The sequence below is a fragment of the Sphingomonas sp. Leaf10 genome (assembly GCF_001421245.1).
Classification (GTDB): domain Bacteria; phylum Pseudomonadota; class Alphaproteobacteria; order Sphingomonadales; family Sphingomonadaceae; genus Sphingomonas.
Map to the genome: position 1 here is coordinate 144,101 of NZ_LMKE01000013.1, position 57,362 is coordinate 201,462.

52 protein-coding genes and 2 tRNA genes (1 of these 54 cut by a window edge) are annotated in these 57,362 nt (G+C 66.0%); 18 read left to right on the plus strand and 36 right to left on the minus strand.

Annotated features, from left to right (window positions below; translation table 11 throughout):
- Positions 1-26 precede the first annotated feature (26 nt).
- From panB to ASE59_RS11340, 3 genes are all read right to left on the minus strand, one after another.
- Complete coding sequence (gene panB, locus ASE59_RS11330; protein ID WP_056456133.1) at positions 27-887, minus strand: 3-methyl-2-oxobutanoate hydroxymethyltransferase; 861 nt, start codon at positions 885-887, stop codon at positions 27-29.
- A gap of 23 nt (positions 888-910) precedes the next feature.
- Positions 911-1,351 carry a hypothetical protein gene (locus ASE59_RS11335; protein WP_235515733.1) on the minus strand — a complete coding sequence of 147 codons (441 nt, stop codon included), beginning with the start codon at positions 1,349-1,351 and terminating at the stop codon, positions 911-913.
- Between the two features lie 66 nt (positions 1,352-1,417).
- Complete coding sequence (locus ASE59_RS11340) at positions 1,418-1,774, minus strand: ArsC family reductase (RefSeq protein ID WP_056456457.1); 357 nt, start codon at positions 1,772-1,774, stop codon at positions 1,418-1,420.
- An 80-nt stretch (positions 1,775-1,854) separates the two neighbouring features.
- On the opposite strand from ASE59_RS11340, the gene ASE59_RS11345 reads away from it, so the two are divergent.
- On the plus strand, positions 1,855-2,232 hold the full coding sequence (locus ASE59_RS11345; protein WP_056456135.1) for a VOC family protein: 378 nt from the start codon (positions 1,855-1,857) through the stop codon (positions 2,230-2,232).
- Between the two features lie 3 nt (positions 2,233-2,235).
- Here ASE59_RS11345 and ASE59_RS11350 read toward each other — a convergent pair whose 3' ends face one another.
- Positions 2,236-3,984, minus strand: coding sequence for a methyl-accepting chemotaxis protein (locus ASE59_RS11350; protein WP_056456137.1), 1,749 nt, complete (start codon positions 3,982-3,984; stop codon positions 2,236-2,238).
- A gap of 185 nt (positions 3,985-4,169) precedes the next feature.
- Between ASE59_RS11350 and ASE59_RS11355 the strand changes: the two genes are divergently transcribed.
- Positions 4,170-4,598, plus strand: a complete 429-nt coding sequence (locus ASE59_RS11355) for a hypothetical protein (RefSeq protein WP_056456139.1) — start codon at positions 4,170-4,172, stop codon at positions 4,596-4,598.
- 9 nt (positions 4,599-4,607) lie between these two features.
- Positions 4,608-5,426 (plus strand): ferredoxin--NADP reductase, encoded by an 819-nt coding sequence (locus tag ASE59_RS11360; protein ID WP_056456141.1) that lies wholly within the window; start codon positions 4,608-4,610, stop codon positions 5,424-5,426.
- Between the two features lie 188 nt (positions 5,427-5,614).
- Here the strand turns inward: ASE59_RS11360 and ASE59_RS11365 are convergent, their stop codons facing one another.
- The 6 genes from ASE59_RS11365 to ASE59_RS11390 form a co-directional block, all read right to left on the minus strand.
- Positions 5,615-7,747 carry a TonB-dependent siderophore receptor gene (locus ASE59_RS11365; RefSeq protein ID WP_056456143.1) on the minus strand — a complete coding sequence of 711 codons (2,133 nt, stop codon included), beginning with the start codon at positions 7,745-7,747 and terminating at the stop codon, positions 5,615-5,617.
- Positions 7,748-7,822: 75 nt separating this feature from the next.
- A complete protein-coding gene (locus ASE59_RS11370; RefSeq protein ID WP_200913244.1) occupies positions 7,823-8,248 on the minus strand; it encodes a GNAT family acetyltransferase in 426 nt (141 codons plus the stop codon).
- Positions 8,245-9,129, minus strand: a complete 885-nt coding sequence (locus ASE59_RS11375; protein ID WP_156360043.1) for a hypothetical protein — start codon at positions 9,127-9,129, stop codon at positions 8,245-8,247. Before ASE59_RS11375 ends, ASE59_RS11370 begins: the two co-directional genes overlap by 4 nt.
- A gap of 61 nt (positions 9,130-9,190) precedes the next feature.
- The gene (locus tag ASE59_RS11380; RefSeq protein ID WP_056456147.1) at positions 9,191-9,802 is read right to left on the minus strand and encodes a hypothetical protein; all 612 of its coding nucleotides are present in this window, start codon (positions 9,800-9,802) and stop codon (positions 9,191-9,193) included.
- Positions 9,803-9,875: 73 nt separating this feature from the next.
- Entirely contained in the window at positions 9,876-10,187 is a 312-nt protein-coding gene (locus tag ASE59_RS11385; protein WP_056456150.1) for a hypothetical protein, read from the minus strand.
- Between the two features lie 110 nt (positions 10,188-10,297).
- A complete protein-coding gene (locus ASE59_RS11390; protein ID WP_056456152.1) occupies positions 10,298-11,038 on the minus strand; it encodes a Bax inhibitor-1/YccA family protein in 741 nt (246 codons plus the stop codon).
- Between the two features lie 116 nt (positions 11,039-11,154).
- Here ASE59_RS11390 and thpR point away from each other — a divergent pair, with 116 nt between their 5' ends.
- The 4 genes from thpR to ASE59_RS11410 all read left to right on the plus strand — a co-directional run bounded on the left by thpR (position 11,155) and on the right by ASE59_RS11410 (position 13,901).
- On the plus strand, positions 11,155-11,754 hold the full coding sequence (gene thpR, locus ASE59_RS11395; protein WP_056456154.1) for an RNA 2',3'-cyclic phosphodiesterase: 600 nt from the start codon (positions 11,155-11,157) through the stop codon (positions 11,752-11,754).
- Positions 11,755-11,816: 62 nt separating this feature from the next.
- Positions 11,817-12,149, plus strand: coding sequence for a glycine zipper 2TM domain-containing protein (locus tag ASE59_RS11400; RefSeq protein WP_056456156.1), 333 nt, complete (start codon positions 11,817-11,819; stop codon positions 12,147-12,149).
- A 77-nt stretch (positions 12,150-12,226) separates the two neighbouring features.
- Positions 12,227-12,652, plus strand: coding sequence for an OsmC family protein (locus ASE59_RS11405; protein WP_056456157.1), 426 nt, complete (start codon positions 12,227-12,229; stop codon positions 12,650-12,652).
- Between the two features lie 79 nt (positions 12,653-12,731).
- Positions 12,732-13,901, plus strand: a complete 1,170-nt coding sequence (locus tag ASE59_RS11410) for a glycosyltransferase (protein ID WP_056456460.1) — start codon at positions 12,732-12,734, stop codon at positions 13,899-13,901.
- Here ASE59_RS11410 and ASE59_RS11415 read toward each other — a convergent pair.
- The 4 genes from ASE59_RS11415 to yajC are packed head-to-tail and all read right to left on the minus strand — an operon-like array spanning position 13,889 to position 17,162.
- Positions 13,889-14,254 carry an Mth938-like domain-containing protein gene (locus tag ASE59_RS11415; protein WP_056456160.1) on the minus strand — a complete coding sequence of 122 codons (366 nt, stop codon included), beginning with the start codon at positions 14,252-14,254 and terminating at the stop codon, positions 13,889-13,891. The two genes, ASE59_RS11410 and ASE59_RS11415, sit on opposite strands and share 13 nt — an antisense overlap.
- Positions 14,251-15,213: a protein translocase subunit SecF gene (gene secF / locus ASE59_RS11420; protein ID WP_056456162.1), complete on the minus strand. Its 963-nt coding sequence runs from the start codon at positions 15,211-15,213 to the stop codon at positions 14,251-14,253. The genes ASE59_RS11415 and secF overlap by 4 nt, the downstream gene beginning before the upstream one ends.
- A gap of 12 nt (positions 15,214-15,225) precedes the next feature.
- Positions 15,226-16,818, minus strand: a complete 1,593-nt coding sequence (gene secD, locus ASE59_RS11425; protein ID WP_056456164.1) for a protein translocase subunit SecD — start codon at positions 16,816-16,818, stop codon at positions 15,226-15,228.
- A complete protein-coding gene (yajC, locus tag ASE59_RS11430) occupies positions 16,818-17,162 on the minus strand; it encodes a preprotein translocase subunit YajC (RefSeq protein ID WP_056456166.1) in 345 nt (114 codons plus the stop codon). Before yajC ends, secD begins: the two co-directional genes overlap by 1 nt.
- Positions 17,163-17,321: 159 nt before the next feature.
- On the opposite strand from yajC, the gene ASE59_RS11435 reads away from it, so the two are divergent.
- Positions 17,322-17,398: transfer RNA gene (locus ASE59_RS11435), tRNA-Pro, on the plus strand.
- A 30-nt stretch (positions 17,399-17,428) separates the two neighbouring features.
- Here the strand turns inward: ASE59_RS11435 and ASE59_RS11440 are convergent.
- The 7 genes from ASE59_RS11440 to glmM all read right to left on the minus strand — a co-directional run bounded on the left by ASE59_RS11440 (position 17,429) and on the right by glmM (position 25,630).
- Entirely contained in the window at positions 17,429-19,777 is a 2,349-nt protein-coding gene (locus ASE59_RS11440; protein WP_056456168.1) for a hypothetical protein, read from the minus strand.
- A gap of 22 nt (positions 19,778-19,799) precedes the next feature.
- Positions 19,800-20,876 (minus strand): dihydropteroate synthase, encoded by a 1,077-nt coding sequence (gene folP / locus ASE59_RS11445; RefSeq protein ID WP_056456170.1) that lies wholly within the window; start codon positions 20,874-20,876, stop codon positions 19,800-19,802.
- Positions 20,876-21,991, minus strand: coding sequence for a site-specific DNA-methyltransferase (locus ASE59_RS11450; protein WP_056456172.1), 1,116 nt, complete (start codon positions 21,989-21,991; stop codon positions 20,876-20,878). Before ASE59_RS11450 ends, folP begins: the two co-directional genes overlap by 1 nt.
- Positions 21,992-22,305: 314 nt before the next feature.
- Positions 22,306-22,902 carry a ribonuclease HII gene (locus tag ASE59_RS11455; protein WP_056456175.1) on the minus strand — a complete coding sequence of 199 codons (597 nt, stop codon included), beginning with the start codon at positions 22,900-22,902 and terminating at the stop codon, positions 22,306-22,308.
- Complete coding sequence (gene thiD / locus ASE59_RS11460) at positions 22,895-24,049, minus strand: bifunctional hydroxymethylpyrimidine kinase/phosphomethylpyrimidine kinase (RefSeq protein ID WP_056456176.1); 1,155 nt, start codon at positions 24,047-24,049, stop codon at positions 22,895-22,897. Before thiD ends, ASE59_RS11455 begins: the two co-directional genes overlap by 8 nt.
- A gap of 61 nt (positions 24,050-24,110) precedes the next feature.
- Complete coding sequence (locus ASE59_RS19205; protein WP_082458292.1) at positions 24,111-24,287, minus strand: DUF1272 domain-containing protein; 177 nt, start codon at positions 24,285-24,287, stop codon at positions 24,111-24,113.
- Positions 24,287-25,630 (minus strand): phosphoglucosamine mutase, encoded by a 1,344-nt coding sequence (gene glmM, locus ASE59_RS11465; protein WP_056456178.1) that lies wholly within the window; start codon positions 25,628-25,630, stop codon positions 24,287-24,289. The genes ASE59_RS19205 and glmM overlap by 1 nt, the downstream gene beginning before the upstream one ends.
- A gap of 71 nt (positions 25,631-25,701) precedes the next feature.
- Here glmM and ASE59_RS11470 point away from each other — a divergent pair, with 71 nt between their 5' ends.
- The gene (locus tag ASE59_RS11470; RefSeq protein ID WP_056456179.1) at positions 25,702-26,967 is read left to right on the plus strand and encodes a dicarboxylate/amino acid:cation symporter; all 1,266 of its coding nucleotides are present in this window, start codon (positions 25,702-25,704) and stop codon (positions 26,965-26,967) included.
- A gap of 182 nt (positions 26,968-27,149) precedes the next feature.
- Here the strand turns inward: ASE59_RS11470 and gorA are convergent, their stop codons facing one another.
- Both gorA and pgi read right to left on the minus strand, forming a co-directional pair.
- Positions 27,150-28,499 (minus strand): glutathione-disulfide reductase, encoded by a 1,350-nt coding sequence (gene gorA, locus ASE59_RS11475; RefSeq protein WP_056456182.1) that lies wholly within the window; start codon positions 28,497-28,499, stop codon positions 27,150-27,152.
- The gene (gene pgi, locus ASE59_RS11480; RefSeq protein ID WP_056456462.1) at positions 28,496-29,986 is read right to left on the minus strand and encodes a glucose-6-phosphate isomerase; all 1,491 of its coding nucleotides are present in this window, start codon (positions 29,984-29,986) and stop codon (positions 28,496-28,498) included. The genes gorA and pgi overlap by 4 nt, the downstream gene beginning before the upstream one ends.
- Before the next feature lie 201 nt (positions 29,987-30,187).
- Here pgi and lepB point away from each other — a divergent pair, with 201 nt between their 5' ends.
- Both lepB and rnc read left to right on the plus strand, forming a co-directional pair.
- Positions 30,188-31,009, plus strand: coding sequence for a signal peptidase I (gene lepB, locus ASE59_RS11485; RefSeq protein WP_056456184.1), 822 nt, complete (start codon positions 30,188-30,190; stop codon positions 31,007-31,009).
- Entirely contained in the window at positions 31,006-31,674 is a 669-nt protein-coding gene (gene rnc, locus ASE59_RS11490) for a ribonuclease III (protein ID WP_056456464.1), read from the plus strand. Before lepB ends, rnc begins: the two co-directional genes overlap by 4 nt.
- Positions 31,675-31,885: 211 nt before the next feature.
- Here rnc and ASE59_RS11495 read toward each other — a convergent pair whose 3' ends face one another.
- From ASE59_RS11495 to ASE59_RS11505, 3 genes are all read right to left on the minus strand, one after another.
- Positions 31,886-32,335 carry a hypothetical protein gene (locus ASE59_RS11495; protein WP_156360044.1) on the minus strand — a complete coding sequence of 150 codons (450 nt, stop codon included), beginning with the start codon at positions 32,333-32,335 and terminating at the stop codon, positions 31,886-31,888.
- Positions 32,336-32,421: 86 nt separating this feature from the next.
- Positions 32,422-33,105: a phosphatase PAP2 family protein gene (locus tag ASE59_RS11500; protein WP_235515734.1), complete on the minus strand. Its 684-nt coding sequence runs from the start codon at positions 33,103-33,105 to the stop codon at positions 32,422-32,424.
- Positions 33,106-33,155: 50 nt separating this feature from the next.
- Positions 33,156-34,991: a methyl-accepting chemotaxis protein gene (locus ASE59_RS11505; RefSeq protein ID WP_056456190.1), complete on the minus strand. Its 1,836-nt coding sequence runs from the start codon at positions 34,989-34,991 to the stop codon at positions 33,156-33,158.
- 300 nt (positions 34,992-35,291) lie between these two features.
- On the opposite strand from ASE59_RS11505, the gene ASE59_RS11510 reads away from it, so the two are divergent.
- Positions 35,292-38,627, plus strand: a complete 3,336-nt coding sequence (locus ASE59_RS11510; protein ID WP_056456192.1) for a family 43 glycosylhydrolase — start codon at positions 35,292-35,294, stop codon at positions 38,625-38,627.
- A gap of 142 nt (positions 38,628-38,769) precedes the next feature.
- A complete protein-coding gene (locus ASE59_RS11515; protein ID WP_056456194.1) occupies positions 38,770-41,712 on the plus strand; it encodes a TIM-barrel domain-containing protein in 2,943 nt (980 codons plus the stop codon).
- Between the two features lie 101 nt (positions 41,713-41,813).
- On the opposite strand, the gene ASE59_RS11520 is transcribed toward ASE59_RS11515, so the two are convergent.
- The 3 genes from ASE59_RS11520 to ASE59_RS11530 all read right to left on the minus strand — a co-directional run bounded on the left by ASE59_RS11520 (position 41,814) and on the right by ASE59_RS11530 (position 45,704).
- The gene (locus ASE59_RS11520) at positions 41,814-43,457 is read right to left on the minus strand and encodes a glycoside hydrolase 43 family protein (protein WP_056456195.1); all 1,644 of its coding nucleotides are present in this window, start codon (positions 43,455-43,457) and stop codon (positions 41,814-41,816) included.
- A 201-nt stretch (positions 43,458-43,658) separates the two neighbouring features.
- On the minus strand, positions 43,659-44,324 hold the full coding sequence (locus tag ASE59_RS11525; RefSeq protein WP_056456197.1) for a hypothetical protein: 666 nt from the start codon (positions 44,322-44,324) through the stop codon (positions 43,659-43,661).
- A gap of 282 nt (positions 44,325-44,606) precedes the next feature.
- Positions 44,607-45,704 (minus strand): IS630 family transposase, encoded by a 1,098-nt coding sequence (locus ASE59_RS11530; protein ID WP_056456199.1) that lies wholly within the window; start codon positions 45,702-45,704, stop codon positions 44,607-44,609.
- Between the two features lie 312 nt (positions 45,705-46,016).
- Between ASE59_RS11530 and ASE59_RS11535 the strand changes: the two genes are divergently transcribed.
- Complete coding sequence (locus ASE59_RS11535) at positions 46,017-46,286, plus strand: hypothetical protein (RefSeq protein WP_056456201.1); 270 nt, start codon at positions 46,017-46,019, stop codon at positions 46,284-46,286.
- A 105-nt stretch (positions 46,287-46,391) separates the two neighbouring features.
- Here the strand turns inward: ASE59_RS11535 and ASE59_RS11540 are convergent.
- Positions 46,392-46,467: transfer RNA gene (locus tag ASE59_RS11540), tRNA-Lys, on the minus strand.
- Positions 46,468-46,482: 15 nt separating this feature from the next.
- On the minus strand, positions 46,483-46,959 hold the full coding sequence (gene folK / locus ASE59_RS11545; RefSeq protein WP_056456203.1) for a 2-amino-4-hydroxy-6-hydroxymethyldihydropteridine diphosphokinase: 477 nt from the start codon (positions 46,957-46,959) through the stop codon (positions 46,483-46,485).
- Positions 46,960-46,981: 22 nt separating this feature from the next.
- Between folK and ASE59_RS11550 the strand changes: the two genes are divergently transcribed.
- Both ASE59_RS11550 and ASE59_RS11555 read left to right on the plus strand, forming a co-directional pair.
- Positions 46,982-47,668, plus strand: coding sequence for a uracil-DNA glycosylase (locus tag ASE59_RS11550; RefSeq protein ID WP_056456205.1), 687 nt, complete (start codon positions 46,982-46,984; stop codon positions 47,666-47,668).
- A 65-nt stretch (positions 47,669-47,733) separates the two neighbouring features.
- Positions 47,734-49,503, plus strand: coding sequence for a DUF885 domain-containing protein (locus tag ASE59_RS11555; RefSeq protein WP_056456207.1), 1,770 nt, complete (start codon positions 47,734-47,736; stop codon positions 49,501-49,503).
- Positions 49,504-49,644: 141 nt separating this feature from the next.
- Here the strand turns inward: ASE59_RS11555 and ASE59_RS11560 are convergent, their stop codons facing one another.
- The 4 genes from ASE59_RS11560 to ASE59_RS11575 are packed head-to-tail and all read right to left on the minus strand — an operon-like array spanning position 49,645 to position 54,070.
- Positions 49,645-50,346, minus strand: coding sequence for a DUF4163 domain-containing protein (locus tag ASE59_RS11560; RefSeq protein WP_056456466.1), 702 nt, complete (start codon positions 50,344-50,346; stop codon positions 49,645-49,647).
- Between the two features lie 58 nt (positions 50,347-50,404).
- The gene (locus tag ASE59_RS11565) at positions 50,405-51,757 is read right to left on the minus strand and encodes a dihydrolipoamide acetyltransferase family protein (RefSeq protein ID WP_056456209.1); all 1,353 of its coding nucleotides are present in this window, start codon (positions 51,755-51,757) and stop codon (positions 50,405-50,407) included.
- Between the two features lie 5 nt (positions 51,758-51,762).
- Positions 51,763-52,767: an alpha-ketoacid dehydrogenase subunit beta gene (locus tag ASE59_RS11570; RefSeq protein WP_056456468.1), complete on the minus strand. Its 1,005-nt coding sequence runs from the start codon at positions 52,765-52,767 to the stop codon at positions 51,763-51,765.
- 10 nt (positions 52,768-52,777) lie between these two features.
- A complete protein-coding gene (locus ASE59_RS11575; protein WP_056456211.1) occupies positions 52,778-54,070 on the minus strand; it encodes a 3-methyl-2-oxobutanoate dehydrogenase (2-methylpropanoyl-transferring) subunit alpha in 1,293 nt (430 codons plus the stop codon).
- A 156-nt stretch (positions 54,071-54,226) separates the two neighbouring features.
- Here ASE59_RS11575 and ASE59_RS11580 point away from each other — a divergent pair, with 156 nt between their 5' ends.
- Entirely contained in the window at positions 54,227-54,796 is a 570-nt protein-coding gene (locus ASE59_RS11580) for a hypothetical protein (RefSeq protein WP_056456213.1), read from the plus strand.
- Between the two features lie 90 nt (positions 54,797-54,886).
- On the opposite strand, the gene ASE59_RS11585 is transcribed toward ASE59_RS11580, so the two are convergent.
- Entirely contained in the window at positions 54,887-57,028 is a 2,142-nt protein-coding gene (locus ASE59_RS11585) for a M3 family metallopeptidase (protein ID WP_056456215.1), read from the minus strand.
- Between the two features lie 101 nt (positions 57,029-57,129).
- Here ASE59_RS11585 and ASE59_RS11590 point away from each other — a divergent pair, with 101 nt between their 5' ends.
- Positions 57,130-57,362 carry the 5' portion of a hypothetical protein gene (locus tag ASE59_RS11590; protein WP_056456216.1) on the plus strand. The gene runs 232 nt beyond the window's last position, so the window shows 233 of its 465 coding nt (coding positions 1-233); it begins with the start codon at positions 57,130-57,132; the stop codon falls past the right edge of the window.

The following is a 57,362-nucleotide window of genomic DNA, read 5'->3' on the forward strand; positions in this document are numbered from 1 at the left end:
AGGGAGGGGAGTGATCGACGTTCGCCCTACCCCTTCCGCGCGTACAACTGCCCTGCCCCCGGAAAGGCGCGCGAGCGGACGTCGGTGGCATAGGTTTCGACCGCTGCCGAAATGCGGCCGGCAATGTCGTCGAACGTCTTCACGAAGCGCGGGGTGCGTTCGAAGAAGCCGAGCATGTCCTCGGCGACCAGCACCTGCCCGTCGCACTCGGCCGATGCGCCGATGCCGATGGTGGGGACCGAAATGCGGCGGGTGATGTCGATCGCGATCGGTTCGACCACGCCCTCGATCACCACCGCAAAGGCGCCTGCATCGGCGACGGCGACGGCATCGGCGACGATCTTTTCCGCCTCCTCCGGGCTGCGACCGCGCGCGCCGTAACCACCGAGCTGGTTCACCGCCTGCGGCGTCAGGCCGACATGGCCCATGACCGGAATCCCGCGTTGCGAGAGGAAGGCGACGGTTTCAGCCATCGCCGTCCCGCCCTCCAGCTTCACGGCCGCCGCGCCGGTTGCCTTCATGAGCATCGCAGCACTTTCGAACGCCTGCTGCGGACTGGCTTCGTAGCTGCCGAAGGGAAGGTCGATCACGACCAGCGCGTGATAGCTGCCGCGCACCACCGCCGCGCCATGCGCCGCCATCATGTCGAGCGTGACCGGCACGGTCGAGGGCAGGCCGTAGATCACCTGCCCCAGGCTGTCGCCGACCAGCAGCATGTCGCATTGCGCATCCATCAGCTGCGCCATGCGGACGGTATAGGCGGTCAGCATCACCAGCGGGGTCTTGCCCTTGGCGGCGCGGATCGCGGGGATGGTCAGCCGCTTCATCGGCGCCGGGGTCGGCGTCGCGCGGCTGGTGGCGGTGTCGATGGTGAAGGTCGTGGACATGGGTCGTTCCTAGCGGAACGACCTTAGCGAAGCCACCCGCGGGCATCGGCATGGCGCGCGACCGCCAGCTGCATCAGGGCGATGGCGAAGATCACCAGCGGGAACGGCACGACCGTCGCCGCGCCCTTCGCCGCGATCAGATCGGTCGCGGCGAATACCCAGCCGAACTGGACGACGACGGCGATCAGCGACACGACGAACAGGATGGTAACGAACCGCCGCCGCCGCAGCAGCGCGATCCCGCCGAGCAGCCCGCCCCACGTCGCCAGTCCATAGACCCAGACGAACCAGCCAGGCAGCGCGAGGAAATAGGCGCGGTCATAGGCCGGCAGCGCGGCCAGTTGCGCCGGCCCGGTCGTGACATGGGCATAGAAGGCGGAGACCCCCGCCGCGCCCCACAGGGTAAACAGCAAGGCGACCGCCCGGAACCACAGGGGCGTCAGCCGAAAAACCGTAGCAGCCATGTCTCTCCCGCAACCGAATCGCTGCGGTATCGCCCCCGGCCCCCGCACGCGCAAAAGGTAGCGCAATCAGCCGATGGCGGACAGCCGTTCGGCGTACCGATCGGGCTTGAATCCCACTTCGATACAGCCCCCCGCGACCAGCACCGGACGCCGGATCATTGATGGCTGGGCGAGCATCAGATCGATCGCGCGATCGGCGTTCAGATCCGCCTTGTCGGCATCGGGCAACTTGCGAAAAGTCGTGCCCGAACGATTGAGCAGCGCCTCCCAACCCAGCGCATCGACCCAGCCCGCCAGCGTCGCGCGGTCGATGCCGGCCTTCTTATAGTCGTGGAAGCGATAGGCGACGCCATGGCCGTCGAGCCAGACGCGCGCCTTCTTCATCGTGTCGCAGTTCGGGATGCCGTAGAGGATCAGGGTCACGGGGCGCCATTTCGGAAGCGTTGGACGGCGCATCTAAAACGACGTCGGAGCGATCGCAACGCTGGTGCGATGATCGCATCATGCTGCACCATGTCTCGCTCGGAACATCGGACATCGACCGTGCACGGCGGTTCTACGACCCGGTGATGGCGGTGCCGGAGCTGCGGCGGACGCTCGATGTGGCGGAGGCGGTCGGCTATGGCACGGGGACCACCATGTTCAGCCTGAACCTGCCCGCCGACGGCGCTCCGGCCAGCGCCGGCAACGGGACGCATGTCGCGTTCGAGGTCGAGTACCGTGCGATGGTCGACCAATTCTATGCCGTCGCGCTGACACAAGGCGGCAGCGGCAACGGACCGCCGGGCCTGCGCCCCGAATATGACGCGCATTATTATGCGGCGTTCGTTCGTGACCCCGACGGCAACAAGATCGAGGCGCCGACCTTCGCCGCCGGATGAGCGCTACGCCGCCGCGCGCCAGCTTCGCGGCTGGTCCCAGCCCGCTTCCTCGGCCACGCTGAAGCGGGCGACGTGATGGGTGAGCGCCTCGGCTTCGCCGGCGAGGCTGCGGGCGGCCGCGGTGGCTTCCTCGACCATCGCCGCATTCTGCTGCGTCACCGCGTCCATCTCGCTGACGGCGATGTTGACCTGTTGCAGCCCTGAGGATTGTTCGTCGGCACCGCGCGCGATCGTCGCGACCAGATCGGCAATCTCGGCGATGCGCCCGACGATGCGTTCGAGTGCGCCCCCGGTTTCCCCGACCAGATTGACGCCGATCTCGACCTGGCTGCCGCTGGCGAGGATGCGCGCCTTCACATCGTTGGCGGCGTCGGCCGAACGCTGGGCCAGCGCGCGGACTTCGTTGGCGACGACGGCGAAGCCCTTGCCCGCGTCGCCGGCCCGTGCCGCCTCGACCCCGGCGTTAAGTGCCAGCAGGTTCGTCTGGAAGGCGATGCCGTCGATCACGCTGATGATCTCCGAAATCTCGTCCGACGCGCGCTTGATGCCGCTCATCGCCGCCACCGCCTCGCGCACGACGCGCACGCCGTCCTCGGCATCGCCGCGCGTGGCGGTCATGGTCGTGTTGGCCTGCGCCGCGCCGGCCGCAGTCCGGCGGACAGTGGCGGTGATCTGGTCGAGCGCGGCGGCGGTCTCCTCCAGGCTCGCCGCCTGTTGTTCGGTGCGACGCGACAGGTCGTCGGAAGCGGTACTGATTTCGGTCGCGCCGGTGCGGATGCCGCCGGCCGAGCGGGTGACCGATCGCATCGCATCGGCCACCGCCGCCATCGCCGAGTCGAAATCGCTGCCGATCTTGGCAAAGGCGCCGGTCAGCCGGTTGCCGATCCGGGTATCGAGCCGGCCGCGGGCGAGCGATTCCAGCCCCGATCCGACCGTCGCGACGACGCGCTGCTGTTCGGCCTCGCGATCGGCGGCGACGATCGCGGCGTCGCGGAACGTTTCGAGCGCAGCGGCCATCTCGCCCACTTCGTCGATGCGGTCGCGGCCGGGGATCGGGGTGGCGGTATCGCCGGCGGCAAGGCCACGCATCCGCGCCGACAGCGCCTCGACCGGTTGCGTGATCGAGCGGCCGATGCGGTAGGCGCAGAAGGCGACGATCAGCAGCACGACCAGCGCCAATGCACTCTGGTACAGCGCCGCGCTCCAGATCGCGGCGTTGACCCGGTCGAGATACACGCCCGACCCGATCACCCAGCCCCATGGCTTGAAACCGGCGACATAGGACAGTTTCGGTTCGTCACGGCTCTTGTCGGGCGTCTTCCACAGATAGCGGACAAAGCCCGCGCCCTGGGTCTTCACGACCTGCGCCATTTCGACGAAATGCGCCTTGCCGGTGGCGTCGCGATTGTTGGTCAGGTCGGTATTGTCGAGTTCGGGCTTGGTCGGATGCATCAGCATCGTGGGATGCAGGTCGTTGACCCAGAAATATTCCTTCCCCTCGTAGCGCATCTCCTTCAGCGTCGAGAGCGCGGCGCGCTGCGCCTCGGCCCGGCTCATCCGGCCGGCGACTTCTTGGCTATGATAATGTGCGACGACCGAACGGGCAGTTTCGACCACCTGCCGCGTATTGCGTTCGATATCGGCCTGCATGATCGCGGAGGTGCGATAGATGCTGATACATAGCAGCGCGATCAGTCCGAGCGCCGCAACGACACCGATCAGGTTGATACGGCCACGGACCTTCAATTTCATGGAATCGCCCTTTCCCTTTGCCCGTGATGTGCGCGGAAATCCTGAACATCTCCTTTATCATTCCAGCACTTCGCCCGGTCGGTTCGGATGCGATACGAAAATCGCGCCCGCTGGTGCTTCCCGGCCATTGACGCCTCCCGAAAACCCCGATAGCGTTTGCGAATGAGTATCAATAGCGAGGCGTTATGTACGATCTCATCGACCGGCCGATATCGATATTGTCGCGTGGCGACCGCTTCCTGATCGACGCGATCCGGCTATGGGTGGCCGCGCGGACCGCGTGCCAGCACCCGCCGGCCTTGCTGGCGGCGGGCTTTGCCCAGGCGGGCGCACTCGACGCGTTGTGCGATTTCGATGCGTGGATGACGCAGTTGTCCAGCCATGCCCGCGTACCGATCCAGATCAATTGTAAATGCGGGCTTGTGACCGATGATGAATCGGTTCTCTTGACCTTGGCGCGCGATCTCGTAACGGGTCGCGATGCGAAGGCACGGACCACGCTTTCGCTGCTGGTCGCCGACGGGGCGATCGCACCCACCTTCTGCGCGCTGGCCCGGACAGCGGCGATGCTCGGCCAGATCGGGCTGCCGCCGGGCACCAGCGTCAAGACGTAAGGATTTTCGATGACCGACCGCACCGCCGTCGTCCACGGCCTCGAACCCACCAACGCGCTCAGCGTCGAGCGCGTGCGTTCGGTGCGTCACTGGAACGAGCATCTGTTCAGCTTCACGATCACGCGACCGCCCAGCTTCCGCTTCCGGTCGGGCGAGTTCGTGATGATCGGCCTGCCCGGCGACAACGGCAAGCCGTTGCTGCGCGCCTATTCGATCGCCAGCCCGGCCTATGCCGAGGAACTGGAGTTCCTGTCGATCAAGGTGCAGAATGGCCCGCTGACCAGCAAGCTGCAACAGATCGTGCCCGGCGACGAAGTGTATCTGGGCAAGAAGCCGACCGGCACGCTGGTCACCGACGCGCTGAAGCCCGGCAGCCGGCTGTTCATGCTGTCGACCGGTACCGGCCTCGCGCCGTTCCTGTCGCTGATCCGCGATCCCGACGTATATGAAATGTATTCGTCGATCGTCGTCGTCCATTCGGTGCGCCGCGTGTCCGACCTCGCCTTCCGCACCACGCTGGAGGCGAACCTTGCCGGCGATCCGCTGGTCGAGGATCAGGCGGCGCAGCAATTCACCTATGTCCCGACGGTGACGCGTGAGGAATTCCACACCACCGGCCGCATCGACGCGCTGGTCGATAACGGCACGCTGTTCAGCGCCCGCATCGGCGGCGCGCAGGCATTCGATCCGGCGACCGACCGGGTCATGCTGTGCGGGTCGACCGAAATGATCCGTGATTTCTCGGAATATCTCGAGAGCCAGGGATTCGAGGAAGGGTCGAACGCGAAGCCGGGCGATTACGTGATCGAGCGGGCGTTCGTGGGGTGAGGCCGACGTTTTTGGCCACCAACCGTTCGTGCTGAGTAGGGGATGAGCGAAGTCGAAGACACGTATCGAAGCACCTGTGACGGTCCTTCGATACGCCCCTTCGACAAGCTCAGTGGCTACTCAAGTCGAACGGTTGGTGGCCGGGAAGGATGACAGAAAGGGGGCGGCACCACCGCCCCCTTTTCGCGTCAGTAGCTGATCCGCACCGTGCCGAGCACCGTGCGCGGCGCGATGAAATAGCCCTGATCGAAGTTGATTGCGCTCAACGCCTTGGCATTGTTGATGTTGCGGGCGTTGGCGCTGAGTGCCACGCGCGGCGTCAGTTCGTAGCGTGCCATCAGGTCGACCGTGGCATAGCCGTCCTGCGTGATGCGTACCTTCTGTCCCGTGATCGCAGTGACACCGGGTTCGAGATACATCCGGCTCTGATACTGGCCCGATGCGCCCAGCTTCAGCGCAGGCAGGGTCGTTGGCGACCAGACGATGTTCAGGCGGGCGGTGTTGCGCGGCACGAAGGTGCGGACGGCAGCATCCCCCTCCCCGCGAATGCGCATCGTCGTGAAGCCACCGGTCGCCTGCAACCCCGGCGCGACCTGTCCGCTGACCTCAAGCTCAATCCCCTGCGACTTGGCATCGACGCCGCGATACACCGTCTGCCGGATCGTCGTGTCGAACCCGGCGGCTTCGGCGGTGTTGTTCTGCCGCGCCTGGAACACGGCGACGCTGGCGTTCAGGCGGCCGTCATACCATTCGCCCTTCAGCCCCGCCTCCAGATTGTCGCCTTCGATCGGGTCGAGCAGGCGGCGGTTCGCATCGACCTGATCCTGCGGATTGAAGATCGTCGCAAAGCTCGCATAGGCGCTGATATTGCCGGTCAGGTCATAGGTCGCCCCGACGAACGGCAGGAATCGGGCGCGGTCGTAGTTGGTCGGGGCGGTGTAGGATACACCCTCGCTGAACGCGCGGGTGGCGTTGCCGCCGACCATGACCTTCAGCGCGTCGGTCGGGTTCAGTCGGATGAGGCCATACACCGTCTCTCGCCGGACATGGGTGTCGAGGCTGCGGTCGAATGCCGGGAAATTCGGTTCGGGGAACGACCCGTCGAACCCGCTGAACAGCGGCAGCGAAATGCCGATCGCCGACCCGTCATAGGCCGAGTCCTGCGTATAGCGCTGTGCCGATCGGTTCGCGCCGAACATCACGTCATGGCTGCGCCCGAACAGCGACACCGTACCGCCGATATTGGCGTCGATCGTCAGGTTGCGCGCGAACGAGCGAAAGGCGCCGGGATAGCTGACGATGCCGAGGCCGGTTTCACGATTGGGCGCGGTATTGAAATCATTGTCGGTATTCGCACCATAGACGTAGAACAGCTTGTCGTCCTCGTCGATCGCGCGGCGCTGCACGGTCAGCTTGGCGGTCCAGTCGCCGAAGCGGTGGGTCACGTCGCCGAAAATCTGGCGATCGGTAACGTTGAAGCTGGACCAGTCGGGCGAGCTGTTGGTCGATCGCGCATAGTCGATCCGGCTGCCGTCGCTGTAATAAAGCGGCAACGCGCCCCACATCGCCGCGCGGCTCTTGTGGTTCTGATGCCCATAGCCGGCGCTGACGACGGTATCGGGGCCGAGGTCCGCCTCGACGATGCCATAGCCGGTCCAGCGTTTCACGCCATAGCGGTCGAGATAGCTGTCGGTGTCGAAATAGGAACCGACCGCGCGCGCCCGCACCGATCCGTTGCTGGTCAGCGGCACGCTGACGTCGCCGTCGAGGCGGAGGTGATCGAACGATCCATATTGCGCGCTGGCCGAGGCGGAGAAGTCGCGGGTCGGGCGCTTGCGGATGAAGTTGATGACCGCCGACGGATTACCGGTCGACGACAACAGACCCGGCGCGCCGCGCACGACCTCGATCCGGTCGTACATCGCGGTGTCGATCGACCCGTTCTGGATGCCGAACGGGAATGGCAGGCCGACGCCATCGACCTGGAAGGTCTGAATGTCGAAGCCGCGCGCCGAATAGTAGAAGCGGTCGGTCTCCTGCGCCTGCACGTTCACGCCAGGAACGGTCGCGAGCAGCTGGTTAATATCGTTGAGCTGGAAATCCTCGATCTGGGCGCGGGTCACCACGCTCACCGATTGCGGCGTCTCACGCTGGCTCAGCGGCAGGCGGGTGGCGGTGGTCTGTGCCTTTACCGCATAGTCGTCGCTGCCTTCGGTCCGCATGCCGGTGACGATGATATCGTCGCTGCGTTGCGGATCCTCGACGACGGGCACCTCCGGAACGGCGGTGGCGGCGGCGAGGAGGATGGCGAAAGCGGACATGCGAAACGATTCCCTGACTGTTTCGCGCCGGGTACGCCGCCGTTACTGCTTTTGCAAGTGACTATCAGTAGCCCGCTATGCGCTCGGTCCGCCAGCGGCCAGGAAACGGCCGAGCACGACGACGTCCTGTCGCGCGAGGCCGATCGCATCGTAGAAACCGAGCGCGACGGCGTTGTCGCTGCGGACCATCAACTGAATTTTCGGCACGCTCAGCGCACGCAGCCAGTCCTCGGCGGCGGCGAACAGCGTACGGCCGACCCCCTGCCCCTGCCGATCAGGCGCGACCGCCAGATAGTAGATCCAGCCGCGATGCCCGTCATAACCGACCATGACGCTGCCGATCACCGCCGCTCCATCGCGCGCGATCAGGATCGTCGAGGTGGCACCCGACAACGCCCGCGCATAATCGGCGTGCGGATCGTTCCACGGCCGGGTCAGGCCGCAACGCTGCCACAGCGTGACCACCGCCACCGCATCTTCGAGGGTCGCGGCGTCGATCACCGGGCGATGCAGGTGCTGCCTGCCCAAAGCGCGGTGACATTGTCCTTCGCGTCATAGGTGCCCGACAGGCCGCCGCTGCTGAATTCGCGGCCAAGGCTGGTTTCCTCGACCGGGGCGTCGATCGACGAATCCACAGTGGCGCGCTTGGCGCCGATGCCGACCCCGCTCATCGTCGTCAGCCCGCGCCCTCGCGCCGACCAGCCGACGAAGCGGCCTTCCTGAAAATAGACGGCGATTTTGGGATAGGTGGCGATGTCGAGCGGACCTTCGCCGCAATCCGCGTTGCGCGATCGTTCGGGCAGCGTCTGGGTCGCCGCCTCGACCACGCGCAGCACGACCTCGCTGGGCGTGCCGAAGGGAAGTGCGCGGCTGCTGGCGCCGGCAACGGTCTGCAGGCCATCGGGGGCGAGGTTCAGCGCGATCGCATTGCGCGCCGCCGCCTCTGCCCCGGCCGGTGCATCGCAGCGGACGCGGCGGACGGGACCGGCATCGCCGTTCATGTCGAGCGTCCCGCCCTGCCCCAGCGCCAGCCGGTAGCGGTGCTGTTCGGTGATGCCGCTACGATCGCCGACGGTATCGATATCGACCGCCCCGGCATCGGCGAGCGTGATCCCCCGCACCGGTACGCCGCGGTCGCCGATCCGCATCGCGTTCGCAGCGACCACCAGCCGGTTCGCACCGGCCGGATCGGCGGCACAGGCCGCGCCATCGCTGTCCCATGTCCCTACGAACCGGGTCGGAATGGTCACCAGCGTTTCGGGCGTCGGCGACGGCAGCGGCAGGATCGGATCATCCTGCGACAGGTTGACCAACGCATCCGGTTCGTCGGCCTGTCCGCACCCGGCCAGCAACGCCAGCATCCCGATCGTCCACCGTCGCATCCATCGACTCCCGTTACCGAACAGCGCAGGACTGCCGGATTCGGGAGCTAAACGAAAGAGGTCAGCGCGGCGACGGCGTCGATCCGATCGCCACGACCGGCGGGGTGAGCGAGGCGAAATACGCCTTGGCCGGCAGTTCGATGACCGTCACCCGCCCGGCATTGGCGCGTTCGACCGATTGGGTGAAGGAGCGCGGCTTCTTCATCAACTTCTTGTCCTCGACGACGATCAGACCCGATCGGCGCGCGGCTTCGGCGACGAAATGGACGCAGTTGCGTCGGTTGAGATTATAGTGCGAGTCACCCTGCTCGCCCCATTCGTCGATCAGCGAACGGACGGCGGCATATTGCGAATCGGTCAGCACGACCGAGAAATGGGCGTTGCTGCGGTCGATATAGGATGGCTTGGGCCGGTCGATCCGTCCCCCGACCGATCCGGCCAGCAAGGCGGGGGTGATCGCCTTTGCCGTGAAGCCATAGCTGCCATCGACCGCCGGTCCGCCGGCGTCGGGCGTGCCGGAAAAGCTGAAAAAGGCGTGTGGGAAGTTCTGGCCGAATTCCTGCGACCAGAAGGTGATCGTCACCGCCGCCTGCGCCGGGACCACCGCCTGCACCGCCAGCAGCAGCGCGGCCAGGACCCGCAACAGGGGTCGGAACCACCGATCGGTCGTCATACCCCCTGCATAGCCAACGCGGCGCGCCGGCACCAGCCGACACGCCGCGTCGTTTACAACCGTTGCCGTACGGTCAGTCGGCCTTGCCATCCTTCGCCAGCTTCGCTTCCTGTTCGGGGTCATAGCCCGATGAGGGTGCCGGGCCGGTATTGTGGACCGGTTGGGTCGATGCGGGCGGGTCCGACGCGTCCATCGATTCATCGAGGCCGCGGTCGAGCCGCGCGTCGCTATCGCCGGGATCGCTTTCCATCCGTCCGGCGATGCTGTGATCGCCGCCAGCGTCACCGCGTCCCGGCGGGGTATGTCCTTCGCTCTCGTTGCCGTCCGGGGCGACCGACAGCGAAGAGAGCGCCTTTTCGTCGATTCCGGTGGTGTCGTTGGTCATATCCCTTACTCCTTCAGCAACAAAACGAAAGGATCGCGACGGACGTTCCCCGCATACGAAAAGGGCCGACGGTTTCCCGCCGGCCCCTTTGCATCATAGGTCATGACCGATCAGTCGCGGTTGCCGAGGAACGACAACAGGAACTGGAACATGTTCACGAAGTCGAGATACAGCGACAGCGCACCCATGATGACCGCCTTCCCCGCGAAGTCGGTACCGGCGACCTGATAATAGATGCCCTTGATCCGCTGCGTATCATAGGCGGTCAGGCCGGCGAACAGCAGCACGCCGATCGCGCTGATGACCAGGCTCATTATGCCCGACTGGAACCACAGGTTCAGCAGCGACGCCACGATCAAGCCGACCAGACCCATGATCAGGAAGGTACCGAACCCGGTCAGGTCACGCTTCGTCGTGTAGCCGTACAAGCTGAGTGACAGGAACGCCGCCGTGGTCGCGAAGAAGGTCAGCGCGATCGACGATCCGGTGTAGCGCAGGAAGATCGTCGACATCGACAGACCCATGATCGCCGCGAACGCCCAGAACAGCGCCTGGGTCGCGCCGGTCGACAGACGGTTGATGCCGAAGCTCAACACCATCACGAAGATCAGCGGCGAGAACATGATCGCGTATTTCAGGATACCCGGCTGGTAGAACACCGTCGCCGCCGGGGAACTGTCGCCGCCCCACGAGAACAACAGCGCGACGATGCCGGTCAACAGCACGCCCGAAGCCATGTAGTTATACACCGAAAGCATGTAGGACCGCAGCCCTTCGTCGCGCGCCATGTCGCGGTCACGCGTACGGGTAATCGGTGCGGCCGTCGTCCGGGGATCGGACCAGTTCGCCATTGTAAACTCCTCTTCCCGGCATTCATGCCGGATATTCGAAATATCGTCCGCCACGTCGACGATTTCAAGCCAAACGCGGGGAGCAACATTTTGTTACGCTGCCGGGAGAATCCGCAATGCACCGTCTGTTTATCGCCCTGCGCCCGCCCGCCGAGATGCGCGAGGCGCTGTTCGACGTACAGGACGGCGTCGAGGGGGCACGCTGGCAGGACGACGAGCAACTGCACCTGACGCTGCGCTATATCGGTGAGGTCGAACGGCCCATGGCCGAGGATATTGCTGTGGTTCTGCAAGGGGTTCGCACCCCCGCCTTCGACCTGGCGCTATCGAGCGTCGGGCAATTCGATGCCGGGCGGCGCGGCCGGGCGCTCTGGGCCGGGGTTACGCCGCACGACGCGGTCGCGGCGCTGCATCGGAAGATCGATCACGCACTGGTCCGGCTCGGCCTGCCGCCCGAGGGGCGCGCCTTCCTGCCGCATATCACGCTGGCGAGGCTCAACAAATCGAGCGGGCCGACCGAACCGTTTCTCGCCGCCCATGCCAGCCTCGCATCGCCGCCGATGCGGTTCGACCACTTCATCCTGTACGAGAGCCATGTCGGCCATGCGGGTGCGTGGTACGAGTCGGTGGTGCGCTATCCGTTCGATCCGCCGCCGACAAGCGGCCGACGCATCGTCCCGTCGAGGGACAGGAACGACCTGTCGTTTCGTTCATGAAACCGTCAGGCGGAGGATGCGTTAAACCGGCCAGCAACGACATGGACGAAAGGAAATCCCCCATGCGCAATATCATGCTGGCGCTGGCTGCCGCATCGCTGATGGCCCCGGTCGGGGCGACCTGGAGCAACCACGGCATTTCGGTCGGCAAGAACGAGGCCGAGGCACAGCGGCGTCACAAGTATCGCGAATGGCGCGGTCGTGACGGTCGCCGTTACTGCCGCAAGCCCAATGGCACGACCGGGCTGGTCGTAGGTGGCGTGGCCGGTGCGCTGGTCGGTCGCACGGTCGATACGCGTGGCGACCGCACGCTCGGCACGCTGCTCGGCGGTGCCGCTGGTGCGCTCGCCGGCCGCGAGATCGAACGCAGCGGACAGCGCGGTCGCTGCCGTTGAACCTTAAACGGCTTGACGAATTCTGAAGGGCGGGTCCGACAACGGGCCCGCCCCTTTTCCATCGCAAAGGTTTCAGCATGATTCGCAGTGCATCCGCTCGTTACGAAGGACTCGGCAAGGACGGCAAAGGCCAGGTTTCGACCCAGTCGGGCGTGCTCGAGAACCAGCAATATGGCTTCAACACCCGGTTCGAGGACGGCAAGGGTACCAACCCCGAGGAACTGATCGCCGCCGCCCATGCGAGCTGCTTCACCATGGCGCTGAGCTTCGCGCTGGCGGGTGCCGGCTATACCGACGGCACGCTGGAGACGACGGCGAAGGTCAGCCTCGACAAGGATGGCGACGGGTTCAAGGTTACCAAGTCGGTGCTGACGCTGACCGCCAACGTCCCCGGCATCGACGAGGCGAAGTTCGAGGAGATCGCCGCTGGTGCCAAGGCCGGCTGCCCCATCTCGAAGCTGCTGAATGCAGAGATCACCTTGGACCACACGCTGAACGCCTGACGCGCCACGGGCCGGAACCTAACGTTCCGGCCCGTTTCGGGGGCAAAGCCTTCACGATTATCGGTTATGGCGGGCGATGATGCTGCGCGTCCTGACCCTTGCCACGCTGTTCCCCGATGCGACGCGACCCAATTTCGGGGTGTTCGTCGAGCGTCAGACGCTGGGGCTGGCTGCGCTCGACGGCGTCGAGCTACGGGTCGTCGCGCCGATCGGTCTGCCGCCCTTTCCACTGACGTTGCATCCGGCCTATCGTGCATTGGCGCAGTTGCCGTCGAGGGAGGACTGGAAGGGACTGGCGGTTGATCGGCCGCGCTTCTTGAACGTACCGACCAGCGGCGGGCGGTTTCATGCCGCAGCGCTGATCCGGTGCCTGACGCCGCTGCTCGACCGGATGCGTGAGACCTTCCGCTTCGATGTGATCGATGCCGAATTCTTCTTTCCCGATGGGCCGGCGGCGGTAGCGCTCGGACGGCGCTATGGCGTGCCGGTGTCGATCAAGGCGCGCGGAGCCGATATTCATCACTGGGGCCATGCGGCCGCAACCGCCACGCAGGTCCGGGCGGCGGGTCGAGATGCCGACGGCCTGCTGGCGGTGTCGCAGTCAATGGCCGATGATATCGCGGCTGCCGGGATCGACCGCCCGGTTCGGGTGCATCGTACCGGCATCGACCGAAGTCGGTTCGGTACGGTCGATCGCGCGGCGGCCAAGGCACGGTTGGGCGTGAATGGTCCGCTGGTCGTCTCGCTCGGCGCTCTGATCCCGCGCAAGGGGCATCCTATCGTGGTTGAGGCCGTCGCTGCCTTGCCTGGTGTGACGCTATGGATCGTCGGCGGCGGGCCGGACCGGGCGGCATTGGCGACGCGGATCGCCGAACTGGGGGTCGGCGATCGTGTGCGGCTGTGCGGGCCGATGCCGCACGATGCGTTGCCCGACCTGCTCGCCGCGGCGGAGGTGATGGCGCTGGCGTCGTCGTCGGAGGGCTTGGCCAATGCCTGGGTCGAAGCGCTCGTAAGCGGGACGCCGATCATCATTCCCGACGCTGGCGCCGCACGCGAAGTCGTGACCCGTCCGACCGCCGGTCGGATCGTCGCGCGCGATCCGGCGGGTTTCGCACAAGGCATCGCGGCAGTCCTGTCGCAACCGGCCGATCCCGCTGCAACGAGAGCGACGGTCGATGCCTATAGCTGGGAGCGCAACGCGCTGGAACTACACGACCACCTGACCGGACTGGTCGGTCAGAACGGGTAGAAGGCCGCCGCGATCTGTCGTCCCTCGTCACGCAGCACGCCCCACGCGCGGGCGGCGGCACGGCTGTCCATCGCCTCGATCCCCAGTCCCCGCGCATCGAGCGCGCGGACCAGCGCACGCGACGGCTGACGCAGCGTCGCCCCGGTTCCGAGCAAGAGAAATTCGGGCTGCATCGCCAGCACCGGTGCCAGCGCGTCGACGTCCAATGCCTCGAACGCCGGCGGCTCCCACAGATCGGCCCGCTGCGGCGTCATCAACAACGCCGGGTAGATGCCGTCATCGACCCGGAACCCGTCAGCGGTCAGGCCCGAGACGAGCGGGCCGTCGCCCTTGCGGGTCCGGTCGAGCTTCACCGCGCGCCCTTTTGCGGGACCGGTTCCTTGACCGTCCCCTCACCCACCGGCGCACCGGGCTTCAAGCCGAGAGTGATGAGTAGCGACGACGACACATAGATCGACGAATAGGTGCCGACGATCACGCCGAGGATCATCGCTGCGGTGAAGCCGCGCAGCACATGACCACCGAACACGATCAGCGCGGTCAGCGCCAGCAGGATGGTCAGCGAGGTCATGACGGTGCGCGGCAGCGTTTCGTTGACCGACAGATCGATCAGCTCGCGCATCTCCATCTTGCGATACTTGCGCATGTTTTCACGGATACGGTCGTCGATCACCATCTTGTCGTTGATCGAATAGCCTATGATGGTCAGCACCGCCGCGACGATGGTCAGGTCGAATGCGAACTGTTCCCGAAACAGCGCGAAGAAGCCGAGCGTCATCAGCACGTCGTGGATGATCGCGACCGCGGTCGACACGCCGAACTGCCATTCGTAGCGGAACCACGAAAAGATGGCGATGCCGACGATCGCCAGCAACACGGCGAGCACGCCGTTGGTCACCAGCTCGTCGGACACCTTGCCCGACACGGTCGAATAGTTGCTGAACGTCGCGCCGGGAAATTCGTTGGCCAGCGCGGTTTTCACGCGCTCGACCAGCCGATCGGTCGCGCCGGCATCGCCCTCGGGCACCGGCAGGCGGATCGACACCAGCTTCGGGTCGCCGAACTGCTGGATGGCGGGTTCGCCTACGCCCAGCCGTTCGATCGTCGCGCGGACGCGGTCGATCGCTGGGGGAGTCGCGAATTTCTCTTCGATCGCTACGCCGCCCATGAAGTCGACGCCGAAATTGAGGCCACGGACGAACACCAGCCCGACCGCCAGGATGCTGAGGATCAGCGTGACGGTGAACGCGATCTTCCGCAGCGCGACGAAGCGGATGTTGGTGTTGTCGGGGACCAGCTTGATGAGACGCATGACGGCCGGGCCTTAGATATGAATGTCGGTCGGACGGTTGCGGCGCATCCATCCGGCGACCAGCATCCGCGTGAAGGTGACGGCGGTGAACACCGAGCTGGCGATGCCGAGCAGCAGCACGACCGCGAAGCCGCGGATCGGACCGGAGCCGAGGATCAGCATGATCCCGCCGGCGATCGCGTGGGTCACGTTCGCCTCGAAGATCGTGCGGCTCGCCTCCTTATACCCCAGTTCGAGCGACTGGAGCACCGATCGCCCGCGCCGCCGCTCCTCACGGATGCGTTCGTTGATCAGCACGTTGGCGTCGACCGCGGTACCAATGGTCAGCACGAAGCCGGCGATGCCGGGCAACGTCAGCGTCGCCTTCAGGAAAGCCATCACCGCAAGGATCATCAGGATGTTCAGCACGACGGCGATCGTCGAATAAATGCCGAAGCGGCCATAGGTCATGACCATGAACGCGATGACCGCGACCGTCGCGATGATCGCGGCGGTCACGCCTGCCTTGATCGAATCGGCGCCCAGTTCGGGGCTGACGGTGCTTTCCTGCACGACGGTCAGGTCGACCGGCAGCTTGCCCGAGCGAAGCGCGATCGAGAGCTGGTTCGCACTGTCGACGGTGAAGCCGCCGCTGATCGTGGCGCTGCCGCCGAGGATCGGTTCGTTGATGTTCGGTGCGGAGATGACGGAATTGTCGACGATGATCGCGAACGGCTTGCCGGTATTTTCCTGCGTCACCTTGGCGAAGCGGCGACCACCCTCCGAATTGAAGTTGATCGTGACGTTGGGCTGGCCGTTCTGGTCATAGGTCTGACGTGCATCGGCAAGCTGGTCGCCCGAGATGATCGTCGAACGCTTGACCGCGATCGGCGCGCCCTGCGCCGGATAGGGCAGAATCTGGCTGCCGGCCGGCGCCTGTCCACGGGCGACCGCCTGCGGATCGGCGGTCAGGTCGACCAGCTTGAATTCGAGCCGCGCGGTCTTGCCGAGCAGATCCTTGAGCGCCTTCGGATCGGAAAGCCCCGGAACCTGCACGACGATGCGGTTGGTGCCCTGCTGGATGATCGTAGGTTCGCGCGTGCCCAGTTCGTCGATACGGCGGCGCACGACCTCGGTCGCGTCCTTCATCGCATTTTCGACGGTCAGGCGCAGGCCCGCCTGGGTCGGGGTCAGGACGAAGCGCGTGGTGTCGCGCACCTCGATGTCCCATTCGCGCTGGCCGGTCATGCCCGCACCGCCGCCGGTCAGGCTGAGCAGCTTTTCACGCGCGGCATCGACCTGGGTCGCGTCGCGGACCATGAAGCTAATCTGCCCGCCCCGCGTCGAGATATCGCCGATGGCGACCCGCGGCTGGCGGCGCATTTCGGTCGAAATCCGTTCGCGCATCGCCTCGATCTGCGTCGCGGCGACGTCTTCGGTCTTCGCTTCGAGCAGGATGTAGCTGCCACCCGCGAGGTCGAGGCCGAGATTGATCGTCTGCGACGCATACCACGCCGGCAGCTTCGCCCGCATGGCTTCGGGCAGCAGGCTCGGCACCGCGAACAGCGACAACAGGATCACGGATGCCCAGATGGCGATCCGTTTCCAGCGCGGAAAGTCGAGCATCAGTCGTTCGCGGGCTTGGCGCCGGCGGGCGGCGTGACCTCGGCGATGGTCGCCTTGACCACGCGGACGCGGGTGTTGGCGGCGATCTCGACCTCGACGAAGGTCTCCTCGACCTTGGTCACCTTGCCGATGATGCCGCCGGCGGTGACGACCTGGTCGCCGCGCTTCACGGCGGCGATCGACGCCTGCAGCGTCTTCATCCGCTTCGACTGCGGACGGATCAGCAGGAAGTAGAAGGCGACGAAGATCAGCAGCAGCGGCGCGATGCCGATCAGCGTGCCGAGGAAACCACCCGATGCCGCGGGCGCGGCGGCGGACTGGGCAAAAGCGGAAGGTACGAGCATTGCTGGCCTGAATGTCCGAGATAGCGGACGCCGCGAACACGGCATCCTGTCAATTGCGGGCAGCTATCATCTGCACGGGTCGCACGCAACATTTGCCGGCTTGCACGCTTCGGGCTTGCATGGGCCGAAAACCCGGCCTAAAGGCACGCCCTCTCTGATCGGGGCGTAGCGCAGCCTGGTAGCGCATCACACTGGGGGTGTGGGGGTCGCAGGTTCGAATCCTGTCGCCCCGACCAGAGAGTTCAGGCGAATGATTCGCCCTTCCCCTATTTCGCCGGCACTTTTACCCGCAGCACCGCATCGGGCGCGTCGTGCGGCCGCAGATACAGCATGTCCTGTGTCGCCGGCACGTCGACCGATCCGCCGACGAAACCGGCGGGCAGCGGCGTCGCATCCTTCATGTCCGGCGTCGTGCCGATGGCGGCGACGACGAACAGGTCGCGCCCGCTGACCATGCACCGTTCGCGACAAATAATGCCGGTCAGCACCGGTAGGCGCACCAGCGTCCCGAGCGATTGCCACGCGCCCGCCGCCCCGCCACGCCACGGCCGGAAGCGCAACGCCCCCGCCGCCGCGGTGCCGAACGCCGATTGCGGCGCTATGGTCGTCACCGCGATATCGTCACCGACCCGCTGCACCGCGCCCGACGCGATGGTCAGGCGCTTGGTCGCGTCGCCATTGGCGATCTCGATCCCGTCCTCACCGCCGCCAAGGCCGCCGGTGATCCGGGTCGAGAAGGTCAGCGTAGCACCGGTCGGCACCAGCCCGTCGGGCAGTTCGATCGGCAGCGCGCCGGCCAGCGTTTTATACGCCACGCGCCGGTCGAGAAGCGTCGCGACCGGGCGCGCCGGAGCGACGGTCGACGCCACCGTGGCGCTGCGCCCGTCGCGAAGCTGCACCGCCGCGCTGTCCACCGCTTCGGTCATCGGTTGTTCCGCGGTCAGGGTCAGACGATCGCCCTCCCCGACCCGGGTCATCGCACCGGGCACGAAGCGGGTCGCGCCGAGCGTCAGCCCCGCCACCTGATCGAGCCGCGCTCCCTCCAGCACGCCCTCTCGGTCACCGCTATGGACGGTGAAGCGATCCAGCCGGCTCGGTTCGGCACGCCCGGTCAGCGCGATCTGATCGGGTGCGACCGCGCCGAAGCGGACGACGGTCAGCGTCAGCGCGCCGGGCCGCGTCTTGGCGAGCGGCAACGTCACGTCGAGCGCATCGGGCGCGCCCGACTTCCATGTCAGGGACCGGGCGAGGCCGGCCGAATCGCGCAGCGTCAGTCCGGCGACGCATGCCGCCGCCCCGCCGCGCAACGTCAGCGGATGGTCACGCCCGACAATCACCGTCGCATCGGGCTGCGCCGTCCATGCACCCGGCCCGTCGAGTTGCGCCGGCACGCGCGGTCCGCTGAACGCATCGAAGCCCCAGCGACCCTGCACCACCGCCTCGGCCACCGGCCCCGCCGCCTGTGCAGCACCCGTCGCCAGCACCAGCCCGCCGCGCTCGGCATCGGGGGTCAGTGGCAGCGTCGATACCCGCCCGTCGGCGGCCGTGACGCGCAGCACCAGATCGCGGGCATAATCGGTCGCGAACAGCAGCGACGCATCGTCAAGCGGCAGCACGAGGTCGGGCTTGGCAAGGCACAGGGCACCTTGCGCGCCGAACCGCCACAAGGGCGGCGGCGCGTCACCGATCGGCGGCAACGGCGCGACCAGCACCGACCGTGGATTCTGGAACGACGGTGCGCTGTTCAGTTGCAGGTGGATAGCCTGCCCCTGCCCCAAAGCGAGCGCGGGAAGATACTGATATTGCGCGCTGCGAAACGCGCCGAACAACCGCGCCAGATCGCGCGCGAGGCCGATATAGGGGCTGTAATAGCCTGCCCCACCCTCACGCGTCGCCGCCACGCGATACGCAAGGTCGACCGGGGCACCGGTCAGTGTCTCGGTCAGCGTTGCGCCACGCTGTGCCTGCAACACCAGCGAGTCGCGCTGCTGGGTCAGGCACGCCGCCTGCAACGCGCGTTGGCGGAGCAGGCAATCGGCGTTCAGCTTGATCCGCAGCGCATCGGCCAGCACCGGGGCGGCGGTGGCGAGGCGCTCCGGCGCTCGCTCGCCGATCCGGCCGATCGCGCCGACGAACGCATCCAACCGTTGCCGGTCGAGCGACGCCTGATACAGGTCCTGCGCCGCGCGGACGAACACGCCCGGCCGCCCGCGCACCGCGCCGCGTACCGCCGAAAAGCCGCCGCCGGCTTCGGGCGCGAGGAACAGCAGCACCTGTTCGGCACCCTCGGGTACTTTCACGGTCAGGACGTTCTTCTTCTTGTTCCACGTCTCGACCGAGGAGAACCAGTCCTTGGGCGGCGGATTGGTCGCCCCGCGCAGGAAGGCGACGACCAGCAGATAGCGCGCCGCCTGATCGTCGGGCAGCAGCGCCCGAGCGGTCAGCGTATCGCCGCCCCGCAGCGCCGGCACCGCCGCGACCGGCAGTTCGACCTCGCCGCGCTTGACCGTGACCGACACGTCGGGGCCGGCCAGATCGAAGCCGTTTTGCTGGGCCTGCGCGGCATTGGCGAACAGCGCCGACAGCGCGGCGAGCAACAGGAGAACGCGAACCATGCGCGTCCCTATAGCGGACGCCTTATGGCGCGACCAAGGCCGCATCGCGCAGGCCCCGCCAGACCCGGATCGCCTGCACCGTCTCCGCCACGTCGTGCACCCGCACGATCTGCGCGCCACGCTCGACCCCGGCCAGCGCCAGCGCGACCGATCCGCCCAGCCGCTGATCGGCCGGTGCCTCGTTCGACAGCGCGCCGATGATCCGCTTGCGACTGGCACCCAGCAGCACCGGACAGCCGAGGCCGTGGAACAGGGCAAGGCCATTCACCAGCGCCAGATTGTCCGACAGCGCCTTGCCGAAACCGATGCCCGGATCGATCACGATCTTCGCCCTATCGACCCCGGCGGCAACCACCGCCTCGACCCGTGCCTCCAGCCAGTCGAACACGTCGTGCAACGGGTCGCGATAGCCGTCGCCACCATGCGGCCCCTGCGCGGGCGCGGGCGAATGCATCAGCACCACCGGGCAACCGCTCGTCGCGACCACCTCCAGCGCGCGCGGATCATAGGCGAGGGCAGCGACATCGTTGACCAGATGCGCGCCCGCCGCCAGCGCCGCGTCCATCACCGCCGCCTTGCGCGTATCGACGGAGATCGCGACCCCCGCCGCCGCCAGCCGCTCGACGACCGGCACGACGCGGGCGATCTCATCGCCTTCCCAGACGGTCGCCGCACCGGGCTTGGTCGATTCGCCGCCGAGGTCGATCAGCGCCGCGCCCGCCGCCGCCATCGCCACCCCAACCGCCGCCGCACCCGCCGGATCGTCGACATGCCGCCCGCCGTCCGAGAAACTGTCGGGCGTGACATTCAGGATCGCCATCACCTGCGGCTGGTCGAACCGCAGGATGCGTTCGCCGAGCGTCAGTGGCGCGCGGGGCGTCGTGATCCGTCGATGCAGCAGTCGCGCGCGTTCGGCCTTGGCCGGCGACAGGTTCGCCAGCCATGCGTCGAAGCTCTCGACCGGCACGATCGTCCGGGCGCCGCCGCGTTCGCGCACCTCATAGGCGGCGAACCACAGCATCCCGCCCGCGAGTCGCGCCACGCTGCCATCGGGCAGCCCGACCGGCGTATCGACGAAGCGGACCGGCCGCAGATACATCAGGGCTGGGTCGCGAGCAGCCATTGCTGGCGCAGCGCATCGACCGGGGTCAACCCGTTCGGCCCCTCGCTATGCCAGAAGGTCCAGCCATTGCACGACGGCGCATTCTGCAATGTCGAGCCAAGCTTATGGATCGACCCCGCCGCGCCGCAATCGGACAGCAGCGAACCATCGGCCAGCACCGTCGCGCGGAACCGGCGCTTGGCATCCATCACCACCGATCCGGCGGGCAGCATCCCGTTTTCGACCAGCACGCCGAACGCCACGCGCAGCGGCTTGGTCGGGGCGCGCATTGCCCGGATCGCCGATTCGTCGAGCGGCAGCGCCGCCTCGATCCGTGCCGTCGCCGCCTCGACATAGGTCGCGTCGCGCTCGATGCCGATGAAATGCCGCCTCAGCCGCTTGGCGACCGCGCCGGTCGTGCCGGTGCCGAAGAACGGGTCGAGCACGACGTCGCCGGGATTGGTCGACGCCAACAATACGCGGTACAGCAGCGCCTCTGGCTTCTGCGTCGGATGCACCTTCGTCCCGTCCTTGCGCAACCGCTCCGGCCCGCCGCAGATCGGGAATTCCCAGTCCGACCGCATCTGAAGTTCGTCGTTCAACGTCTTCATCTGACGATAATTGAAGGTGTAGCGCGCCTTTTCACCCATCGATGCCCAGATCATCGTCTCATGCGCGTTGGTAAAGCGCGTGCCCTTGAAATTGGGCATTGGGTTCGACTTGCGCCATACGATGTCGTTCAGGATCCAGAAGCCCTGATCCTGCACGATCGACCCGACGCGGTAGATATTATGATAGCTGCCGATCACCCAGATCGTGCCGGCGGGCTTCAGGATGCGGCGCGCCTCGGTCAGCCAGTCGCGGGTGAACTTGTCATAGGCGGCGAAGCTGTCGAACTTGTCCCAATCGTCGTCGACCGCGTCGACCTGGCTGCCATCGGGCCGCAGCAGGTCGCCGCCCAATTGCAGGTTGTAGGGCGGATCGGCGAAGATACAGTCGATCGACTTGGCCGGCAGCGAGCGCATCGCATCGATGCAGTCGTCCATGAGGATGCGGTCGAGCGGCAGCGTGACCGTCTTGGGCGCCTTCGCCCGATTTTTTACTGCCACCATCGTCCCGGTCCCCCTTGAATCGGCTCCATTTCGGGGAATCGGCGAGTCGCGGTCAAGAGGGAATGCTTGACTCTTGTGGTTGACCGGATTCGTTGCGACGACGAATCGAGTCGCTATGGAGCAGATGTTGAGTCTGACCGACCATTATAGACTCAAGATATGGTAACAAACCGTTCGTCGCAAATCCTCCCCATATCATGGGGAGGGGGACCGCCGCGAAGCGGTGGTGGAGGGGGTTCGCCACTATCGGATCGCCTGCCGACAGCCCCCTCCACCATGCTCCGCATGGTCCCCCTCCCCGTACCGGGCAGGAATTAGAGCGGCATGCACACCTGCGCGACCGGCGCGAAACTCCGCCGGTGCAGCGGCGTCGGGCCGAGCGTCCTGAGCGCTTCCAGATGCACCTTCGCACCATAGCCCTTGTTCGATGCCCAGCCATAGCCGGGATGCAGCACGTCGGCCTCGACCATCATCGCGTCGCGCGTCTGCTTGGCGACGATCGACGCGGCCGCGATCGACAGGCTGATCGCGTCGCCGCCAATCACTGCTACGCTCGGATGGCCCCAGTTGGGGCAACGATTGCCGTCGACCAGCACCATGCCGCACCCCATCCCCAGCGCGTCGACCGCGCGTTCCATCGCCAGCATCGTCGCCCACAGGATGTTAAGCCGGTCGATCTCCTCGACGGTCGCGATGCCGACCCCGACCGTCGCGCAGTCGAGCAGCCGCGCGTGGAGATCGGCGCGACGCTTCGCACTCAACTTCTTCGAATCATTGAGGCCATCGGGGATGCAATCGCGGTCGAGCACCACCGCCGCCGCGACCACCGGCCCGGCCAGCGGCCCGCGTCCGGCTTCGTCCACCCCCGCTACCGGCCCGACATGGCGCGCCTCGTGGCTCCAATCAGGCATCGGCGATGCGCCACGGCGGAAACCGCCGCATCTCGCCCGCCTGATACAAACAAACCTCGTTCCCTGCCGGATCGAACAGCCGCGCCTCGCGCCAGCCCCATGGCCGGTCGATCGGCTCCTGCGCAAACGAAACGCCCTGTCCCTTCAGATAGGGGACGATGACGTCGAGATCGCCGACCTCGAAATACACCGCCGGCACGCGGCGTTCCTCGGTCATCTCTATCGAAAAGGTCGCCCCGCCCTCGGTCTCGAACCGGGCATAGCGGCGGCTGGAGCGGACGATAGGTTTTAATCCCAGCAGGCGGTAGAGATGCTCGCTGGCGGGCACGTCGCTGGCGGGCACCGTCACCTGATTGAGCATCGGCGACCAGCGCGACTGGTTGAGGTCGAGCCGGACCGCCTGCTGCGCCATCGGTCCCGCACCGCGCCCCAGTTCGTCGGCACCCATCATCGCGATCCGCACGAAGCTGCGCGCGCGGCCGATCGCCTCGGCCAGCGTCCATTCCTTCGCCAGTTCGCAGGCGATGGCGGTCGACAGGGTGCAGCCGGTGCCGTGCGTCGCCATGCCGTCGACCCGCGGCGCGGACCATTCGACCAGCGGCGCGGTACCGGGCCTGCGTTGGTGCAGGCGGTCGATCACCACCTCGCCCTCGCCGTGCCCCCCCTTTTCGAGCAGTGCGCAGCCGTGATCCAGCACCGCATCGGCCCCACCCAGCGCCGCCAGCTCGGGCAGGTTGGGCGTGGCGACCGTCGCCACCGCCATCAGCCGTTCGAACGCGGCGACGCTCGCGTCATCGGCCAGCCGCGCGCCGCTGGTCGCGATCATGACGGGATCGAACACCACCGGAATACCGCGCAGGTCGCGCAACCGGTCGGCCAGCGCATGGGCGGTGCGCGCCGATCCGATCATGCCGATCTTGATCGCATCGACGCCGATATCGCGGACCACCGCGTCGATCTGCGCCACGACCATGTCGGTCGGCACGGGATGGACGGCGTCGACGCCCAGCGTGTTCTGCGCGGTGATCGCGGTGATCGCGGTCATGGCATGGCAGCCGAGCATCGTCGCGGTCTTGATATCCGCCTGGATACCGGCACCGCCGCCGGAATCGGAACCGGCGACGATCAGGATGCGGGGTGTGGTCATGGCGTTGGGTTAGCAGCGGCCGGGGGCGGTTGAAAGTCCTCCCCGCCTGCGGGGAGGATTCTCAGCGCCGCCGTGTCGGGCGATCCACCAGTTCGCCCCGGCAATTCGGACAAACCTCATCCAGTTCGTCGGCGCAGTCGGCGCAGAAGGTGCACTCGTGCGAACAGATGAACGCGCCATGCGCCGCCGCCGGCAACGGTGCGGCGCAGCGTTCGCACGCCGGCTTCATGTCCAGCATCAGGCCGCCGCCTGCCGCACCGCGTCGCAGATGCGATCCACCACCTTCTCGACATGCCCGGCATCGTCACCCTCGGCCATCACCCGGATCACCGGTTCGGTCCCCGATGCGCGCAGCACCAGCCGGCCGCGCCCGGCCAGCTCGGCCTCGACTCCGGCTACAACTTCTTTGACACGCGGATCGTCGAGCGGCTTGCCGCCGGCGAAGCGGACATTCTTCAGCAATTGCGGCAGCGGATCGAAGCGGTGCAGCACCTCGCTTGCCGGCGCGCCCGAACGCTGCACCTCGGCCAACACCTGCAACGCCGCGACCAGTCCGTCGCCGGTCGTCGCATAGTCGGAGAGGATGATGTGCCCCGACTGTTCGCCGCCGACATTATAGCCCGACGACCGCATCTTTTCGAGGACGTGCCGGTCGCCGACCGCGGTGCGGACCAGCCCCAGCCCCTGTGCCGACAGATGGCGTTCGAGGCCGAGGTTCGACATGACCGTCGCGACCAACCCGCCGCCCTTCAACCGCCCGGCGCGCGCCCAGCTGGCGGCGATCGTCGCCATCAGCTGGTCGCCATCGATCACCCGGCCCGCTTCGTCGACCACGATCAGCCGGTCGGCATCGCCGTCCAGCGCGATGCCGATCTGCGCGCCCGACGCCACCACCGTTTCGGACAGCAGTTGCGGCGCGGTCGATCCGACGCGGTCGTTGATGTTCTTGCCATCGGGCGTCACGCCGATCGCGATCACCTCCGCCCCCAATTCCCACAGGGCGGCGGGCGCGACATTGTAGGCGGCGCCATTGGCGCAATCGAGCACCAGCTTCATCCCGTCGAGGCGCAGGTTTTCGGGGAAGGTCGCCTTGGCAAAGTGGATATAGCGGCCGCGCGCGTCCTCGATCCGCTTGGCGCGGCCGATATCGCCGGGTGCAGACAGCTCGATCTCGTCGCTGTCGATCAGCGCCTCGATCGCCAGTTCGTCGGCATCGGACAGCTTGTACCCGTCCGGCCCGAACAGCTTGATGCCATTGTCATGGAACGGATTATGGCTGGCGGAGATCATCACGCCCATGTCGGCGCGCATCGAATGGGTCAGCATCGCCACCGCCGGGGTCGGCATCGGCCCGACCAGCACCACGTCCATGCCGACCGAGGTAAAGCCCGCGACCATCGCGTTTTCGAGCATATAGCCCGACAGCCGCGTGTCCTTGCCGATCACCACCCGGTGGCGGTGATCGCCGCGCCGGAAATGCGCGCCCGCCGCCATGCCGATCCGCATCGCCATCTCGGCGGTCATCGGCTTGCTGTTGGTCAGCCCGCGTATACCGTCGGTGCCGAAATATTTCCTTGCCATCGTCCCATACGCCTTCAGGTTGAGCCTTTGCGTGGCGCGGCTATTACCGCCACTTTGTTAAAAGGGCGAGCATGTCGCAAGCGACCAGAATTTTGGCGGGATTGGGTGCGGGGCTGGCGCTGGGCATCGTGCTGGCCGGGCAATCGCCCGACACCGCGCTGTCGGGAATCGCCATCGCCGAACCGATCGGCACCGCATGGCTCAACGCGCTGCGCATGACGATCGTGCCGCTGGTGGTGGCGCTACTGATCACCGGCATCGCCCAGACGGCGGAAGCGGCGCGCGCCGGACGGATCGCGACGCGGTCGCTGTTGCTGTTCGTCATCATCCTGTGGACGTCGTCGGCACTCGGCGCGCTGGTCACGCTGTCGCTGCTCGACCTCTTTCCACTGGGCGAGACCGCCGCGCAGGCGCTGCGGGCGACCTTCGGCACCGCCGCCCCGGCCGCGAAAGTCCGGCCCTTCACCGATTTCCTCGTCGCGATCGTGCCGACCAATCCGGTATCGGCGGCGGCCAACGACCAGTTCCTGCCGCTGATCCTGTTCACTTTGGTGTTCGGCTTTGCGATGACGCGGCTGCCGCAAGACAATCGCCACGTGCTGGTCCGGTTGTTCCAGGCGATTGCCGACACGATGCTGATCGTCATCAACTGGGTATTGTGGCTGGGGCCGATCGGCGTGTTTGCATTGGGCTATGTCGTCGGTGCGCGGGCCGGGACCGCCGCGTTCGGGGCGCTGGTCCATTATGTGCTGGTGCTGATGGCGGTCGGCATGACGATCTGGCTGCTTGCCTATCCGCTTGCCCGGTTCGGTGGGCGGGTGTCGATCGGGCGGTTCCTGAAAGGGACGGCGCCGGCCCAAGCGGTGGCGATCTCGACGCAAAGCTCGCTCGCCTCGCTGCCGGCGATGCTGAAGGGGTCGGGCGATTTGGGCGTGCCGGTCGCAACGTCGGGGGTGGTGCTGCCGATGGCGGTGGCACTGTTCCGTGCGACCGGGCCGGCGATGAATCTGGGCGTCGCGCTGTACGTCGCGCATGTGTTCGGCGTGCCGCTGGGCGCCGGACAGATCGCGGCGGGGATCGCGGCGGGGGCGATCACGACGATGGGCGCGGCCAGTCTGCCGGGGCAGATCAGCTTCGTTTCCTCGATCGCACCGATTGCGGTGGCGATGGGCGTCCCGGTCGAGCCGCTCGCGCTGCTGGTCGCGGTGGAAACGCTGCCCGATATCGTGCGGACGCTGGGCAATGTGACGATGAACGTCGCGGTGACGACGGTGATCGGCGAGCGCGTCGGCGGCGAACGGGTGACCGAAGCCGACGCGATCCTGGCGGAGGGCTAAATCCTCCCCGCTTCGCGGGGAAGGAGACCAGCCGCAGCATGGTGGAGGGGGAGCGCCGCCGAACGCAACAGTGCCGTATGCGGACACCCCCCTCCACCATGCTTCGCATGGTCCCCCTCCCCGTGTCGGGGAGGATTTGGCGTTCCGCTCGCGGCAGCGGGCCGGAACGCCCCACCACTACCCTACTTCATCAGCACCAGTTCTTCGGCCATCGTCGGGTGCAGTGCCACGGTCTGATCGAACTGATCCTTCGTCAGCCCGGCCTTTACCGCGATCGCCGCCGCCTGCAAAATCTCCGGCGCGTCCGGCCCGATCATGTGCAACCCGACGATCCGCCCGGTCACGTCGTCGCAGATCATCTTGTACAGCGCGCGTTCGTTGCGGCCGGCCAGCACATTCTTCATCGGGCGGAAGTCGGAAAGGTACACCTTCACCGACCCCAGCTTCGACTTCGCCTCACCCTCGGTCATGCCGACGCCGGCCATTGGCGGATGGCTGAACACCGCCGCCGGGATGCAGTCGTAATCGACCGTCACGTCCTTGCCGCCATAGGTGCGGTCGGCGAACGCCTGTCCTTCGCGGATGGCGACCGGGGTCAGCTGGACCCGGTTGGTGACGTCGCCGACCGCATAGATCGACGGACAGGTCGATTGCGCCTGATCGTTCACCTTCACCGCGCCCTTGTCGTCCAGCTCGACGCCCGCCGACTCCAGCCCCAACCCGTCGGTATTGGGCACGCGCCCGGTCGCGAACATCACCATGTCGACCGTGACCGGCTCATGGTTCGACATCTTGACGGTCAGGCAACCGTCCGCGCCCTTTTCGATCCCCTCGAACTCGGCGTGGAAGCGGAACTCGATCCCCTTGGTCATCGAGATTTGCAGCAGCCGATCGCGGATCGATTCGTCGTATCCGCGCAGGATCACGTCGGTGCGGTTGATCAGGATGACGTGCGCGCCAAACTGATGGAACACGCCGGCGAACTCGTTGGCGATATAGCCCGCACCGGCAATCAGGATGCGCTTCGGGATCGCCTCCAGATGGAACGCCTCGTTGGAGGTGATGCCATGTTCGGCCCCCGGACAGGACGGTACCGCCGGCTTGGCGCCGACCGCGATCAGGATGCGTTCGGCGGTCACCTCGCGCCCGCCCGCCAGCTTCACCGAATGCGCACCCGTAACGGTCGCGCGTTCGTGAATGATCTCGACGCCGTGATTTTCAAGGGTGCTGGTATAGGCGCTGTTGATCCGGTCGACCTCGCCCAGCACATTGTCGCGCAGCCGAGGCCACGAGAAGTCGCATTGCGGCGGGACATCCCATCCGAACGCATTTGCGTCGCGCAGATCCTCGGCAAAATGCGCGCCATAGACCAGCAGCTTCTTCGGCACGCAGCCGCGAATGACGCAGGTACCGCCGACGCGATATTCCTCCGCCACCGCTACCTTTGCGCCATGCGCCGCCGACACGCGGGCGGCACGAGTGCCGCCCGATCCCGCGCCGATGACGAAAAGGTCGTAGTCGTAATCGCTCATGCAAGTCCTGCCCGTGCCAGAAGGTCGTTGGTCGACGCATCGAACGTCTGACCACCGCGATCGGCTGCCTTCGCCATTTCCTTGCCCAGCTCGACCCCGAACTGGTCGAACGGATTGATGCCGAGCAGTGCCGCATTCACAAACGTCCGCGCCTCGTAGAAGGCGATCAGCGCGCCGAGGCTGCGGGCGTCGAGATCCTGCAACAGGATCGTCGACGACGGGCGATCCCCGGCATAGGCACGCGCCGGATCGTCGTTGGTCTTGCCCGCCATCAGCGCCGCGCCCTGTGCAAAGGCGTTGAGCAGCAGCTGACGATGGTGGCCAGGGTCGAGCGTATCGCCCGCCTCGATCACCGCCACGAATTCGAGGGGGACGATCCGCGTCCCCTGATGCAGCAGCTGGAACACCGCGTGCTGTGCGTCGGTCCCCACCCCACCCCAGGTGATCGCCGCCGAATTGCGCCCGAGCGGCTCGCCCGCCGCCGTCACCGACTTGCCGTTCGATTCCATTTCCAGCTGTTGCAGGTACGACGGCAGCAGCCGCAGCCGCTCGTCATAGGCAAAGGTCGCTCGCGTCTCGCAACCGGCAACCTGCGAATAAAAGAGGTCGGCAAAGGCGGCGAGCACCGGTGCGTTCTGCGTCCAGTCGGCAAGGCGGAAATGGCGGTCCATCTCGGCCGCGCCCTCCAGCAATTCCTCATAGGCCTGGAACCCCAGCGCCAGCGCGAACGGAAATCCGATCGACGACCACAGCGAATAGCGGCCGCCGACGCTCTCGGCAAAGGGCAGCACGCGGGTTTCATCTACGCCCCATTCCACCGCCTTGTCGGGCGCGGCGGTCAGCGCGATGACGCGACCATAGGGATCCTCGACCCCGCCCTCGCTCATCCATGCCAGCGCCGATGCGGCGTTCAGCATCGTCTCGGTGGTGGTGAAGGTCTTCGACGCGACGACCAGCAGCGTCGCGGCGGGATCGAAGCCCTTGAGCGCTTCCTCCATCGCCACGCCATCGACGTTCGACACGATCGCCACGTCGTACTTGTCCTCGTCGCGGCCGAGCGCGTCGAAGATCAGGTCGGGGCCGAGCGCCGACCCGCCGATGCCGACGTGCAGGATATGGCGAACCGGCCCGAACGCGTCGGCCTCGATCGCGTCGATCACCTGCCGCATCCGCGCCTGGAAACCGCGGGCCTGCGCGACGTCTTCGGGATTGCCCTCGCCGCGTTCGGCGGTGTGCGTCGCCGCGCGGCCTTCGGTGACGTTGATGACCTGTCCGGCGAACAGCGCGTCGCGCTTGGCGGCCAGTTCCATCGTCGTCGCCAGCCCCGAAAACGCCGCCAGCGCGGCATCGTCGAGATGCGTCTTGGCAAAGTCGAAATGGATGCCACCGACGTCGAGGGTCAGCTTGCCCAGCCGGTCTGGATCCTGTCCGAACAGTTCGGTCAGCCTGGTTTGCTTCAGCCCTTCGATCGCGGACCAGTCCTGCATCGCCATATCGTGCCTCGTATCACCGGAAAGAATGATGCCGCCGCACTAGGGCGGATGACGGGGGGAGGTCCAGCACGATCGCCACGCGCTGGACCGCCATATGCAGCGAAAGACACCAGCCTACGCTGGGGTCTACCGCAGCTCCCGCCTCAACCCCACCAACCGCTTGACGCCCCGCCCCGCCCCACGCATGGCTGAACCATGGCTCTCGACCCCGTCTCCGCGACTCCCGCCGCCCCCAAACCGAAGCGTTCGGAAGGGGCGGACCTGATGGTCTTCCTGCTGAAGCTGGCGATCGTGGTGTTCATCATCCGCTCATTCCTGTTCTCGCCCTTCTCGATTCCGTCGGGGTCGATGCAGCCGCGGTTGCTGATCGGCGACTATCTGTTCATCACCAAATGGAACTACGGCTATTCGCGCTATTCGCTGCCGTGGAACCTGCCGCTGATCCCCGGCCGTATCCTGCCGCGTACGCCGGCGCGCGGCGACGTGGTGGTGTTCAAGGCGCCGCCGACCGCCAGGCAGGACTATATCAAGCGCGTGATCGGCATTCCGGGCGATACGGTGCAGATGCGCGGCGGGCAGCTGTTCCTGAATGGGAAGGCGATCCCGAAGCAGCGCATGCCCGATTTCGTCGTGCCCGTCTCGCCCAACACCGACTGCGCGTCTGAATTCCAGCGCATCGTCGCCGAGAAGCCGGTCTGCGCCTATCCGCAATATCGCGAGACGCTGCCGGGCGGAAAGAGCTACAAGGTCCTCGACCTCGCCCAGACCGAGGCCGACGATACCGGCGTCTTCACCGTACCCGCCGGCCATGCGTTCCTGATGGGCGACAATCGCGACGACAGCGCCGACAGCCGCTTCCCGGCGCGCGAAGGCGGCGGGATCGGCATCGTCCCGCTGCAGAATATCGAGGGCAAGGCGGTCGTGAACTTCTTCTCGACCGATGGATCGGCGCAGTGGCTGCTGCCCTGGACCTGGTTCTCGGCGGCGCGGTGGAACCGTATCGGGGAAGGCTTCTGAGCGACACCCTCCCCCGCTGGGTCGAACAGGCGCTGGGTCGCGCCCCGACCCGCATCGACGATTACGCGCGCGCGCTGACCCATGGCAGCACCGCCCGGGCGACCTATGAGCGGCTGGAATTTCTCGGCGACCGCGTGCTGGGCCTCGCCGTGGCCGAATGGCTCTACGAACGTTTCCCGGCCGAGAGCGAAGGCGCGCTGTCGAAACGGTTCAACGCGCTGGTCACCGGTGCGGTCTGTGCCGAGATCGCGCGTGGGATTGGCGTCGTGCCCCATCTGAAACTGGGCAAGCAGGCGCGCGACGATGGCGCGGGCGACAGCGACAATGTGCTGGGCGACGTGATGGAGGCGCTGATCGGCGCCTTCTATCTCGACCATGGCCATGACGCCGCGCGTGCGCTGGTCCGTTCGCTATGGGGTTCGCGGATCGATGCGCAGCTCCGCGTGCCCCGTCATCCCAAATCGGCGTTGCAGGAATGGGCCGCCGCGCATAACCGCCGCCCGCCCGAATATGCGATCGTCGACAAGAGCGGCCCCGGCCACGCCCCGCGCTTCACCGTCCGCGTGACGATCGGCAAGCTCGCCGCGATCGAGGCCACCGGCACGTCGAAGCAGGAGGCCGAGACCGCAGCGGCAAAGGCGTTGCTGGCGCAATTGGACGGTTAGGGCATGATGACATAAACCTGACCCGTTCGTCCTGAGTAGCCCCTTCGACTGCCTGCCTACGGCAGTCGCTCAGGACAGGCATTGCGCTTGTCGAAATGGCGTATCGAAGGACCGTCTGTGGGGAAAGTACTCCGATACGGGTCTTCGACTTCGCTAAGCCCCTACTCAGCACGAACGGTTCTACCTGTTGTCATCACATTCCAGACCGACCCTATTTCGCCGCGCCGGTCTGCTTGTCGAAATCGGCCTTGGTCACGTTCAGCATCAGCCTGTTGCCCTTGACCGCGAACACGTCCGCCGGGATCATCGCCCGCGAACTGCCCGACACCAATTGCACACCCTCGGGCTTCACCGCCTCGATCGTGCCGAGTGCCGCGCCCGCCGAATCATAGACATTCGCCCCGACCAGCAGGTCGGCGGCCACCGCCGGCACGATGCGGTTGGTGTTGCGGCGCGTCGGCCGGGCATTGGTCGTCGTGCCTGCCTCGTCGCGCAGATTGTCAAGCGCGAATTGCTGGTCCCGGTCGCTGGTGGCGCTGCGCGACGTGTCGTTGCCCAGCCGACCGTCGGTCGACGGCGCGCCGCCGCTCGGAACCTGCGCCTGTGCCGAACCGGCGCCGAGCGCCAGCACCATAGTAACCATTGCGAGCCTTGCCGTCATCCTTGCCTCCTATGTCCATCGCATTCGGCGATATTGTTTGCGCTAACGCTACCCCTGCACGCCCGGCGTGGCAAAGGTTTCCGTCGTTACCGGCCGTCAAGCACCCGCAATTCGATCCGCCACCACCCGATCGCCCACAGCGCGCCGAACAACCATCCGGCCAGCACGTCGCTCGGCCAGTGCACGCCCAGATAGACGCGGCTCGCCCCGATCGCCATCACCAGCAGCACCGCCGCCGTCATCGCGAACACCCGCGCCGCCGGACGCCGCAGCAGCGGCCATGCCAGCGTCGCCAGCGTGAGATACACGATCGCCGAATTGGCGGCATGGCCGCTGGGAAAGCTGTTCGACGTCTCCGCCATCAGATGCGGGACGAGGTCGGGTCGCGCCCGTGCCACCGCATGCTTCACCAGCACGTTCGCCCAGCTTCCGCTCGCACAGGCAAAGGCGACCAGCGCTCCGGTCCGCCACCGCCCCATGCTGCCGAGCAACAGCGCGACGAAGGCGACCATGATCGTCAGCACCGTCGTACCGCCCAGTGCCGTCACGTCACGCACCATCGACGTAAACCGCACCGACCCGATCGGCACCCCGTCGCTCCCGCGCAGCGCCAGCAACAGCCGCCGGTCGAGCGCGAAGACGTCGCCCTGCATCACCCGCGTGCCGAGGAAGAATAACAGCAACAATATGCCGACGGCGACCGCGATGCCGATGATGCTCCATGGCATGCGGCGCGAGGGACGGGGTTCGGGGCGGAACGGATCGGGCATTCCGGCCGAACGCGGGACGCGACCAAATGGACGCGGCCGGGCAAAACGCGTCAGGCGGCGGCCGGCAATGCCGTCGCGTCGGGCGCATCGGTCGCGTCGGGTATCCGGAACTGGGTCAGCGACCGTGCCAGCGCGTCCGCCCCGGTCAGCAGCCGGGCCAGCGTCTCGCCCGCCTCCCCCGCCGCCATCGCATTGCGTTCGGTGACACGGGCGATGTCGCGCATCCGCACATCGACATCCTGCACCTCGCGCGCCTGCCGTTCGGCCGCACCGGCCAGGTCGGTGACCAGCGTCGACATCTCCTTCACGTCGCGCAGGATCAGCCCCAGCTTGCCGCTGGCGGTCCCGACCAGGTCGACCCCCTCGATCGCACAGGCCCGCGCCGATGCCAGCGACTGGGCGATATCGTGGCTGGCCGTGCGCAGCCGTGCGGCCAGCTGGCTCACCTCCTTGGCTACGACCGCGAAGCCATTGCCCGCCGCTCCGGCCCGCGCCGCCTCCATCTGAGCGTTCAGCGCCAGCAGATGCGTCTGTTCGGCGATCGACCGGACCAGCCCGGCGATGGCGCCGATCTGTTCCGAACTCTCGTCGATCCGCGCCATCGCCCTGACCGCCTCCGCCACCGTCCGGCGCGACTGTTCGGCGGCCTCGCCGGTCGAATGTGCGACTTCGGCAACGCGGCGCACGCCTGCCGTATTGCGGTCGATCAACGTCGCGACCTGGGTCATCCGGTCACCGACGATGGCGATCGCCCCCGATTGCTCGACGGTCCGCTGGGTCAGTTGTTCGCCGGCGACGACGATGCTGCGCGTATCGCGGTCGACCGTACCGACCATCGTCCACACCCGCCCCAGCAGGCCGCCGAGCTGCGCCAGCGCCGCGTCATAATCCTGTTTCAACACCGCGGCATCGCCCGACAACCCACCCGGCAGGCGGAAGGTCAGGTCGCCTCGTGCGATCGCCGCCAGCCCGGCGCCGATGATGTGGATCGTCGCCCGGTCGCGTTCGGCATCGACGCGGACCCGCCGCGCCGCCTCCTCCGCATCGCTTGCGCGCGCTTCGATCAGCCGCTGCGCTTCCGCCTCCAGCCGCTCATTTTCGATTCCCGCCACTCTGAAAACCTCCAGCGATCGGGCGATCCGGCCGATCTCGTCGCGGCGGCGCCGCTTGTCCACCGGCACCGTCGCGGTGAAATCGCGCCCTGCCAGCCGATCGACGATGCCGCTCAACCGGGCCAGCGGGGTCGCGATCGATCGGGTCAGCAACCACCCCATCGCAACCGCCATCGCCAACAGGGCGACACCACCGACACCCAGTGCGAACAAGGCGTGCGACATCGTCTCGTGCAGTTCGTCCTCGCGGGTGGTGATGCGCCGCTCCTCGATCTCACGCAGCGACGCGACCATGCGGTTGATATAGGTGATCCGCGCCTTCGCCCCCGCCGCGACCAGAATTGCGGTCGCCTGCGCCCGCCCACCTGGCCGGCGCGCCATCGCCAGCAGCGGATCACTATAACGGCGGCTCCAGTCGGCATCGGCGGCGACCGCCTGTTTCACCAGCGCGCGTTGTTCGCGCAGGTCGACGAGCGCCGCGAGGCTCGCCATCGAATCGGCAAATTGCGCCCGCCCGTCGTAATAGGTGTCGAGATAGTCGAAATTGCCGGTCAGCAGCACGCCGCGCATCTGCGAATTGGCACGGATCACGCCCTTTTCGGCGACATGCGACAGGCGGATGATCCTGGCGCTTTGCTGGTTCAGGTCGACGGCGTCGCGGATAGAACCGATCTGGTTGGCGACCATCCCGATCAACAGGATCGCCATGGTCAGCAGGATGCCGAACGCGATGGTCAGCTTCGCGCGCGTGGACCCGTCGCGGAACCGTATCATCGCCCTTCGTATCCGCATCGACGGTCGCGTCCCCTTCGGCGGCCACGATGCCGTCGACGCCCGCCGCGATGGTCCAGACGTCGATCCTGCGATGGCGCTCTTGGACATCGGATAGGCGATCGTAGCTAAGAAGCGCTTAACGCCGCAGATACTCGGCGCTCGAAAGGCCACACGACCGAAGCTGCTATAGCCCCCCTCCCCGTCGGTCAGATCATCGCGGCCTTGATCGATCCACCGCCCATGCCGCTTGCGGAACGCAAAACTTGTTGCGAAACATTCGCCGGAGAGGGAACGATATCTGTGCTTATCAGCAAACCGAAGACCGCTGCGTTTCTGGGTTTGGTCTTGCTGGGCAGCGCCACCACGGCCCCGCCTGCGGATGCCCAACCGGGCAATACGGAACGATCTTCAAAGGTTCAAAAACAGGCATCTAGCCGCGATCATGCCGAGGCATATCTGTTCGTCTATTTCACCGGCGACAGCGTCGATGGCGAAAAGATACGCTTTGCGGTGTCGGAGGGTAACAACGCCCTGAAGTGGCAGGCGCTGAACGCAGGGCGTCCGGTGCTGGAATCGGCGTCCGGTACGCGCGGGCTCCGCGACCCGTTCATCCTGCGCTCGGCAAAGGGCGACCGGTTCTTTCTGCTGGCCACCGATTTGTCGGTCGGCCGCGCCGGTTGGAACGGCGCAACCGATCGCGGGAGCCAGTATCTCGAGGTTTGGGAGTCGACCGATCTGGTCCACTGGGGGCAGCAACGCCACGTTCGGGTCAATCTTCCCAATGCGGGCATGACCTGGGCGCCGGAGGCCAGTTGGGATCCGTCGATCAACGCCTATGTCGTCTATTGGACGTCGACACTGTTCAAGGATCGGGCGCGGACGCAGGGTGACGGTGAAGGGCCACGGATCCTGCGATCCACGACGTCCGACTTCCGGACGTTTACTACGCCCGAGCCATGGCTGAAGGCTGCCGACGTGCCGGGCATGGTCCGCGACAAGGGACTGATCGACACCACCGTGCTCGCGGATCGGGGATATTATTATCGGTTCACCAAGGGTACCGATGCGGCGGGCTGCGCGTCGCCGGATATCTTCGTCCAGCGATCCCGGTCGTTGGGCGCGATGCCAACGGCCCCCGCCTGGTCGCTGATCGACCGTTGCATCGGCCGCCGGGCAGGAACACCCGAAGTAGAAGGGCCTAGCGCGTTCAAGGCGAATGCCGGGGATACCAGCGGCTTCCGCTATTTTCTGTGGGTCGATCACTATGGCGGCATCGGCTATATTCCGCTGGGTACCAACTCCCTCACGCCGCCGATCCGCTGGACCTATCCTACCGAGTTCCGGCTGCCGCGATCGCCGCGACACGGCGCGGTCCTTCCGATCACGGAACGCGAGCGTGCGGCGCTGGTCGCCCGTTGGGGGGTGAGTTCGCAGCCGGAGCCGGCACCCCCGCAAATCAGTGATACGCTGGTCGTTCCGCCGATCGTCGGTTCCGGGACGCGGTTGCCGAAGCTCGCCGGTCATGACGTGCGCTGGCAGGTCGACGGCGAACCGCTGAACGGTGACGTGCTGCGCAATTATGATGCGAAGCCACGCTCCGTGCGATTGACCGCAAGGATCACGGGGGCTGGCGCGGCCGCAGCGACCAAGGCGTTCGACGTGACGATATTGGGTTCGGCCGCACAACGCCTGACCAGCTACGCGCGGACGCCGACCAGCGCCCATGACGCCAATCAACCCGTAATCGCCCGCAGCGTGCATCTGGCGCTCGGGCCGGAAGGGCACATGACGCCGCTGAACGGTGATTATGGCGTCGCGTTCGCACGCGGCGACTATGTCGGCGTGGATCGCGTGGATTTGCGCGGCGTGGCGGACCCGTCCCCCTTTTATTTCGCCGACGGAAGCCTCGGCATCATCGCCACCCGCGTCGATATGGCCGGCAAGAAGGAACCGGGCGTCGCGCTGGTGTTCAAGGCTGCTGGCCCCACTGCGGTAGAATTCGCTGAATTGGGCGTGGTCGATCTGCACGGCGACAAGATGGTGTCGACGCCCCGCGCGGTCTGGGACTCGGCCGCCCGGCGCTACGACGTCACCTGGAAAGACGGCAGCGGGGCGCCGTATCGAACGACGGTCGCCGATCTTGCACGTATCGAAATGGTCGGCGGAGCGTTTGAACCGACACCGGGTGCGCTACGATCGAGGATCGTGTCGCCGGGCAATGTCGCCCCTGCGCAACCCGGCAGCATCCCGATCGATGGCGAGATTGCCGTATCGGAACCGATCGCGACCGCCCTTCGCAACCGCTATGACCGGGTGGTCAATACCGGCGTGCGCGTACCCCCGCTCTCGATAACTGCCGGAGCCGTCGGCGCCGTGACGGACGCGCGGGCGGAGTTGCAATATTCCGATGGCTCCGTTGCGTCACGCGCCGTCGACTGGAACGCGCCGGACCTTGAACGGCTGGCGAAAGCACGCAGTGGCAGCCATGTGATACGCGGTACGGTCAGGCAACGCGCCTATCCGCGCATCTTCGCCTATAATCGTGCCGATCCGACCATCTATCGCTTCGAACGCAACGGACGCGTGCGGTACCTGTTCATCGCGACCGACGATACCGACAACAACAATGTCGGTTCCCATCACCTGCCGATCCGTGTCGCCGACACCATTGAGGCACTTTCGGACGACAAGGGCGGCAGATCGCGCGAAATCGATCTGTTGAACCGTCGTCAGCGCCGCGACCGAACTGCGGATGGACGGACGATCGCGGGCTGCTACTGGGCGCCGGAGCTTCACGAGATCGGCGGACGACTGTCGATCCTGTTTGCGCCATGCTTCAATCCGAAAGATCAGCGTTCGAACGAAGGCGGCGACTGGTCGACGGTGCAGGCGCACATCATGCAGCTGCGCGATGGTGGCGACCCTGCCGATCCGGAAGCGTGGTCGCGACCGACCGCAGTACGCAAGGCTGACGGATCGATCCTCGGCAGGGCCGAATTCGACCGGAACATCAGCCTCGATATGTCGTATTTCAACGTCGCTGGGCAGGGTTATTACCTGTGGTCCCAACGATACCTGTCCCCACCGGGGCCGCCGGGCGATCCGTTGACATGGATCGCAAAGGTCGATCCGACCCGTCCCGACCGGCTGGCATCCGCCCCCCGGCCGATCATCACGCCGACGCTGTCGTTCGAAGAAAATCTGGCCGAAGGCGCCTTTGCGATCATCCGCAATGGCGTCGTCCATGTGACCTATTCGGGTTCGGGTGTCAGTCCGACCTATGTAGTGGGCGGGGTACGGGCTTCGCAGGACAGCGACCTGACGGACATCGGCAACTGGCGCAAACATCCGCTGCCCCTGCAGAAAAGCGTCCCGATGCCGTCGGGCGTAACCGACTATCTGAACTATGAACAAGGCCCGGGACATGGCGCGTTCACGACGGACGAGGACGGCAACCCTCTCTACGTCTATCACAGCTGGGGCGATGCCGTCGGTGGCAACGGACGCGATACGCGCGTTCGGCGGCTACATTGGGCTGCCGATGGCAGGCCAATCCTGGACATGACCGTCGACGAGGAAGTGGCACCGGCATTCCGCCAGGTACAGATCGTCGTCTCGGTTGATCCGAAACCTTGATCGCATCTGGTCGATCGTGATTACCGAACGCCGTTCCAGCGGCGCGGGAACAACAACAAGGCGGTCGAGTGTCGACGTAGGAAGACGGTACCAAAACCGTCGATACGTCGCGCACGGCAATTGGCTGATAAAGGGGAGGCTGATGAAACGGATCGAACGACGCATGGGTATGGGCGTCATGACATGGGTGCTGGCTGGTTCGTCGGCACTGGCCGTCCAACCGGTCGCCGCGGCACCGGTGGCAGCGCCGACCGGGCTGGATGGGAACCTGCATCCGCAGTCGGTCCCCGGCCTGCCGGCCTCCGGCTTCGGCTATGTCCGGCTGCACAGCGGCGTGCAGGTCCGGGCGGCGGGCGTGGTGAAGACCATCCTGTTCTACGGTCCGGCGACGGCGCGGGTAACGAGCAATGATGGGCGCAATTACTGGTCCGCGAAGAGCATCGTCGTCACCGCCCCGCCCGTCGACACGGCGTTCACCGTGGCCGAGACAGCCGGAACACTGACCATCGCGACCGCGAAGTTGCGGCTTTCGGTCGACAAGCGCAGCGGCGCGGTCAGCTTCTTCGACCCGAACGGCAAGCTCTATACCACCGAAGACGCCGATCGCCCCCAGAGCGTGAAGCCGGTGAGAATCAACGATGCGCCGACCTATGAGGTGGAGAACCGCTTCACCCTGCGTCCCGACGAAGCGATCTACGGCTTCGGCTTCACCGACGATGCGACGATCAACCGCCGCGGCGCCAAGCTGGACCTGATCCAGACCAATATCGGCATCATCATCCCGGTGATGATGTCGAACCGCCGCTATGGCGTGATGTGGGACACCTATTCGCACATGCGCTTCGCCGACGATGCGGACGGCGCGCGGCTCTGGGCGGAGGACGCGCCGGGCGGGGTCGATTATTACTTCATGGGTGCCGACACGATGGACGGGGTGGTCCAGTCCTATCGCGCGCTGACCGGTGCCGCCCCGATGATCCCGAAACAGGCGTTCGGCCTGTTCATGAGCAAGGAACGCTATCCGACGCAGGACCGGCTGGTGGAAGTGGCGGAGACGTTCCGCCGCGAACGCTTCCCGCTCGATTACATCGTTCAGGACTGGCAATATTGGGGCGGCAACGATGGCAGCTGGAGCGGGATGACGTGGGACAAGACCCGCTTTCCCGATCCCGAACGCACCATTTCCCGCATCCACGACCTGCACCTGAAACTGATGGTGTCGATCTGGCCGTCGGTCGGCAACGATACCGCGCTGGGCAAGGAACTCGACCAGCACGGGCTGCGCTTTCCGCCGCTGCACTGGATTTCGAAACAGGCGCGCATCTATGACGCGTTCAGCCCGCTCGGCCGGCAGATCTATTTCAAACATGCCAAGGCCGGGCTGCTCGACAAGGGCGTCGATGCGCTGTGGATGGACGGGACCGAGGTCGAGGTCAGCACCGCGATGCACGATGCCAAGGCGGCGGTCGACGATATCAAGTCGCTGGGTCGCAACGCGCTCGGCGACTTCTCGCGCTATCTGAACGCCTATACGCTGATGACGACGCAGGGCACCTATGACGGACAGCGCGCGACCAGCGACAAGCGCGCGCTGACGCTGACCCGATCGGCATGGGCCGGCGCGCAGCGGACCGCCGCCGTGTCGTGGTCGGGCGATACCCAGGCGAGCTGGAAGACGCTACGCCACCAGATTGCGGGCGGCGTGAACGTCACGGTTACCGGCAACCCCTATTGGACGCAGGATACCGGCGGCTTCTTCGTCAGCAGCTTTGCCGGTGGTGAGAAGAACCCGTTCTATCGCGAGTTGTTCGCACGCTGGTTCCAATATGCGACGTTCAATCCGCTGATGCGGGTTCACGGCACCAATATCGAGCGTGAACCCTATATCTTCAAAACGGGCGATCCGCAGGTTTATGGTTCGCTGCTGAATGCGGTGAACCTGCGCTATCGCCTGCTCCCCTATATCTACTCGACCGCATGGCAGGTGACGTCGAACGGCTATACGATGATGCGACCGCTGGCGATGGACTTCCCCGACGACGCGCAGGTCCACAAGATCAACGACGCGTTCCTGTTCGGTGGCGCGCTGCTGGCCCACCCCGTCACCCGCGCCATGTACCATGTCGAGCCGGAGCCGGCCGCGACCGTCCCCACATCGGCCCTGACGACGCCCGATGGCAAGCCGGGACTGGCGGGTCAGTATTTCGCAGGCCGCAATTTCGATCGGCCGGCCGGTCGCGTCGTCGATGCGATCCTCGACAAGAACTGGCCCGAACCGCCGCTGCAACCGATGCCGCCGGGGCTGACCAAGCTCAACGATTTCTCCGCCCGCTGGGAGGGATCGCTCGAAGCGCCCGGGGACGGCGAACATGAACTCGGCCTGCAGGGCGACGACGGCGTGCGACTGTTCGTCGACGGCAGGAAGCTGGTCGAGAACTGGGCCAGCGGCGCGTCACGCTATACCGGCGGAAAGGTAACGCTGCGCAAGGGACAGCGCGTGCCGATCCGCATCGAATATTTCCAGGGGGATGGCGAACGCGATCTGCGCTTCGCATGGCGTACCCCCGGCGAATTGCGCGCAGTGACGGCGAAGGCTGGCGAGGCGCCCAAGCTGTCGGTCCGCACCTATCTGCCGGCGGGCGGATGGTATGATTTCTGGACCAACGAACGGCTGACCGGCGGACGCGAGGTGGCACGCGACGTGCCGCTCGACATTACGCCCCTGTACGTCCGCGCCGGCGCAATCCTGCCGATGGGGCCGCTCCAGCAATATGCGACCGAAAAGCCCGACGCGCCTTATGAGATCCGCGTCTATCCCGGCGCGAACGGACGGTTCACCGTCTTCGAGGACGATAACGAAACCTACGCCTATGAACGCGGCGCGCGCGCGACCTACGACCTGAACTGGAACGACGCGAACCGCACGCTGACGATCGGACAGCGGCAGGGCAGCTTCCCGGGGATGATCGCGACGCGGCAACTGGACATCGTCATCATCCAGCCGGGCAAGGGCGGTGGGATCGCCGATCTGCCGGCGACGCGGAGGATCAGCTATGACGGGCGGCCGGTGACGTTGCGGTTCTAGACGCGCCGGTTCCCGATGCGCGTGGTCCGAGGACGGGCAGGCTGGCACCGGCTGTATCGGGAACCGCCTGCCGCGACAGCGCAGGTGCCGCCGCCCGGCAATCATCCGTTCTGCGACGCGATCCGGTATCGGAAATCGGAGAAGTCGGCATGGCCGCGCATCGCGCCGTCGTGCCACGTGAACAGGCCGACCCGGTCGCCGCGATAGTCCTGCCACTTCAGGTCATAGGCGTCGCCGAACCGCTCGAACCGACCGCGGCCGCCGTCATGTTCGAACACGGCGCGGCCGTCATTGCGCCAACGGGTCGCGAGGCCGATCCGAGGCCGATCGATCACCGGCCCCTGCTGCACCGTCTCGCCACGGCCGAAGCACAATGTCCGCCGCCCCGCAGCCTGCCGTACGCCGATCCAGGCGCCGTCGGCGGAGAAGTGGCTTAGCCCGGCGGTCTGACCATCGACCATCCCCGACAGGTCGAGCACGACACTCGCGCGGTTGTCCGCCGTCCGCCACGACCGCTGGGTCAGCATGTTGCCGACCCCGCGCAGACCCGGAAAGGCCGGTGGGAACGCCTTCAGCCGCAGCCAGCCGGGTCGCTCCGTCAGGCTGAACGCGTCGTGGCGCGGCGCGTGGTTCCATCCCCATACCGGCTTCAGGCCATCGGCGAAGTCGTCCGACAGGTCGGGCAGCGGCGGCCGGCGGGACCGGATCGGCTTGCGTGATTCCCAGACCATGTTGCCGATCCCGTCGGCGCCCCGCCGGCCGATGATCGGCCAGCCATCGGCCCAGCTGACGGGGAGCAGGCACATCGCCCGCCCCTCCCAGTCGCCATGCCCCTGATGCGTCAGGAACCACCATGACCGGTCACGGGCCTGCAACAGCGCGCCCTGGTTCGGTTCGCGATCGACGGGTCCGTTGACATGGCAAAGTTGCACGGCCTTCGCGTCGGCCAGCCCGCGCAGGCTGGTCGCGCGCTTCATCATCGGCACGCGGCCTTCGGCCTTCACCTCGCTGAAATAATGGTAATAGAGTTTGCCGAACTTGTAGAGCTTGTTCGCCTCCGACCCCTGCGAGTTCTGGATCGGCAGTGCCGAGGCGCGGTCCAGCGTCCTGCCATCCGGACTCATCCGGTACAGGCTGATGACATAATGTTTGCCGGTTACGGGATCGGCGGCGAAGCGGGTCATCACCAGCCATGCGGTGCCGTCCTCGTCCCAGAAGGGGCAGGGATCGTCGAAGCCCGGTTCGCGCAGCATCGAATGGGGCGGCGACCACGGCCCCTCGGCCCGTTCCGCGGTCGTGACGTACAGGCCACTCTTCGGCGAGGCGAAATAGATGTGGAAGCGCCCGCCGTGATGGCGGATCGCGCCAGCCCACATGCCAAGGCCGTAGCTGCCCATGCGCTGCCAGCCGAGTTCCTCCTCGCCCAGCATCGCCAGGTCGGGAACGGCATGACCAATCGTCGTCCAGTTCACCATATCGGTCGAGCGCAAGATGACCATCGCCGGGCTCATGTGCAACGTCGAGCTGATCGCGTAATAGGTGTCGCCGACCCGGATCGCGTCGAGGTCGGAAAAATCGGCCGGGATGATCGGGTTGACGAAGCTGCCGTCCCCCTGATCGCCCCAGCGCGGCAGCGGCGATGCGGTCAGCGGCGCCGCCGGCGCGGCCTGTCCGGTGCACAGGCCGATTCCACCCAGCGACGACAACCCCAGCAGAACCGTCCGCCGACTTGCTTCGCCGTTCATCGATCACCTCTCCCTTTTTTTCATATACTATCCGCCCGTGCGCCCGGCGTCGGCGCGCGGCGCGGGGTCCTGCCTTCGTATATCATGTCGTAACCGGGATCGAGGTTCGTCACCCGAAGCTGCGGGTCGCCGACGGCCCGCTTCGAGGCGGGACGATCCGCCGCCACCTTACGCCCGGCCCTGGCCGACAGGACGCCGTCGTCACCGTCGTCCGAAATACCGCTCGAGCCGACTTGCCTCGGATGGGGTAATCGCGACGACCGCGCCGTGTTTGGGCGAGGTGAAGTTCGTCGTCTTCATCGGCGAACCCGGATCGTTGAACCGGCCGATAGCCCGGAACGTCCGGAAGTCGGTGGTCTCCGAAGAACCCATATTGTTCGGCTTTGCCGCATACACGTCGTACATCAGCACATGGGTGTCGGTTCCATGGCGGCGCCACACCATCGGCGCCTCCGTCCCCACAGTTTCCGGATCGACCTTGGTCGGATCATAGACATAACTACCGATCAGCCGGTTCGACACCGCCTGCCGGATGTTGCCGGCACCGTCATCGGTGCTGAGGAACAGTTGATAACGGTTGCCCACGCACGTGATATCGCCGTCCACCACGCTCTTGCCCGCGCGCGGCGATGCAAAGAGCGGCCGGGGGGTGGTCATAAGCGTACGGAACGCGGGATCGGCATAGGAATAGACCAGCGAATTGCAGCCGGTGCCCATTCGCGTGGCGAAATATACCATCATTCGGCGATGGCAGGGATCGTAGAACGCTTCCGGTGCCCAGGCGATGCCCATGTGACGATAGCCGCGGAACCGCCGCGTCAGGTCGACGCGCGCGGCGGTCCAGTAGATCAGGTCGCGGCTCTTCATCAGGATGATCGCGCGGTTGTTACCCCAGCCATAGCTGCTTGCCGGGCCTGCGCATCGGTGGGTGCCATCCCCACAATCAACGCGGTAAGGAATACGCCGATGGATCCACAGCGCCGTGGGCTGTTCCTGCTCCGCGTGAGCGCAAGGCGATGATGTGCGTGCATGTGACTTCCGACCGATCCAGCAAGGATGAATATTTTCTGACACCTCTTCTGTCATTGGGTAGTAACCAATCAATCGAGGCAGTCTTGGATTCGATATCGATCGGTGAATGTTGGCAACCTAGTCACCTGAATCCGAAGTTCGGCTCATTGTTTTCTGGCAGAATCGTTTGACCGAGGCGAGGATGTCGTCGGCAGATTTCACCCATTTATAGGGCTTGGGTTTCTCGTTGTGCGCGGCGATGAAGGCGGCGATATCGGCCTCGAGTTCGGCCGTTGATCGGTGAACTCCGCGCTGCAATTGCTTGCGTGTCAACTCGGCGAACCAGCGTTCGACCTGGTTGATCCACGATGCCGATGTCGGCGTGAAGTGCACATGCCAATGCGGGCGCCGGGCGAGCCAGGCCTTGACCCGGGGCGTCTTGTGGGTAGCATAATTGTCCATCACGAGGTGGACCTCGGGGCATTCGGGCATGGCCGCATCGATCTGCTTGAGAAAGTCCAGGAACTCGGTGGCGCAATGCCGTCTGTAGCATTTGCCGATGACCGCGCCGGTGGCGATGTCGAGTGCGGCGAACAACGAGGTGGTGCCGTTGCGGATGTAGGTGTGGGTGCGCCGTTCGGGCACGCCCGGCGCCATGGGCAGGACCGGCTGCTCGCGATCGAGCGCCTGGATCTGCGATTTCTCGTCCACGCATAGCACCACGGCGCGGGTCGGAGGCGACAGATAAAGGCCGACGATGTCCTGCACCTTGTCGACGAACAGCGGATCGCTCGACAGCTTGAACGTCTCCGACCGGTGCGGCTGCAGGCCAAACGCGCCCCAAATCCGGCGGATCGTCGTGTGTGATAGCCCGGCCTCTGCTGCCATCGAACGGATCGACCAATGGGTTGCGTCCTTGGGCGTGGTGTTCAGCGTACGCTCGATCACTTGCGCGACTTGCGCATCGCTCACTGTGCGCGGTCGGCCGGCCCGATACTCGTCGCTCAGCCCTTCGACGCCGTCTTGCGCAAAACGACGGCGCCACTTGCCCACCGTATGCTCGTGAACACCAAGGCGCTCGGCTACCTCCTTGCTCTGCAGCCCGTCGGCGCACAGCAGAACCATCCGACAGCGATCCGATAACGAGCGCGGTACTTTGTGACGCCGCACCTGCGATTCCAGGAACGCGCGATCGGCCGCGTTCAATACCACCACGTCCGCCTGACGACCCACCATCTATGCCTCCCGCCTTCGCCAAGAGACATACAATGTAGCTTACTTCAGTTCCAGGGGACTAGGGCCGGGGAGCCTTCAATCATTCTTTCAGCGGCGAACAGAAAACAGCCGATGTCGTTGCGGGCGCGTGGCATGGACCGCGAAATTCTGACGCACGACTGCGAAACATTTGAAATAGGCGACAAATCTTCGTGAAGCACTGCAAGGGCACGGTCAATAGCTCGATCGGCATCAGCGGCGTGGTACTTCGGTTCGACAAGAATGGCGGATCGCTTTTCGAAGCACTCGATGATGGTCTCTTTATTCCCAGCGGTGGACGCGCCGCCCGCTGTACATAGTGACCGCATCCAACCGCAGATATTCGGCGCTGATCGCATTTGTCGGAAGTGGGCGACCGAACCGATCGCCGATGATGCGACCGGCACCCATCACTGGGCGCTGGACGTTGCGCTGGAGAATCTGCCCTGCGTCAAGCTTACCCCGGAATGCGCGAAGCGCTTGGCACAGTCGACCGGTACGCTCGCCAAGATCGATCGCATCGACGCCAGACTACTCGCGCGGATCGCGGTCGCGCTTGGATGAATCCCTCGACGGAACCAGCGGACCGAACTGGTCAACACTGGCACCTGACGTTGTTAGTCAGCTGGCACGGACAATGCCCGCGCGCGAGTTTCTGACGAAGGTCGGTGGTGAGCCCGTCGGGATTCGAACCCGAGACCTACAGATTAAAAGTCCGTTGCTCTACCAACTGAGCTACGGGCCCACGAAGCCCCGCCCCCTAGTCCCGCGGGCGGGCGCGGTCAACCAGTTGGTGTAGTTGCCGCACCGTCCGCCCGCTTACCGGGTCGCGCCAGCCGCCCGCGATCCGAGCGAGTGGTCGCAGTACGAAATCGCGCGTCCGAAACGCGACATGCGGCACGGTCAGACCCGGCCCCGACCAGCATCCCCGCGACCACAGTACGATGTCAAGATCGATGACCCGCGATCCCCAGCGCCGCCCGCGCCGCCGCCCGAATGCCCGCTCGATCGCCTTTAGCCGCGCCAGCAACTGTGGCGGCGACAGGTCACTGTCGAGCAGCACCGCCGTATTGGCATAGCGCCGGAGCGACGGCCCTAACGGCGCGCTGCCGATGACCGGAGCGACCGCCCATACTCCGTCAAGCGCCGCGATCGCTGCGCACACCTCGCTGGTCGGACCGCCATGCCGCCCCCGCCGGTTCGATCCGATCGCAATCGCATAGGTTGAGGTCGTCATCGCCCGCGCCTATCGCCCGCACATGGAAATCACCACCCCCGCCCCGCTCGACATCGACGCCGACACCGCTGCTGCCACCGAACCCTCGCGCGACTGCCCGCGCTGCCCACGCCTTGTCGAGGTCCGCGAGAAGCTGCGCGTCGAACATCCGGCGTGGTGGAACGCCCCGGTCCCCGTCCTTGCCGACACCGATCCATGGCTGGCGATCATCGGCCTCGCGCCGGGACTGCAGGGTGCCAACCGCACCGCCCGCCCATTCACCGGCGACCGGTCCGGGCCGCTGTTCTGGGACACGCTGATCGCCGCCGGGCTGGCCGAGGGCATCTATACCGGTCGGGTTGAGGATGCGCCGGTGCCAAAGGGAATCGCGATAATCAACGCCGTCCGCTGCCTGCCGCCCGAAAACAGACCGTTGCCGGAGGAAATCCGCACCTGTCGCCCGTTCCTCGACGCCGATCTGGCGGCGATGCCGTCGCTGCGCGTCGTCGTCGCGCTGGGCGCGATCGCGCACCAGTCGGCGGTGAAGGTCATGGGCGGTCGCCTGCCCAAGGCACCGTTCGCGCATCTGGCCGAACACACCATGCCCGGCGGGATCACGCTGATCGATAGCTATCACTGTTCGCGCTACAACCAGAATACCGGGCGACTGACGCCGGAGATGTTCGCGGCGGTGTTTGCCCGCGCGATCGAACTGCGCGAGGCACGCTGAATCCGCTTGTGCGGCGGCACCGGCCCGGTAGCGTGGCCGGAAGAGAATATAGGGGGAATTGCCGAATGTATCGCCGCCATTTCGTCGCGCTGATGGCGCTTGCGCCGCTGGCCGGCAGCTTTCCGGCGCTGGCGCAGAGCGGCCCGGCCGGCGATTTCGCGCGGCTGTCGAAACGCTATCTCGATGGCATCGCAAAGCTGCACCCGGGCTATGCCACCGCGCTCGGCAATCATGCGCATGACAGCGAGGTCGAGGACCTGTCCGCTGCCGGCCGCGCCCGCGACGCCGAATTCCTGCGTGCGACGCTGCTCGAACTCAACGCCATCCCCCGCGACACGCTTTCGCGCGACGATCAGGTCGATGCCGCGCTGCTCGACAACGATCTGCGCTATCAATTGTGGACGCTCGAAGTCCTGCAACCCTTTGCCTGGGATCCGCAGGGCGCGGCCGGCACCATTTCCGGCGGCCTCTACGCCCTTGCCGCGCGCGACTTCGCGCCATGGCCGCAGCGGCTGCGCGCGGCGACGCGGCGCATGGAACAGGTACCGACCATGTATGCGCAGATGCGGGCAAGCATCGTTCCCGAACGCGTGCCCGCCATCTACGCCACTACCGTCGCCAAGCAGAATGATGGCATCCTGCAAATCGTCGAGACGATGCTCGCACCGCACCGGTCGACGCTGAGCCGCAGCGACCGGGCGAAGTTCGACCGCGCCGTCGCCACGCTGAAAACCGCGACCGCCGAACAGCAACGCTGGCTCGACACCGTGCTGGTACCCGCTGCCAAGGGCGATTTCCGCCTGTCGCCCGAACTGTACGACCAGAAGGTCAAGTTCGCGCTCCTGTCGCCGCTGTCGCGCACCGAGATCAAGGCACGCGCCGTTCGCGCCGCCGCCGATACCCGCGCCGGAATGTACGAACAGGCGCGCATCGTCCTGCGCGGCCGCCCGAAGGCACCACCGACACCGGCCCGGCCGACCCCGGCCCAGCAGCAAAAGGCGATCGAAGCCGCGCTGGAGATGAGCTACGCGCGGCGCCCGACCCGCTCAGGCGTGATGGCCAAGGCGCGCTCGACGCTTGAACAGGCGACCGCCTTCGTCCGTGAAAAGAAGCTGGTACGGGTGCCGACCACCCCGGTCCAGATCATCGAGATGCCGAAGTTCCAGCAGGGTGTCGCCGTCGCCTATTGCGACAGCCCCGGTCCGCTCGAGAAAAATCTCGGTACCTTCTACGCCGTGTCGCCGATCCCGGCCGACTGGACCGATGCGCAGACGACCTCGTTCCTGCGTGAATATAACGACTATATGCTCCACGACCTGTCGATCCACGAAGCGATGCCGGGGCATTACCTGCAAATCGCGCACAGTAACGAGAACAAGTCGGTGTTGCGCGCCGTGCTGTCGTCGGGGCCGTTCGTCGAAGGCTGGGCGGTCTATGCCGAGCGGATGATGGCCGATGCCGATTATCTCGACGGTGATCCGTCGTTCAAGCTGACCGTGCTCAAGATGCGGATGCGGTCTATCACCAACACGCTGCTGGACATCGGCATCCATACCGAAGGGCTGACCGAAGCGCAGGCGATGAAGCTGATGATGGAAGGCGCGTTCCAGCAGGAGCGCGAGGCCGCCGGCAAATGGACCCGCGCCCGGCTGGGGTCGACGCAGCTGCTGAGCTACTTCGTGGGGTATAGCGAGCATATGGACATGCGCCGCGAAGCCGAACGCCGCGCGGGCGGCAAGTTCGACCTGATGCGCTACAACAACGCCGCCATCTCGCACGGATCGCCGCCGGTGCGGTTCGTGCGGGCACTAATGTTCAACGAACCGATCGCGTAATCAAATCCTCCCCGCTCTGCGGGGAGGGGGACCGCCGCGAAGCGGTGGTGGAGGGGGGTGTCCGCATACGGAACCGTTGCATTGCGTGGCCCCCCCTCCACCAGCTTCGCTGGTCCCCCTCCCCATGAGATGGGGAGGAGTTCAGCGCGTGACGAACGACCCGCGATACTCCGCCTTCACCGCGCGCAACACCGCCGTCGTCACCGGCAGCGTATGCTCATACTGCCCCTCGGCATAGGAGCCGACGACATACTGGTCGGCGATCACTCCTATGCGGTCGAATGCTCGACCATTCGACGAACCGAGCAGCACCGTCACGTCCTTGACCGGCGGACATTTGCCGAAAACCGCGTCGCCGCCGGCTACCGCCCCGACCCGCCGCGTCCGTTCTGCCGACATCCAGCGACACCAGCCGGGCATCACCGCCGCCTGTAATGCCGCAGGCGAGACGAACACCGCCTTCGGGTCCACCCGCCGCCCGGCGCGCTTGTCCCACAACAGCCCGCCCGACGCGGTCCCGCCATGCGCGCCGCCGCTATAGTTGTAATCGCTGACCGACAGGCTAAGGAAGCGCTGCGTATCGGCCACGACCTTCCACTCCTTCTGCGCCTCATATTTGCGGAACGGAAAGCCGTCGCGCTTCGCCTCGCGGCGGGAGGTCGCGGCATCGCGCGCGATCATGGCGCGCTGCTTCGCCTTGTCCGCCTCCAGCCATGCCTTGAGCGGCGCGATCCGCGCGGCCTGTGCCGGGTAGCGGTAGGCGAAGTCGTAATCCGCCGACTGCGCCGATGCCAGCGGCGCCACCGCCAGCATCGCCACCCCGATCAACCATCCTGCCCGCATCTCGTCCACCTCCGATCCACGCCTTATGCCGGAACAGAGATGACCACAGGCTGACGGATCAGTCCGCGAACAACAGTACCGGCGTTTCGATCAGCCGCTTCAACGCCTGGACATAGCTGGCGGCATCGTGACCATCGACGACACGGTGGTCGCAGCTGATCGACAGGTTCATCAGCTTCGCCTTCACGATCTCCTCGCCGCCGCCGGGACGCGCACGGAATACCGGGCGTTCGACGATGCGGTTCGGGCCGATGATCGCGACCTCGGGACGGTTGATGACCGGCGTGGTCGCGATCCCGCCGAGCGGCCCGAGCGAGGTGATGGTGACCGTACCGCCCGACAATTCCTCCGACTTCGCCTTGCCGGTCCGCGCCGCATCGGCCAGCCGCACGATCTCGGTCGCGAGCTGCCACGGGTTCAGGTCCTGCGCATCGCGGATGACCGGCACCATCAGCCCGGCATCGGTCTGCGCCGCCATGCCCAGATGTACCCGCCCGAACCGGGTCACAACCCCGGCTTCGTCGTCATAACGGGCGTTGAGCATCGGGAAGTCGGGCAGCGTCCGGCAGATCGCGACGATCAGCAGCGGCAGCATGGTCAGTTTGGGCCGCTGGCCGCGCGCGTCGTTGAGGTCGGCGCGCATCGCCTCCAGCGCGGTGACGTCGATTTCCTCGACATAGGTGAAGTGTGGGATGTGACGCTTCGCCGCCGCCATGTTCTCGGCGATGCGGCGGCGCATACCGATAACCTTGACGGTTTCGTCCGGGCGGGCACGGCTGGCGTGCGGGGCATGATAGCCCTGCGCGCTGCCATAGCGGAGATAGGCGTCAAGGTCGGCGTGGCGGATGTGCGGGCCGTCATGGTGGACGGCGGACAGGTCGATGCCGAGGTCGGCGGCGCGAGCACGGACGGCGGGGGAGGCCAAAACTCCTCCCCGTTCACGGGGAGGGGGACCGTCCGGCGTAGCCGGATGGTGGAGGGGGGTAGCCTGTTGCGGAACATCGGCGGGCGTTGCGTCCAGCGGCGCTCCCCCTCCACCATGCTGCGCATGGTCCCCCTCCCCGTGCCGGGGAGGATCTTGCCGTTCCGCTACTGGCGAGGTCGCGACTTCCTCGACGCCCGGATTTTCCGCTTCGACCCGCTCGGGTTCGGTCGGCTGCACGACCTCCTCGGTCGTCTCGATCACCACCAGCGTCGCGCCGATCGCCACCTGGTCGCCCGGCTCACCGGCCAGTTCGACCACCGTACCCGCGACCGGGCTTTCCATTTCGACCGTCGCCTTGTCGGTCATCATATCGGCGAGGCGGCCGTCTTCCTCGACGCGGTCGCCGACGGCGACGTGCCATGCGACGATCTCGGCTTCGGAAATGCCTTCGCCGATGTCGGGCAGGCGGAAAGAGAAACGTGCCATGGCGGTCAGTCCTGCATGATCTTCTTGAGCGCCTGTCCGATACGGACCGGCCCCGGGAAATACGCCCATTCGAGGCTGTGCGGATACGGCGTGTCGAAGCCGGTCACGCGCTCGATCGGCGCTTCGAGATGGTGGAAGCAGCGTTCCTGCACCAGCGCCGACAATTCGGCGCCGAAGCCGCCGGTGCGGGTCGCTTCGTGCACGATCATGCAGCGTCCGGTCTTCTTCACCGACGCCTCGATCGCTTCGATATCGAGCGGGACCAGCGTGCGCAGGTCGAGGATTTCGGCATCGACACCCGCCGCTTCCACGGTCGCCTGTGCGACATGGACCATCGTGCCATAGGCGAGGATCGTCAGGTCGGCGCCTTCGCGCACGATCTTCGCCTTGCCCAGCTCGATGCGGTAATAGTCCTCGGGCACTTCCCCGCCGGGATGCTTCGACCAATTCTGTGCCGGCTTGTCCCAATTGCCGTCGAACGGGCCGTTATAGATGCGCTTGGGTTCGAAGAAGAGGACCGGGTCATTGTCCTCGATCGCGGCGATCAGCAGCCCCTTCGCGTCATAGGGCGTCGACGGGATCACCGTCTTGATGCCGCTGACATGGGTGAAGATGCCCTCCGGCGACTGGCTGTGCGTCTGCCCACCGAAGATGCCGCCGCCGAAGGGAGAGCGGACCGTGATCGGTGCGGTGAAGTCGCCGGCCGAGCGATAGCGCAGCCGCGCCGCCTCGCTGACCAGCTGGTCGAGCGCGGGATAGATATAGTCGGCGAACTGGATTTCGGGCACCGGACGCAGGCCGTACGCACCCATGCCGACCGCGACGCCGATGATGCCGCATTCGGTGATCGGCGTATCGAACACGCGGGTCTTGCCGTATTTCGACTGCAGGCCGGCGGTCGCGCGGAACACGCCGCCGAAATAGCCGACATCTTCGCCCATGACGATCACGCTCGGGTCGCGGTCCATCACCACGTCCATCGCGGAATTGATCGCCTGGATCATGTTCATCCGCGCCATGTCAGTGGCCCTCCTTGCGCGCCCAGGGGCGACCGGAGGCCTCCTCCTCGGCCATCATCTGCGCCTGTTGTTCACGAAGGTGCCACGGCATGTGCTCGAACACGCCGTCGAACAACGTGTCGAGCGGCTGGTGCAGGCCGTGGCCGAGGATGCCGTTGGCCTCTGCCGCCTTCTGTGCGGTGCGGACGGCTTCGGCGACCTCGCGGTCCATCGCCGCGTGACGTTCGTCATCCCACTCGCCGATGTTGACAAGGTGCGCCTTCAACCGGGCGATCGGGTCGCCCAGCGGCCAGGCGGTCGGCTCACTGGCGGAGCGATATTGCGACGGGTCGTCCGAGGTCGAGTGCCCTTCGGCGCGATAGGTGAAATGTTCGATCAGCGTCGGTCCCTGATTGGTCCGTGCGCGTTCGGCGGCCCAGGCGGTGGCGGCATAGACCGCGAGCGCGTCGTTGCCGTCGACCCGCAGGCCGGCGATGCCGTAGCCGATCGCCCGCGCGGCGAAGGTCGTCGCCTCTGCGCCCGCAAAGCCGGAAAAGCTGCTGATCGCCCATTGGTTGTTGACGACGTTGAAGATCACCGGCGCGCGGTAGACGGTGGCGAAGGTCAGCGCGGAGTGGAAGTCGCCTTCCGCCGTACTCCCCTCCCCGCACCACGTCGCCGCGATCCGGGTATCGCCCTTCGACGCCGACGCCATCGCCCAGCCGACCGCCTGCGGATATTGCGTGGTCAGGTTGCCAGAAATCGAGAAGAAGCCGAAATCCTTTGACGAATACATGATCGGCAGCTGCTTGCCCTGCAACTTGTCGGCAGTATTCGAATAGATCTGGTTCATCATTTCGATCAGCGGATAGTCGCGCGTGATCAGGATGCCCTGCTGGCGATAGCTGGGGAAGGTCATGTCGTCGCGGTCAAGTGCCATGGTTCCGGCAACCGCGATCGCCTCTTCGCCGGTACATTTCATGTAGAAGCTGGTCTTGCCCTGCCGCTGCGCGCGGAACATGCGTTCGTCGAACGCGCGCACCGTCGCCATCTTCAGCAGGATCCGCCGCAGCATGTCGGGGTCGAGCCGGGGGTTCCAAGGGCCGACCGCCTGCCCCTGTTCGTCCAGCACGCGCACCAGCGTGTAGCTCAAGTCGTGGAAGCTGTCGGGCGCGGCGGCGGTGTCGGGGCGGGGTTGCGCGCCGGCGGGCGGCACGGCGACATCGGCGAAGTCCACCGCATCGCCGGGACGGAATTTGGGTTCGGGCACGTGCAGCGCGAGGCGCGGCAGGTTCGTGCGGCTGTCGCCGGTCATGCACTCTCCATGTCTCTGCGTCGTCCGTCAGGGCGCGCAGACTCGTTACAAACGCTTGTTATATAATTTCAACGCACTTGGCGAGGGGGTCGTTGCGCCCGACAGGAACCGTTGGCGCAATTATCCGTATCGCATTGAACCGAAACGGAGAAAATCATGGGCGACCTTGCCGGGTGGATCGCACCGACCGCGACCATGATCGCCGCGATGATGACCGCCGCCAATCTGGGCGCGCGCATTACCGGATGGGGCTTCGTCATCTTCTGCGTCGGATCGGTCGCGTGGACGACGGTCGGACTGACCAGCGGACAGACCAATCTGGTGCTGTCGAACGCGTTCCTGACACTCGTGAACGTCGTCGGCGTATGGCGCTGGCTGGGGCGGCAGGCGAGCTACGACAAGGGCAGCAGCGCGGCGGCGGACGCGAGCGCGCGGCATCCGGTGCCCTCGCTATATGCCGCGGGCGGCGTGATCGGGGCGACGCTGACGGGACCGCGTGGCGAGGCGGTCGGGACGATCGTCGACGCGATGCTCGGCTGCGGCGACAATGCCATCGCCTATGTCGTGGTCAGTACCGGGGGCGTCGGCGGCGTCGGCGAAACGTTGCATGCGCTCACGCCGGCGGAGTTGGTGTTCGGCAAGGACGGGGTTCGGACGACGCTGACCGCCGATGCGGTTCGCGGGAAGCCGGTGGTGCAGCCGAACCACTGGCCCGAGGCGGTGTAGGGGGCCGCCGCATCCCGGCAGTTCCGTATGCGGACACCCCCCTCCACCGTCCTCCGGACGGTCTCCCTCCCCGCGTAACGGGGAGGATCTCTAGCGGACCGGGAAGCCGCGGCGCTTGAACAATGCGGTCACATCCGGGTCGCGGCCGCGGAACGCGCGATAGGCGTCCTTGCGGTCGGTTTCGTTGCCGGTCGACAGCAACGTCTGGCGGAAGCGATCCGCCGTCGCCTTGTCCCACACATTGCCGGTCGCCTCGAACGCCGCCCAGGTATCGGCGTCCATCGTTTCCGACCACAGGTAGGAATAATAGCCGGCCGAATAGGCGTCGGACGAGAAGAGGTGATTGAACTGCGGCAGGCGGTGCCGCATCACCATCTCCCTGGGCATGCCGAGCCTGCCCAGCGTCTCCCGCTCGAACGCGGCGACATCGGTCACCGGCGTCTCACGATCGTGCAACTCCATGTCGACGATCGCCGAGGACAGATACTCGACGGTGTCGAAGCCCTGGTTGAAGGTCGACGACTTCTCGATCTTGTCGACCAGCGCCTGCGGCATCGGCTGCCCGGTCTGGTAATGCTTGGCATAGCGGTCGAGCACGTCGCGGGTCAGCAGCCAGTTCTCGTTCACCTGACTGGGATACTCCACGAAGTCGCGCGGCGTGCCGGCCAAGCCCGGATAGGTCACATTCTGCAGGAACGAATGGATCGCGTGGCCGAATTCGTGGAACAGCGTCGTCGCGTCGTCGAGGCTGATGAGCGTCGGCTGCCCGGCGGCGCCCTTTACGAAATTGTTGTTGTTCGACGCCAGTACGTTGGTCTCACCGCCCAGCTTCTGTTGCCCGCGATAGCGCGTCGCCCATGCCCCCGACCGTTTACCCGAGCGGGCGAAGTTGTCGAGATAGAAGACGCCGACATTGCGCCCGGTCTTCGCATCGGTGACGACGAAGGTCCGGACATTCTTTTCAAACACCGGAATCTGCCCGGTATTCTCGGTAAACTTCAGGCCGTAGAGGCGACCGGCGGCGTAGAAGGCGGCCTGCACGATATTGTCGAGCTGGAGATACGGCTTCACCTCGCTCTCATCGAGGTCGTATTTCGCCTTGCGCACCTTTTCGGCGTAGAAGCGATAGTCCCATGGTTCGATGGTGATGTTCGCGCCGTCCTTGCGCGCCAATGCCTGCATGTCGGCGACTTCCTCACGCACGCGCGCCACCGCGGCGGGCCAGACGCGCATCATCAGCGCCTTGGCATTGGCGGGCGTACCGGCCATCGTGTCGTCCATGCGCAGATAGGCGTGGTTGCGGAAGCCGAGCAGCTTGGCCCGCTCCTGCCGCAGCTTCAGGATGATGGCGATCGTCGCCTTGGTATCGTTGGCGTTGCCGTTGTCACCGCGCATGACGAAGGCGCGCCAGACCTTTTCGCGCAAGGCACGGTCGGTGGCATAGGTCAGCACCGGCGCGACCGACGAGCGGGTGTTGACGATCGCCCATTTGCCGGGCAAGCCCCGCTCGTCCGCCGCCGCCTTCAACGAGGCGATGAAGCTGTCGGGTAGGCCGGCAAGTTGCTTCGCGTCGTCGACGACGATCCAGGTTTCCTCGTCCGCCAGCACCTTCTGGCTGAAATCGTTATAGGCGACCGACAATTGCTGGTTCAGGCCGCTGACCTGCTGGCGCTGCGCATCGGTCAACAGGCTGCCGCGCCGCACGAAGCTGCGGTAGGTGCGCTCGAGCAACCGCAATTGCTGTGGGTTCAGATTCTGCCGGGCGCGGGTGTCGTACGCGGTCTTGATCCGGGCGAACAATTTCGGGTCGAGGAACAGTTCGTCGTTGAACGCCGACAGCTTGGGCGACCATCCACGGTCGATCGCCTGCACCTCCTTGGTCGCGAGGTTGCTGGTATAGACGCCCCACATCGACCCGACCCGGTCCATCATGTCCCCGGCGAGTTGCAGCGGTTCGATGACCGTCTTGAACGTCGCGGGCCGCTTGTCGTCGCGGATCGCATGGATTTCGCGGCGCAGCTCCGCCATCGCCACCGGAAAGGCGACCGGGAACATCGCCGGGGTCACCTTGTCCCACGGCGGCACCCCCTGATACGGGCCGCCCCATGTCGCGGTCAGCGGCGTGGCGTCGACGGCGGCAGCGGTGGTGTTAGCGGTTTGCGGCATGGCGGCACCATAGGCCGGAAGGGCAAGGGCAGTGGTGGCAAGCAACGCGCCGAGACGTACGATCATCAACAGGTCCGTCCTCAATATCGAATATCGACAAACTTAAAGATCGGGAGCCGCTTGGCAACCACGGCGTTGATGCGGCAACGAAACGATACGGGGTCCCCATGCACATCACGACCATTGCCGAACTCGACCGCGTCCGCGACGAAGCGCGCAAGCTGGTGACCAAGCGCGCACTGGTATCGGCGGGTGCGTCGGTGGTGCCGGTGCCGGGTGCCGACCTGATCGTCGATGCGAATATCCTGACGAAATTGTTGCCCGACATCAGCAGCCGTTTTGGTCTCAGCGAGCGCCAGGTGCAGGCGCTCGAACCCGATCGCGCGAAGCAGGTGCTGTT

Coding starts and splice junctions, on each gene's coding strand:
- panB (WP_056456133.1), bottom strand. CDS start 887: ATGTCCACGACCTTCACCATCGACACCGCCACCAGCCGCGCGACGCCG.
- ASE59_RS11335 (WP_235515733.1), bottom strand. CDS start 1,351: ATGGCTGCTACGGTTTTTCGGCTGACGCCCCTGTGGTTCCGGGCGGTC.
- ASE59_RS11345 (WP_056456135.1), top strand. CDS start 1,855: ATGCTGCACCATGTCTCGCTCGGAACATCGGACATCGACCGTGCACGG.
- ASE59_RS11350 (WP_056456137.1), bottom strand. CDS start 3,984: ATGAAATTGAAGGTCCGTGGCCGTATCAACCTGATCGGTGTCGTTGCG.
- ASE59_RS11355 (WP_056456139.1), top strand. CDS start 4,170: ATGTACGATCTCATCGACCGGCCGATATCGATATTGTCGCGTGGCGAC.
- ASE59_RS11360 (WP_056456141.1), top strand. CDS start 4,608: ATGACCGACCGCACCGCCGTCGTCCACGGCCTCGAACCCACCAACGCG.
- ASE59_RS11365 (WP_056456143.1), bottom strand. CDS start 7,747: ATGTCCGCTTTCGCCATCCTCCTCGCCGCCGCCACCGCCGTTCCGGAG.
- ASE59_RS11375 (WP_156360043.1), bottom strand. CDS start 9,129: ATGCGACGGTGGACGATCGGGATGCTGGCGTTGCTGGCCGGGTGCGGA.
- ASE59_RS11380 (WP_056456147.1), bottom strand. CDS start 9,802: ATGACGACCGATCGGTGGTTCCGACCCCTGTTGCGGGTCCTGGCCGCG.
- ASE59_RS11385 (WP_056456150.1), bottom strand. CDS start 10,187: ATGACCAACGACACCACCGGAATCGACGAAAAGGCGCTCTCTTCGCTG.
- ASE59_RS11390 (WP_056456152.1), bottom strand. CDS start 11,038: ATGGCGAACTGGTCCGATCCCCGGACGACGGCCGCACCGATTACCCGT.
- thpR (WP_056456154.1), top strand. CDS start 11,155: ATGCACCGTCTGTTTATCGCCCTGCGCCCGCCCGCCGAGATGCGCGAG.
- ASE59_RS11400 (WP_056456156.1), top strand. CDS start 11,817: ATGCGCAATATCATGCTGGCGCTGGCTGCCGCATCGCTGATGGCCCCG.
- ASE59_RS11405 (WP_056456157.1), top strand. CDS start 12,227: ATGATTCGCAGTGCATCCGCTCGTTACGAAGGACTCGGCAAGGACGGC.
- ASE59_RS11410 (WP_056456460.1), top strand. CDS start 12,732: ATGCTGCGCGTCCTGACCCTTGCCACGCTGTTCCCCGATGCGACGCGA.
- secF (WP_056456162.1), bottom strand. CDS start 15,213: ATGCGTCTCATCAAGCTGGTCCCCGACAACACCAACATCCGCTTCGTC.
- secD (WP_056456164.1), bottom strand. CDS start 16,818: ATGCTCGACTTTCCGCGCTGGAAACGGATCGCCATCTGGGCATCCGTG.
- yajC (WP_056456166.1), bottom strand. CDS start 17,162: ATGCTCGTACCTTCCGCTTTTGCCCAGTCCGCCGCCGCGCCCGCGGCA.
- ASE59_RS11440 (WP_056456168.1), bottom strand. CDS start 19,777: ATGGTTCGCGTTCTCCTGTTGCTCGCCGCGCTGTCGGCGCTGTTCGCC.
- folP (WP_056456170.1), bottom strand. CDS start 20,876: ATGTATCTGCGGCCGGTCCGCTTCGTCGATACGCCGGTCGGGCTGCCC.
- ASE59_RS11450 (WP_056456172.1), bottom strand. CDS start 21,991: ATGGTGGCAGTAAAAAATCGGGCGAAGGCGCCCAAGACGGTCACGCTG.
- ASE59_RS11455 (WP_056456175.1), bottom strand. CDS start 22,902: ATGCCTGATTGGAGCCACGAGGCGCGCCATGTCGGGCCGGTAGCGGGG.
- thiD (WP_056456176.1), bottom strand. CDS start 24,049: ATGACCACACCCCGCATCCTGATCGTCGCCGGTTCCGATTCCGGCGGC.
- ASE59_RS19205 (WP_082458292.1), bottom strand. CDS start 24,287: ATGCTGGACATGAAGCCGGCGTGCGAACGCTGCGCCGCACCGTTGCCG.
- glmM (WP_056456178.1), bottom strand. CDS start 25,630: ATGGCAAGGAAATATTTCGGCACCGACGGTATACGCGGGCTGACCAAC.
- ASE59_RS11470 (WP_056456179.1), top strand. CDS start 25,702: ATGTCGCAAGCGACCAGAATTTTGGCGGGATTGGGTGCGGGGCTGGCG.
- gorA (WP_056456182.1), bottom strand. CDS start 28,499: ATGAGCGATTACGACTACGACCTTTTCGTCATCGGCGCGGGATCGGGC.
- pgi (WP_056456462.1), bottom strand. CDS start 29,986: ATGCAGGACTGGTCCGCGATCGAAGGGCTGAAGCAAACCAGGCTGACC.
- lepB (WP_056456184.1), top strand. CDS start 30,188: ATGGCTCTCGACCCCGTCTCCGCGACTCCCGCCGCCCCCAAACCGAAG.
- ASE59_RS11495 (WP_156360044.1), bottom strand. CDS start 32,335: ATGACGGCAAGGCTCGCAATGGTTACTATGGTGCTGGCGCTCGGCGCC.
- ASE59_RS11500 (WP_235515734.1), bottom strand. CDS start 33,105: ATGCCCGATCCGTTCCGCCCCGAACCCCGTCCCTCGCGCCGCATGCCA.
- ASE59_RS11505 (WP_056456190.1), bottom strand. CDS start 34,991: ATGATACGGTTCCGCGACGGGTCCACGCGCGCGAAGCTGACCATCGCG.
- ASE59_RS11515 (WP_056456194.1), top strand. CDS start 38,770: ATGAAACGGATCGAACGACGCATGGGTATGGGCGTCATGACATGGGTG.
- ASE59_RS11520 (WP_056456195.1), bottom strand. CDS start 43,457: ATGAACGGCGAAGCAAGTCGGCGGACGGTTCTGCTGGGGTTGTCGTCG.
- ASE59_RS11525 (WP_056456197.1), bottom strand. CDS start 44,324: ATGAAGAGCCGCGACCTGATCTACTGGACCGCCGCGCGCGTCGACCTG.
- ASE59_RS11530 (WP_056456199.1), bottom strand. CDS start 45,704: ATGGTGGGTCGTCAGGCGGACGTGGTGGTATTGAACGCGGCCGATCGC.
- folK (WP_056456203.1), bottom strand. CDS start 46,959: ATGACGACCTCAACCTATGCGATTGCGATCGGATCGAACCGGCGGGGG.
- ASE59_RS11550 (WP_056456205.1), top strand. CDS start 46,982: ATGGAAATCACCACCCCCGCCCCGCTCGACATCGACGCCGACACCGCT.
- ASE59_RS11555 (WP_056456207.1), top strand. CDS start 47,734: ATGTATCGCCGCCATTTCGTCGCGCTGATGGCGCTTGCGCCGCTGGCC.
- ASE59_RS11560 (WP_056456466.1), bottom strand. CDS start 50,346: ATGCGGGCAGGATGGTTGATCGGGGTGGCGATGCTGGCGGTGGCGCCG.
- ASE59_RS11565 (WP_056456209.1), bottom strand. CDS start 51,757: ATGGCACGTTTCTCTTTCCGCCTGCCCGACATCGGCGAAGGCATTTCC.
- ASE59_RS11570 (WP_056456468.1), bottom strand. CDS start 52,767: ATGAACATGATCCAGGCGATCAATTCCGCGATGGACGTGGTGATGGAC.
- ASE59_RS11575 (WP_056456211.1), bottom strand. CDS start 54,070: ATGACCGGCGACAGCCGCACGAACCTGCCGCGCCTCGCGCTGCACGTG.
- ASE59_RS11580 (WP_056456213.1), top strand. CDS start 54,227: ATGGGCGACCTTGCCGGGTGGATCGCACCGACCGCGACCATGATCGCC.
- ASE59_RS11585 (WP_056456215.1), bottom strand. CDS start 57,028: ATGATCGTACGTCTCGGCGCGTTGCTTGCCACCACTGCCCTTGCCCTT.